General features: G+C 62.2%; 48 protein-coding genes (2 of these 48 only partly in view). 21 read left to right on the forward strand and 27 right to left on the reverse strand.

The genetic code is table 11. From position 1 onward, the window contains the following. From Q0X18_RS11020 to Q0X18_RS11070, 11 genes are all read right to left on the reverse strand, one after another. A protein-coding gene (locus Q0X18_RS11020; RefSeq protein WP_297562291.1) for a prepilin-type N-terminal cleavage/methylation domain-containing protein crosses the window boundary here: on the reverse strand, positions 1–363 show its 5' portion. Its footprint begins 12 nt before the window's first position; 363 of the gene's 375 nt are visible here — the first part of the coding sequence; the start codon lies at positions 361–363; its stop codon lies beyond the left edge, outside the window. Further along, entirely contained in the window at positions 353–808 is a 456-nt protein-coding gene (locus Q0X18_RS11025) for a Tfp pilus assembly protein FimT/FimU (protein WP_297562293.1), read from the reverse strand. Before Q0X18_RS11025 ends, Q0X18_RS11020 begins: the two co-directional genes overlap by 11 nt. Then, a complete protein-coding gene (locus Q0X18_RS11030) occupies positions 805–2,865 on the reverse strand; it encodes a hypothetical protein (RefSeq protein WP_297562296.1) in 2,061 nt (686 codons plus the stop codon). The genes Q0X18_RS11025 and Q0X18_RS11030 overlap by 4 nt, the downstream gene beginning before the upstream one ends. Positions 2,866–3,028: 163 nt before the next feature. Continuing rightward, positions 3,029–3,613 (reverse strand): response regulator transcription factor, encoded by a 585-nt coding sequence (locus Q0X18_RS11035; protein WP_297562299.1) that lies wholly within the window; start codon positions 3,611–3,613, stop codon positions 3,029–3,031. Between the two features lie 90 nt (positions 3,614–3,703). After that, on the reverse strand, positions 3,704–5,617 hold the full coding sequence (locus tag Q0X18_RS11040; protein ID WP_297562302.1) for a DUF4900 domain-containing protein: 1,914 nt from the start codon (positions 5,615–5,617) through the stop codon (positions 3,704–3,706). Next, complete coding sequence (locus Q0X18_RS11045; protein ID WP_297562305.1) at positions 5,605–6,471, reverse strand: prepilin-type N-terminal cleavage/methylation domain-containing protein; 867 nt, start codon at positions 6,469–6,471, stop codon at positions 5,605–5,607. The genes Q0X18_RS11040 and Q0X18_RS11045 overlap by 13 nt, the downstream gene beginning before the upstream one ends. Positions 6,472–6,482: 11 nt before the next feature. Next, positions 6,483–6,959 (reverse strand): prepilin-type N-terminal cleavage/methylation domain-containing protein, encoded by a 477-nt coding sequence (locus tag Q0X18_RS11050; protein WP_297562308.1) that lies wholly within the window; start codon positions 6,957–6,959, stop codon positions 6,483–6,485. Further along, positions 6,956–7,414 carry a type II secretion system protein gene (locus tag Q0X18_RS11055; protein WP_297562311.1) on the reverse strand — a complete coding sequence of 153 codons (459 nt, stop codon included), beginning with the start codon at positions 7,412–7,414 and terminating at the stop codon, positions 6,956–6,958. The genes Q0X18_RS11050 and Q0X18_RS11055 overlap by 4 nt, the downstream gene beginning before the upstream one ends. A gap of 223 nt (positions 7,415–7,637) precedes the next feature. Next, a complete protein-coding gene (locus Q0X18_RS11060; protein WP_297562314.1) occupies positions 7,638–8,627 on the reverse strand; it encodes a sensor histidine kinase KdpD in 990 nt (329 codons plus the stop codon). A 56-nt stretch (positions 8,628–8,683) separates the two neighbouring features. Then, on the reverse strand, positions 8,684–10,354 hold the full coding sequence (locus Q0X18_RS11065) for a pilus assembly PilX N-terminal domain-containing protein (protein ID WP_297562318.1): 1,671 nt from the start codon (positions 10,352–10,354) through the stop codon (positions 8,684–8,686). Beyond that, complete coding sequence (locus Q0X18_RS11070) at positions 10,354–11,031, reverse strand: type II secretion system protein J (RefSeq protein WP_297562322.1); 678 nt, start codon at positions 11,029–11,031, stop codon at positions 10,354–10,356. The genes Q0X18_RS11065 and Q0X18_RS11070 overlap by 1 nt, the downstream gene beginning before the upstream one ends. 194 nt (positions 11,032–11,225) lie before the next feature. Between Q0X18_RS11070 and Q0X18_RS11075 the strand changes: the two genes are divergently transcribed. Next, entirely contained in the window at positions 11,226–12,032 is an 807-nt protein-coding gene (locus Q0X18_RS11075; protein ID WP_119342530.1) for an IS5 family transposase, read from the forward strand. On the opposite strand, the gene Q0X18_RS11080 is transcribed toward Q0X18_RS11075, so the two are convergent. Then, positions 12,029–12,130 (reverse strand): type II secretion system protein, encoded by a 102-nt coding sequence (locus Q0X18_RS11080; RefSeq protein ID WP_297562325.1) that lies wholly within the window; start codon positions 12,128–12,130, stop codon positions 12,029–12,031. The genes Q0X18_RS11075 and Q0X18_RS11080 overlap by 4 nt on opposite strands. Positions 12,131–12,475: 345 nt before the next feature. Between Q0X18_RS11080 and Q0X18_RS11085 the strand changes: the two genes are divergently transcribed. From Q0X18_RS11085 to Q0X18_RS11105, 5 genes are all read left to right on the forward strand, one after another. Beyond that, the gene (locus Q0X18_RS11085; RefSeq protein ID WP_297562329.1) at positions 12,476–13,306 is read left to right on the forward strand and encodes a tRNA (adenine-N1)-methyltransferase; all 831 of its coding nucleotides are present in this window, start codon (positions 12,476–12,478) and stop codon (positions 13,304–13,306) included. A gap of 121 nt (positions 13,307–13,427) precedes the next feature. After that, entirely contained in the window at positions 13,428–14,084 is a 657-nt protein-coding gene (locus Q0X18_RS11090; protein WP_297562332.1) for a response regulator transcription factor, read from the forward strand. Between the two features lie 4 nt (positions 14,085–14,088). Continuing rightward, entirely contained in the window at positions 14,089–15,417 is a 1,329-nt protein-coding gene (locus Q0X18_RS11095; RefSeq protein WP_297562335.1) for a HAMP domain-containing sensor histidine kinase, read from the forward strand. Continuing rightward, a complete protein-coding gene (locus Q0X18_RS11100; protein ID WP_297562338.1) occupies positions 15,410–16,195 on the forward strand; it encodes a hypothetical protein in 786 nt (261 codons plus the stop codon). Before Q0X18_RS11095 ends, Q0X18_RS11100 begins: the two co-directional genes overlap by 8 nt. A 156-nt stretch (positions 16,196–16,351) precedes the next feature. Beyond that, positions 16,352–17,869, forward strand: coding sequence for an NFACT family protein (locus tag Q0X18_RS11105; protein WP_297562341.1), 1,518 nt, complete (start codon positions 16,352–16,354; stop codon positions 17,867–17,869). 27 nt (positions 17,870–17,896) lie between these two features. Here the strand turns inward: Q0X18_RS11105 and Q0X18_RS11110 are convergent, their stop codons facing one another. Then, on the reverse strand, positions 17,897–19,132 hold the full coding sequence (locus Q0X18_RS11110; protein WP_297563076.1) for a potassium/proton antiporter: 1,236 nt from the start codon (positions 19,130–19,132) through the stop codon (positions 17,897–17,899). Positions 19,133–19,231: 99 nt separating this feature from the next. Further along, entirely contained in the window at positions 19,232–20,008 is a 777-nt protein-coding gene (locus Q0X18_RS11115; protein WP_297562342.1) for a fumarylacetoacetate hydrolase family protein, read from the reverse strand. 138 nt (positions 20,009–20,146) lie between these two features. Between Q0X18_RS11115 and Q0X18_RS11120 the strand changes: the two genes are divergently transcribed. Both Q0X18_RS11120 and Q0X18_RS11125 read left to right on the forward strand, forming a co-directional pair. After that, positions 20,147–20,938, forward strand: a complete 792-nt coding sequence (locus Q0X18_RS11120; RefSeq protein WP_297562345.1) for a PEGA domain-containing protein — start codon at positions 20,147–20,149, stop codon at positions 20,936–20,938. Positions 20,939–20,984: 46 nt separating this feature from the next. Then, positions 20,985–23,750 carry a tetratricopeptide repeat protein gene (locus Q0X18_RS11125; protein ID WP_297562348.1) on the forward strand — a complete coding sequence of 922 codons (2,766 nt, stop codon included), beginning with the start codon at positions 20,985–20,987 and terminating at the stop codon, positions 23,748–23,750. On the opposite strand, the gene Q0X18_RS11130 is transcribed toward Q0X18_RS11125, so the two are convergent. The 3 genes from Q0X18_RS11130 to Q0X18_RS11140 all read right to left on the reverse strand — a co-directional run bounded on the left by Q0X18_RS11130 (position 23,744) and on the right by Q0X18_RS11140 (position 26,710). Next, positions 23,744–24,457 (reverse strand): alpha/beta fold hydrolase, encoded by a 714-nt coding sequence (locus Q0X18_RS11130; RefSeq protein ID WP_297562351.1) that lies wholly within the window; start codon positions 24,455–24,457, stop codon positions 23,744–23,746. The two genes, Q0X18_RS11125 and Q0X18_RS11130, sit on opposite strands and share 7 nt — an antisense overlap. A 27-nt stretch (positions 24,458–24,484) precedes the next feature. Further along, positions 24,485–25,768, reverse strand: coding sequence for a CCA tRNA nucleotidyltransferase (locus Q0X18_RS11135; protein ID WP_297562353.1), 1,284 nt, complete (start codon positions 25,766–25,768; stop codon positions 24,485–24,487). A 159-nt stretch (positions 25,769–25,927) separates the two neighbouring features. Next, the gene (locus Q0X18_RS11140) at positions 25,928–26,710 is read right to left on the reverse strand and encodes a PIG-L deacetylase family protein (RefSeq protein WP_297562356.1); all 783 of its coding nucleotides are present in this window, start codon (positions 26,708–26,710) and stop codon (positions 25,928–25,930) included. Positions 26,711–26,775: 65 nt separating this feature from the next. Here Q0X18_RS11140 and Q0X18_RS11145 point away from each other — a divergent pair, with 65 nt between their 5' ends. Genes Q0X18_RS11145 through Q0X18_RS11170 form a run of 6 tightly spaced genes read left to right on the forward strand, consistent with a single transcriptional unit; the run spans position 26,776 to position 40,818 of the window. Then, a complete protein-coding gene (locus Q0X18_RS11145; RefSeq protein ID WP_297562358.1) occupies positions 26,776–29,967 on the forward strand; it encodes a DUF499 domain-containing protein in 3,192 nt (1,063 codons plus the stop codon). Between the two features lie 2 nt (positions 29,968–29,969). Further along, complete coding sequence (locus tag Q0X18_RS11150; RefSeq protein ID WP_297562360.1) at positions 29,970–33,242, forward strand: helicase-related protein; 3,273 nt, start codon at positions 29,970–29,972, stop codon at positions 33,240–33,242. A 60-nt stretch (positions 33,243–33,302) separates the two neighbouring features. Next, positions 33,303–35,282: a RecQ family ATP-dependent DNA helicase gene (locus Q0X18_RS11155; protein WP_297562362.1), complete on the forward strand. Its 1,980-nt coding sequence runs from the start codon at positions 33,303–33,305 to the stop codon at positions 35,280–35,282. Further along, complete coding sequence (locus tag Q0X18_RS11160; RefSeq protein ID WP_297562364.1) at positions 35,279–36,235, forward strand: DNA-processing protein DprA; 957 nt, start codon at positions 35,279–35,281, stop codon at positions 36,233–36,235. The genes Q0X18_RS11155 and Q0X18_RS11160 overlap by 4 nt, the downstream gene beginning before the upstream one ends. 59 nt (positions 36,236–36,294) lie before the next feature. Further along, positions 36,295–37,992: an ATP-binding protein gene (locus Q0X18_RS11165; RefSeq protein WP_297562367.1), complete on the forward strand. Its 1,698-nt coding sequence runs from the start codon at positions 36,295–36,297 to the stop codon at positions 37,990–37,992. A 45-nt stretch (positions 37,993–38,037) separates the two neighbouring features. Continuing rightward, entirely contained in the window at positions 38,038–40,818 is a 2,781-nt protein-coding gene (locus Q0X18_RS11170; RefSeq protein ID WP_297562369.1) for a DUF1156 domain-containing protein, read from the forward strand. Here the strand turns inward: Q0X18_RS11170 and Q0X18_RS11175 are convergent, their stop codons facing one another. From Q0X18_RS11175 to Q0X18_RS11195, 5 genes are all read right to left on the reverse strand, one after another. Next, positions 40,819–42,687 (reverse strand): glycogen debranching N-terminal domain-containing protein, encoded by a 1,869-nt coding sequence (locus Q0X18_RS11175; protein ID WP_297562372.1) that lies wholly within the window; start codon positions 42,685–42,687, stop codon positions 40,819–40,821. It lies immediately after the preceding gene. A 72-nt stretch (positions 42,688–42,759) separates the two neighbouring features. After that, positions 42,760–44,142: a carbohydrate ABC transporter permease gene (locus tag Q0X18_RS11180; protein ID WP_297562375.1), complete on the reverse strand. Its 1,383-nt coding sequence runs from the start codon at positions 44,140–44,142 to the stop codon at positions 42,760–42,762. A 10-nt stretch (positions 44,143–44,152) separates the two neighbouring features. Next, positions 44,153–45,244 (reverse strand): carbohydrate ABC transporter permease, encoded by a 1,092-nt coding sequence (locus tag Q0X18_RS11185; RefSeq protein WP_297562378.1) that lies wholly within the window; start codon positions 45,242–45,244, stop codon positions 44,153–44,155. A gap of 56 nt (positions 45,245–45,300) precedes the next feature. Continuing rightward, positions 45,301–46,533 carry an extracellular solute-binding protein gene (locus Q0X18_RS11190; RefSeq protein WP_297562381.1) on the reverse strand — a complete coding sequence of 411 codons (1,233 nt, stop codon included), beginning with the start codon at positions 46,531–46,533 and terminating at the stop codon, positions 45,301–45,303. A gap of 61 nt (positions 46,534–46,594) precedes the next feature. Then, entirely contained in the window at positions 46,595–47,575 is a 981-nt protein-coding gene (locus Q0X18_RS11195; protein ID WP_297562384.1) for a LacI family DNA-binding transcriptional regulator, read from the reverse strand. Between the two features lie 197 nt (positions 47,576–47,772). Here Q0X18_RS11195 and Q0X18_RS11200 point away from each other — a divergent pair, with 197 nt between their 5' ends. After that, positions 47,773–48,837 carry a glucose-1-phosphate thymidylyltransferase gene (locus tag Q0X18_RS11200; protein WP_297562388.1) on the forward strand — a complete coding sequence of 355 codons (1,065 nt, stop codon included), beginning with the start codon at positions 47,773–47,775 and terminating at the stop codon, positions 48,835–48,837. Positions 48,838–48,921: 84 nt separating this feature from the next. Continuing rightward, positions 48,922–49,614 (forward strand): LysM peptidoglycan-binding domain-containing protein, encoded by a 693-nt coding sequence (locus tag Q0X18_RS11205; RefSeq protein WP_297562391.1) that lies wholly within the window; start codon positions 48,922–48,924, stop codon positions 49,612–49,614. Between the two features lie 171 nt (positions 49,615–49,785). Here Q0X18_RS11205 and Q0X18_RS11210 read toward each other — a convergent pair whose 3' ends face one another. Then, positions 49,786–50,169 carry a metallopeptidase family protein gene (locus Q0X18_RS11210; RefSeq protein ID WP_297562394.1) on the reverse strand — a complete coding sequence of 128 codons (384 nt, stop codon included), beginning with the start codon at positions 50,167–50,169 and terminating at the stop codon, positions 49,786–49,788. Positions 50,170–50,287: 118 nt separating this feature from the next. Here Q0X18_RS11210 and mntR point away from each other — a divergent pair, with 118 nt between their 5' ends. The 5 genes from mntR to Q0X18_RS11235 are packed head-to-tail and all read left to right on the forward strand — an operon-like array spanning position 50,288 to position 54,960. After that, positions 50,288–51,007: a manganese-dependent transcriptional regulator MntR gene (mntR, locus tag Q0X18_RS11215; RefSeq protein WP_297562397.1), complete on the forward strand. Its 720-nt coding sequence runs from the start codon at positions 50,288–50,290 to the stop codon at positions 51,005–51,007. Beyond that, positions 50,994–51,959 (forward strand): metal ABC transporter solute-binding protein, Zn/Mn family, encoded by a 966-nt coding sequence (locus Q0X18_RS11220; protein ID WP_297562400.1) that lies wholly within the window; start codon positions 50,994–50,996, stop codon positions 51,957–51,959. The genes mntR and Q0X18_RS11220 overlap by 14 nt, the downstream gene beginning before the upstream one ends. After that, the gene (locus Q0X18_RS11225; RefSeq protein ID WP_297562403.1) at positions 51,956–52,723 is read left to right on the forward strand and encodes a metal ABC transporter ATP-binding protein; all 768 of its coding nucleotides are present in this window, start codon (positions 51,956–51,958) and stop codon (positions 52,721–52,723) included. The genes Q0X18_RS11220 and Q0X18_RS11225 overlap by 4 nt, the downstream gene beginning before the upstream one ends. Positions 52,724–52,735: 12 nt before the next feature. Next, positions 52,736–53,869, forward strand: a complete 1,134-nt coding sequence (locus Q0X18_RS11230) for a metal ABC transporter permease (protein ID WP_297562414.1) — start codon at positions 52,736–52,738, stop codon at positions 53,867–53,869. Continuing rightward, positions 53,866–54,960, forward strand: coding sequence for a metal ABC transporter permease (locus Q0X18_RS11235; protein WP_297562416.1), 1,095 nt, complete (start codon positions 53,866–53,868; stop codon positions 54,958–54,960). Before Q0X18_RS11230 ends, Q0X18_RS11235 begins: the two co-directional genes overlap by 4 nt. A 1-nt stretch (position 54,961) precedes the next feature. On the opposite strand, the gene Q0X18_RS11240 is transcribed toward Q0X18_RS11235, so the two are convergent. The 4 genes from Q0X18_RS11240 to Q0X18_RS11255 form a co-directional block, all read right to left on the reverse strand. Continuing rightward, positions 54,962–55,612, reverse strand: a complete 651-nt coding sequence (locus Q0X18_RS11240) for a hypothetical protein (protein ID WP_297562428.1) — start codon at positions 55,610–55,612, stop codon at positions 54,962–54,964. Between the two features lie 20 nt (positions 55,613–55,632). Beyond that, on the reverse strand, positions 55,633–56,091 hold the full coding sequence (locus Q0X18_RS11245; RefSeq protein WP_297562431.1) for a hypothetical protein: 459 nt from the start codon (positions 56,089–56,091) through the stop codon (positions 55,633–55,635). A gap of 54 nt (positions 56,092–56,145) precedes the next feature. Continuing rightward, positions 56,146–57,288 carry a bifunctional glutamate N-acetyltransferase/amino-acid acetyltransferase ArgJ gene (argJ, locus tag Q0X18_RS11250; RefSeq protein ID WP_297562434.1) on the reverse strand — a complete coding sequence of 381 codons (1,143 nt, stop codon included), beginning with the start codon at positions 57,286–57,288 and terminating at the stop codon, positions 56,146–56,148. 64 nt (positions 57,289–57,352) lie between these two features. Continuing rightward, positions 57,353–57,671: the 3' end of an alpha/beta hydrolase gene (locus Q0X18_RS11255; protein ID WP_297562437.1), read on the reverse strand. It continues 509 nt past the right edge of the window; 319 of the gene's 828 nt are visible here — the last part of the coding sequence; its start codon lies beyond the right edge, outside the window — the gene reads right to left on this strand; the stop codon is at positions 57,353–57,355.

Consider the following 57,671-nt stretch of genomic DNA (forward strand, 5'->3'; position numbering starts at 1 on the left):
CCCTACCACTTCGGTAACGAAACGGTAAGCCCGGTTTTGCGGGCCGGTGAATTGAAGGGTCACCCGGCGCAGCACCACCTGGGTTCCGATGGTTTGAACGTCTTCGGTGGCAACGGTGAGGTTTCTAAAACTGCTGGGAAGCGCTACGGAGGGGGGTGTTCCCGCAGTAAAAGCCGCCCTTGTCGACCAGCTAGCCCGCAGGGTGTCGAAGTAGCTGCGAGCAAAAGCCTGGGCCTGGGTGTCTATCTGGGCACCCCGGGTAAGAGAGAAGCTCGAGCCAAAGTAGCTCAACATCAAAATGGTGATGGAAAGGATGGCCAGGGCCACCATCACCTCTACCAGGGAGAAAGCGTTACGGCGCACGCACCACCACCTTGCCGGTGCTGCCCACAATGTGCACATTAAGTACCCGGTTGCCCGGCCCCCGGAGCGCAAAAGTACGGTTGGCCGCGTTGACAATACCGTACGGAGCCATAAAGGTAATGCTGCCTCCACCAGAAGGAACGCTCTGGAAAACCACGCCCGCAGGCAACGGCTTGCTGGTCAGCAACGCCAGCTCGCTGGTACGGCCCACTTTGTAGGTGCTGCCGCCAGCACTGGCTTGAAAGGAGAAGTTGAGCGACTGCCGGCGGGCTTGTTGGCGAATACTAAGGAGTTCAGTCGCGACCTGAGTAGCCGCCTCGCGGATGACCAGGCTTTGTCGGTACGCGTTTAGCGAGACAAAACCCACCCCCAGCAGGATGCCCAGCACGGCCAGCACAATCAGAAACTCCACCAGGCTAATGCCCCTTTGCGAATATCTGCTCACTGCCCAATCACTTCCCATATACCTCTTCTAAGCTGGGCCTGCTGCCCACCGGGTACTCGAGGGCGCAGGCGGTTGTCGTGGTAGATGGTCAGGCCCGCGGTGCCGTCTCCGGGGCCCGGCACAAAGATGCCGGTGTCGGCAGCTACCAAAGCCCCGCGCAGATCCCAACGCCCGTTGAGCTTGGGGTACTTGCGCTGGGACAGGCCAAAAATTGCATTGGCCGAGTAGAGCAGGCCATCGGTGCGGAGTGGGCCGGTGCCTCGAGCGTTCATGGAGTTGGCCCAGAGGTTCTTGAGAATGCCGTTGGTGAAGGTGCTCGAGGTCACCTCGTAACGGGCCGCGCGGGCCAGGATGCTCTGGGCCTGTTCAGCCGTGAGGGTGGTGCTGCTCAGCACCGTGTCGCCGCGGCAGAAGGAGACTCGAGCCCCTGCCGTAATGGTGCTGTACTCTGCATACCTTTGTGGTTGGTGGCTACAGCCAGCAGCAAAATAGATTTGATTCTCGCCAAAGGTATAAAAGCGCGACCGGTAACTGTTGTCGCGCAGGTAGCGTTGCAGCTCCCGCCGGTTGAAATTGGCTATCTCGGTAAGAGCCAGGTTGGGGCGCGGGCGCTCTTCTGGGTAGCAGGCAGCATTGGTGGGGTTTTCTCTACAAAAGCTGATGGTAGGTTGGTTGGAGCGTGCGCTGAGCATCTGCTCTTCGGTTAGGCTTTCTATGTCGCTTTGAACGGTCATAAAGTCGCCTACCGCTAAATTGCCGCCTGCTATTAGGTTGAGTTGGGGTAGGCGGCTGGGGTTGCTGTAATCGCAGGGAACCAGGGTACTCCCAGTACCGCAGTCGTAGGTCAGATCCCCCATCACGTAGAGGTTGCCGCGGGTCAGAAGGGTGCCACTGCCGCGAACAAATCCCCTCAGCACCACATCTCCATTAATGAACACCGTACCGCTCAGCTCAATCGGGATGACAGAGCCATCCAGCAGCACATTCGTGGGGTTCTGGCCCAGATCGGCCGAGGTTCGGGTCTGCACCGCGCTCCCGCCCGGCCAGGCCACGCCGCCGCTGGGGTTGAGGACCATAGCCGCCCTAAGGGTGCCCGCGCTGTAGCTCTCGTTGGTTCCGGCCAGGCTCGAGCTCACCTCGGCGTTCCACTCGGCATCGTCGATGAGTCGGTTGTTGTTGGTATCCGGGATGGGCAGGGGAAAGCGATCGGGCAGCTCGCCATCGGGAAAGCGGTTGCCAAACGCCGCCAGATTGCTGCTATCGGGGTAGTTGTAGTAGAGGTTTTGCGGGGTGGTGCAGTTGCTAGGGGTCGAGCAGTCGGCCGGGGTGGCTGTAATGAGAGTGGTTGAGCGAATGCGGGTATCACCCGGGTTCATAGTGGTGTAGTAGCGGTTGGAGGGGCCTACAGCGCCGCTGTACTGCCGGCTGATGGTGCCTCGAGTCACCAGCGAGCCATGCACTACACCCGCTTCTTCGTCGTCGCGCATGATCAGGCTTTCCAGCACCCCCACCTTGGCCCGCCGCCACCAGGTGCTGGGGTCGCTGGGGTTGGGGTTACCCCGCAAAGCATCCAGGCTTTTTACGTCCAGGTGGCAGAAAATGCACTCGGCATTGTTGGTCAGAAGGGCATAGTCGAACGGGAAGAAGGCCCGGTCTACCCGGAAGACCTGCCGCAAACGCCGGGTGGTTCCATCGGCCAGGGTGCCGGTGGAAGTGACAGTCAGCACGATGGCGTCGGGGTCGGTACTGGTATCGTCTTGTCGCGAGACCTGCACTACAAAGCTCGAGCCATCCCCCAGGCTTTGCGGAGCGCCAAACAGGCTGGCTATGGCAGCGCCGTTGGATAGGCCAATACGGTTTAGCTCAGCGGCATAGGCCGTCACGCTTCGAGAAGTGGCATTGGCCAGCACCTGGTGCCACAGCCGGGCCACGGCCCGCTCGAGCCCTGCCTCAGCGGCGAATTGCGCCTGCGAGGTGCGCAGGGCATCCTGGGCATTGCGGCGGTTGGAGAGCGATGTAAGCGAGGCAATGCTAACCAGAATGATGACAATAAACATGAATACCAGCGTTGAAACCAGCGCAACACCTCGTGTCGTTAGCATTAAATGCCCCCATACGCACATCAAGTCTCATGAATATGGTTGGAATTATAACCCATATCAAGCCCAGAAGCCCACTCCTCTCAACGCAGCGGGTGTCCAGCCAGGCCAGGGGTTCTCCCTATGTGTTCAGCAGCCCCAGGCTGCGGGCCCGCTCGAGCGCCTCCACGCGGTTGCGGGCCTCGAGTTTTTCATAGAGCCGCACCAGGTGATCCTTGACGGTTTCGGGCGAGATGTGCAGATGGCGGGCAATTTCTTTGGTGGAGAGGCCCTGGGCCATCCACTGCAAGACTTCTTGTTCGCGGGCGGTTAGTTTGGGCAGCTCGGGGGCCCGCAAGCGGGGCTCCAGCCCCAGGCCCAGCCTGCGCAGACGCTCAGCCAAAGCCTCCGGGGGCAGCTCTTTCGACCAGTAGGCGTCGGCACCGGCGTAGGCAGCTTGCTGAACCAGCACGGGTTCGTTAAAGGTGGTTAGCAGGGCAATAAGTCCGCCATAGCGCCGTTCTCGCAACATCCGAGTAGCCGCGATGCCATCCATCTGGGGCATGCGCACATCCAGCAGCACCCCATCGGGCAGCAGTTCCAGGCCCAGCTTGACTGCTTCCTGGCCATCACCCGCCTCGGCCACCACCGCAAAGCCCTCACGCTCGAGGGCCGCCCGCAGGCCCATGCGAAACAAAGGGTGGTCGTCGGCAATCAGAAGGCGCATCCAGCTATAGATTAGCAAGTTGCAGCCTGATAAAAAGCCTTCCACAGCCCCCCTGGCTTTTCAGGAAGCTGTGGAAGCGTGAAAGCCCGGTTAGTACACCTGCTCGCGCTGGCCAAAGCTGAGGGGGGTGGCCACGCTCACCTGCACCACCCCGGTGGTCGGGAAGAAGGGCGGCGCCCGGTCTTGCATGCGGGGGTCGTAGGTGAACTGGCGAGCATAGCCCTGAATCATCTGGCCTGTGGAGCTGTTGAACTGCCCGAAGGCCCCGTAGGTGTACTGGATAATCCCCCCCTGCAAGCGGATTGAACCGCGGGGAGAGATGCTGTTGTAGTTCTGCACCGCCACCTCGCCCCTCGAGGTCATCAGCACCCCATGAATGGTCAGATCCTGCAGGGAGCTGTTGGTGCCGTTGCCCAGTAGAATATCCCCATCCTGGCTGTATACCCCCAGGATATTGTCGGCGGAGAGGTTGTTGCAGGTAGCCCGCGTCACCGTGCTGCCGCTGCGGGTGGGCGTACCACTGCAGGCCGGGCTCTGGTACTTAAGGTCACCCTGGATTCGGATATTCTCACCGCTACCAGCGTTGGCTACGGTAATCTGCGCAAAACTGGCCAGTGCCGGAGGAGCGGTGTTGGGATTGCTAGCATCGGAGCGGGCCGGGCCGGTGAGGTTGTTGATGCTGCCGTCGGCAAAGATCATCCCGTTGAAACCCGTCCGCACCAGTACGCCGGGCCAGCTTCCGTTGTGGCGATAGAGCGCCCCGCTGGCGTCGTAGCGGTAAAGCTGGCGATCGCTGCCGGTACAGGCAGTGGTCCGGCAGACCTCGATGTACTGGTAGGGCGAGGTGGCCGGCGTACAAACCCCCGAGGCGTTGCAGGTAGGCCGCGTCCCACTGGCATCCCCTGCGTACAGGGTGATCCGTGCGACATCGAAGTTGAGGTATAACCCCCCGGCATTGGCCGCGTCGCGCTGGTTCTGGTTGTTGGCCGGCATGGGGATAAACGGCTCCTGCCAGTTCACCCTGGGATTGCCTTCAAAAACCGGGGCATGGGTAATGCCACCACTGGTCCAGGAAGGGGCATTGGGGTTGGTCATCTGGCCGGGCGATAGGAAAGTAGAACTTGTACCTGACCCAAAAAAAGCACCGGGACTGATGGAGCCACTGCAACGGCTGGCCCCAGCATCGGTGCAGCCTGCGCTGGTCACATAGCCACCAAACCAGGGGTTGAAGGAGAACCGGAAGCGCTCATTGGTGTGCACAGGCCCATCAAACAGGGTATTGCCGGTAAACCAGATCGAGCTATTGGCGCGGTTGCGGTGCCGGTTGGTAAACAGCGCGTAGCGGGCGAAGCTCCCGTTAGATAGCAAGAAACGATACTCACCCTGCACCATCACGTTCCGCTGGTAAGGGGTGCCAGGAGAAGCCGTGACCACCATCACGTAGGGCAGGGCATACCCCTGCACCTGGCGGGTAAGGGGCGTGGCCGGGTTGTTGTCGTCGTCTACCACATATCCGGAAGGAAGCTGGGCCGAGGAGGGAAAGGCCTGGCCGCAGGCCGGGGCGGTGGTAAAGTGCACGCGCACTTGTACCGTGGCACCTGAACCATCCGGCGCAAAGTTGCGGCCACAGATGGCGGTATTGAGGCTGGTCTGAAGGGTATTGGCCAGCAAAGCCAGCCGGGCCGCTACCGTGGAGGCGATGGGCTGGGTGGCGTTGCCTCCGTAGTACCAGATATCGCTGGTACTGATGCCGCCCAGGCTGGGGTTCCCCGAACGTACGATACCCTCGAGGCTGGCCCGCACCTCGTAGGACATCAGCGCGCTAGCAGCCACAGCCCCTCCCCGGGCCAGGTTGATGGCCTGGGCCATGGCCGTGTTATCCCGGCTGGTACGCAAGTCGTTGATGGAACGTGTGAACATTAAGGTGCTTACCACGCTCAACAGCAGAATAATGGTCAGGGCTACCACAATCGCGATGCCCTGGCGATCCCTCATGGGTTGCATATGCTCACCACCTTGGCCTGATAGTAGAGGTTGTTGATCATGTCCACCTGCCCGGTGTAGGTTCGCTCCACGTTGCGCCCGCGCAACGGCACCTGAACCCCTAGGGTGAACTGTAGCCGCCGCAGCGTAAACTCCGACCCACCGCTGGTGAAGTAGGGCTGTACCCGGCCGCTCACCAGATAGCCGCTGGGGTTGCGCTCTTCGCTAACCGAAGAATCGTTGCGCTGCTGATAGACGTAGTCGATGCGGAAACTACTCACATCGTAGGCCACATCGGTAGAAGCTGCATCGCCCAAAGCCTGGTAGACCAGCTTGCGGTTGGCTGCATCGTAGCTGTAGCCCAGCAGGCTAACCACCGAGGCCAGGGTCTGAGAGGTGGCGGTAACCGGCAGGTTGTTGCAGGTGGTGGTTAGAGTGTAGGTATTGACACCACTTAGCACAGGCAGCGCAGTGGTGCGGGTTAGCACCGCGTTATCGTTACCGTCTATAACTACCAGCCGACTGCCCACAGGAATCTCAGCGGCGATGGTGGGCGAGCTACTCACCAAAGTGAGACTGTTACCAGCCACCGCAGTAATGGTGTAACCGGCCCCCCCAGCCACCTGGGCAAAGGAAATACTGGTGGCGTTGCTGTTGAAGGGGGTGTGGGTCACGATGGCAAACGCCGCCGTGCGCAAATCCTGGCTCATCACTTCCAGCACCCGCCGGGCCTTGTTCTGGGCCGCGCTCACCGCCTCGTTGGATTGGTTGAGCTGTAGACCCTGGATGCTGGTATTAAAAGCCAGTGCCATCACGATCACCAGCACCAGCAGGGCCAGCAGCAATTCCAGGACTGTGAAACCTCGAGGGCGCAAAGTAACCTCCTTCAGTTGATACCGCTGTTAATCTCGGCTCCCACCCGTGCTGGGGAAGGGCCGATGATGCTCTGGTTGACACACTGTTCCCCCTCCGGACTGCGCCAGCAAACCTCAATGCGGTACTGGCTAATCTGCCAGTTGCTGCTGGCCCAGGAAGGGACTCCCTGGTTGGTTACGCTGGCACGATAGAGGGCCAGGTTGGCAAACTGCCGCTCGCTGGTAAGGCTGGGAAAGCCGCTGGTGGCGTTGGTTAACTGGCCATAACCCCAGGTGAGGCTCTCGCCCTCGTCAGGAACGGCCCGTTCATCGGCCTCGAGAATCTGCCGGCCCAAAAAAAGCCCCAGCTGATTGGCCTGTGCCCGGCCTCCCACAATGCTGGTCTGGCGCATATTGCCCACCAGCAAGGTGGTGAAAATGCCCAGTACAATGGCCAGCGCACCTGCAGCCACCACCACTTCAATAAGGGTCAGACCCCGGTTTCTCATTGCCGTCGCACCTCCCCAATCAGGGTTGCCGTCAGGGTAAAAGTCTGACCCGCCGCCGTTACGGTGAACTGGCGGTTGGCTGGAAAGCTGCTGGAAAAAATTACTTTTCCAGGGGAGGTAAAGGTAGCCAGTGTGCCGTTGTTTAGGCTACAGCTCACCCCATTCGGCAGGGTCACGCTCCGCAGTACGCTTCCATCCACCTGGGACTGCACCTGCAGGGTGTTGCCGCTGCGCACCAGCACAAAGTTGGTGCCGCCCCGGCTGGCTGCCGCCGTAGCCCCCTGCCAGAAAAGCTGGCGGATCTGATCCACCGTGGCCAACGCTTCTTGTCGCTGCCCGATATTACGTATCTGGGGGATGCCGATCCCGGCCGCTACCCCCAGAATAGCCATCACCACAATGAGCTCCAGCAGGGTAAAACCCCCAGACATTCTTATCTGCTTACTAGCTTGCAAACACCTCGCCATACCTCCTCGAGTTTGGGCAGTTCGTTTGAGTTCAAGTACCCCCAGATGGGGGTTGGTGCGTTACGTTAATAAGTCGTTAATGCAGCACGAAACTGCCATAAGCGAATCTTTATTCGCTCTGGATAGGGTTGCCCGCTTCTTTCCAAAGATACCCGCCACCCATGGTCAAATATCACACGCTGGTTTGTGCAGCATGCTGGCTGCAAGGAGCTTAAGCTAACCGGACGCGCAGCCGGGTTCCCTCTCCCGGCAAAGCCAGGCTTTCCAGCCGTCCGCCGTGCACCTCAGCCACCCGCCGGGCCACATACAGCCCCAACCCCGCACTGCCCGCCCGCACCCCACGCAGGCGCTGGCTGCGGAAAGGCTGGGTAAGGTTTTCCAGGTTGTCGGGCAATCCCGGGCCGTCGTCCTCGACCTCGAGCCAGCCATCCCCCGCTCGCAGCACCACCCGGCTTTGGGCATGGCGCAGGGCGTTCTCAACCAGGTTGGCCAGCGCCCGCTCGAGCAAGAGTCGCTCGGCACGAGCCTGCCCGGCTCCCTCAATTTCTAAGCGCAGACCGCGTTTTTGAGCCTGTTGGGCATAGCGCAGGCGAAAGTCTTCCAGAATCGAGCGCAGGTTGAGGTTTTCCGGCTGAATGCGCTGGGCCTCGAGGCGGCTGGCCGTGAGCAGGTTTTCCACCAGTAAATAGCTCCGACTCAGCTCATCCCGCATGCTTCTCAGCAGTTCTTTGCGTCGCTCTGGCCCGATCTTGTCGGCCTCCTCCAGGTACTCCAGCGCCCGCAGGCTGGCCAGCAAAGGAGTCTTGAGATCGTGGGTCAGGGCCGCGTAGGTGGCTTCGCGCGCCTCCAGCAACTCGCGCAGGTGATCCAATACCTCCTCGAAACCCTCGCGTAGCTGGGCTATCTCGGCGGGGGGTGGCTGCTTGGGCGAGGGAAGCGAAAGCTCGGCCAGGGTGCGGCCTGCACCTCGCAGGTAGTAGAGACTGCGGGTGAGTTCGTCCATAGGGCGCAGCAATATATTAGCTAGGAAATAACCCACACCGGCGGCAATCAGGGCCAGCACCAGCACCCAGATCAGCAAAAATAGCGAGGTTTCCAGCGACTGCCCTTGCAGCGAGGCCCAGAAGGTCAGGGCAATCACCAGGTTGGGAATAAAGGCCAGTAGACCAATCACCCAGGCCAGTTGGCGCTTGAGCGGCATAATTCCAGTCTACTGGCCCGCCCTGGCGATGGGTGGTTTCTAAAGCAGAACCCCTACTAGCGCCGTTCGTAGGACATCACCTTGAAGGAAGCGATAATAGTATCCTCGGGAATGCGGGCCGCCACCGGGATGTTACCCATGGTGGGGACGTAGGTTACTTCGGCTTGTTGACCCGCGTTACACTGGCTACCGCCTGCACTGGTGGTGCAAAACTCATTGGATACCACGGTGCCTAGTGTGCGCTGGCTTCGCTGGGTTCGGAAGCGATTACCAGCATAAAAAATACCCATGGCATAGTCGGTAAGTTGCTCGATATTGTTCTGCGCCAGCAACCCCAGCACCTGGTTGGGAAAGGTGGCCGAGCTGGCATCGGGCAACAAGTTACCCTGGATGTAGATGCTGCCGCCTTCCACAAATATGGAGGCATTGCGCTCGGTGGGGTCGGTGAAGTCGAAAGCCCGGTAGTTTACGGCATTGCTGAATCTCACGTTAATTCCGCTGGTGTGCAAAGTTCCATAAATCTCCAGCGTACCCGGATTGCCGCCTATGTAACGGAAACCGCCGGTCTTGCCATTTAGACTATAGCGGCAGTCCATACTGGTGCTTCCAAAACGCAGTTCACCCCCACTCAGCAGGTTGCCCAATACGCACGACAGCGGACTGGTTGGTATTGCGCCCGTAGGGAAAAGAACAGCACTGCCAGTAATACGAAGGCCTCCGGTAGCTGCCTCATCGCGCACACAGGCCGCCCAGGTCTTGCTGGGGTCACTGGTGCAGGGGGTAGTGTTGAACTCGGGGAAGCGGGGGGCCAGAGCCGGAGGAAGGTCGAAGGCGCCCCGGTCGTCGGTGCAGATACCTCGGTTATTAGCGCATACATCGGAGGTATTACCGTAAATGTCGTTTACTGAATCACCCACATAAGCACCCAGGAGCTTGTTGCTTGGAGTGCCATAGCTCGAGCTTCCGCTTACCTCTACCCGGCCATACTGCACCCGTAACGTCGCACATAGGTTGGAGAGGCTGCGCATGTCGCTGTTAAGACGGTTGCTCAACACCGCATTGGAGCTATAGTTGTACTCGTTGAGCATGGCAAAATTGCCGGTAGAGCCAATTACCTCTTTGTCGGGATTTCCTGGGTCGCCCTGCACATACAGCCCACCCCGAACGGTGGCCCCACCGTTCAAGTGCTTGTTGGCAGCCCCGCGTCCGCTAAAGATGGCATAGTTCCAGGGGCCGGTGTTAGAAAGGTCGAAAGTGGCCTGGGCAATGGCCTGGGAGCCGCTGTAGCGGCCCACCGAACGCACCAGCATGAAGCGTGGGCGGGTGGGGTCTTGAGCTACCGTAATGGTGTAGGTGCCGGTACCCGTACCCATCGGAACAGTTCCGGTGCGGGTAGTGGGCAGGGTTTCGTTGCTTTCAATGGTTCCGTTGCGGTTCCAGTCCACACCGCCCGCCAGCACATTGCCGCATTCACTGCGGGTAGGGGTGCGGCTTCCAGCCGTGCGATCGATCGTCTGGTAAAGCTGCCAGCGGTAGGCCTGGAAAAGAAGGGTCTTCCATTGCTGCAGGCCGGTCTCGGCCACGTAATAGGCTTCGGTTGCCCCGCGCTCGTTGCGGGCGCTCCACTGGCTGATCATGGTGGTAACCGAGGTAGCAAAGGCCAGCAGCGCAATTGCTACCAGGATAGCCAGCGTAACAACTAGAGCAATTCCTCGGGGTTGTCTCATCACAGCACCTCGTCGGTTTTCAGGTTGCGAATCGGCACCCGCTGGGCGATGGTGTAGGTGTAGGTTCCCTGGGGCGAAGTTGCCGTAATGGTGACCAGCGCAGCCCGCACAAACCGTTCGGTGGGATTGGTCACCACCGTGCATCCGCTGGGCAAGCCCACCTCGGTAGCTGCAGAGTCGCCGCAGACATAGCGAATGCTGAGCTGGGTGATGTTGGGAGCGAACTCGCGGTAGCTACTGGCAGCTATCAGGCCGGTAGGAGCCTGACTGCAAGGCACGTCGGCCCGTAGAAGCGTGGTTCCATCGAAGGTATAACCCACCGAGCGGCACTCCTGTCCGTTGGGGTAAAGGCTGGTGTGGTAGCGGGTAACGAAGGTATCGCGCTCGCTGTGGTCGGTGCCGGAAAGACAGGGGGTTCCGGGCGCACAGGAGACCCAGTTGGCTTCATCGAAGCGCACCTCGTTGTTACGGACGTAGCGGCTCGAGCCCGCCAGAATCAAGTCCTGGCTAACCATCTGTAACACCAGACGGGCCCGGTCTTGCACTTCGTTGCGCTCCTGAATGATGCGGGTATCCTGCGACTGGCTGGCCAGGAAACGCGTAGCGATGGTCAAAACTCCGGTGAAAATAGCCAGAACCACCAGCAGCTCGAGGATTGTAAAACCATAGGTGCGCATATCAAGCTCCTAGTTGGGCCTGGGGCAGGGCTCGAGGCTACCCACCCCGATAGCAGCCGTACGGGAAGCAAAGCTGTCGTAGCATGAAACTTTTGTCGCCAGGTTGATGGTGATGCCCTGGCTGGTAGCCGACGATTGGATTAGAATCTACAAACCACCTTACCCAAATCAGGCACTGCAGTTATGTTTAGAGCATGAACCGCCGTGCTTACCCATCGGACGTCCGTGATGAGGAATGGGCTCTGGTGCTGCCCTATTTGACCCTCGCCCCGCTGGAAGCACCCCAGCGCAAGTACGACCTGCGCGAAGTGTTCAACGCCCTGCGCTGGATGGTTCGAACCGGTGCTCAGTGGGACTACCTGCCCCACGACTTCCCACCCCCCCATATCGTTCAGGCGCAAGCCTACCGCTGGATGAACCGGGGGGTCTTCGAAGACCTGGTACACGACCTGCGCATGACCCTGCGAATGCTCCAGGGCAAAGCCGCCCATCCCAGCGCTGCCATCTACGATGCTCGCACCCTACAGTCCACCCCGCAAAGTGGGGAGCGGGCCGGATACGATGGGTACAAACGACGCAAGGGAAGCAAAGTTCACCTGGCGGTAGATACCCTGGGGCATCTGCTGGCCCTGGTAGTAACGGCGGCCAGTGAACAGGAACGGGCCCAGGTGGGAGCCCTCAGTCAACAGGTGCAGGAAGTGACGGGGGAGCAGGTGGAAGTGGCCTTTGTGGATCAGGGTTACACTGGGGAGGAAGCGGCACAAGCGGCAGAGGCGGAAGGCATCGCCCTGTGTGTGGTCAAGGTGGAAGGGGCCAAACGAGGATTCGTGCTGCTGCCGAAGCGTTGGGTGGTGGAACGTTCGTTTGCCTGGACATCCCGGTTTCGCAGGCTGGCGCGAGACTATGAGCGGCTGGCTGAGACCTTGCGAGGTTGGCACTGGTTGGCTTTTTCGATTCTGATGACAGCGAAAACTGTGGAGCTTTTACGAACAGCTAGTTAGCAGGCTCTAAACCATCCACCCCCCAGCGCAATCAGAATACCAAGGATGGTGATGACAATGATCAGCTCGATTACGCTCATTCCGTGTGCGCGCTTCACAGACCCCCCCCACCCAGCACCCTTGGCACCTTAAGGTCATCCTGAGCGTTCAGCCACCCCATATCTACGGACAACCTACTGCCTTAGCCGGACTTCCTAAGTGATATATAACCCAAAAATGTGTGTTGGGGACGAGAAAAAAGTCATTTTTGATTAATGGCAGATTGGCGTAAGAAAGGGTAAGTTTGGGTCTTGAGTGACCAATAAATTAACATCCACTCCCCCCAATCGGGGGGCCAGGGCAGCTCCGCTCCAAGGTGGGCAAATCTCTTCTAGCAAATCCTTCTTCACATGGGAAGCTGAGTCACTACCACCCACCACCGCCCAACCGCTACGCTAGACCCCATGACCTATGGCGACTGGGTTCTGCTGCAGGACCGGCGGGGCCGGATGTATCTGTTTCGTCTGCAAGAAGGCGGTATGTTCAATTACCATCGGGGTTCCATCCGCCATGAGGCCATCGTCCAGGCCGGGGTCGGGCAGTTCATTGCCACCCCCCAAGGCGAGCGCCTCAGCATCCACCGCCCCACCCTGGAAGACTATGTGCTCCAGATGCCCCGCGAAGCCACCCCCACCTACCCCAAGGATGCTGCCACCATCTGCTTTCTGCTCGACCTGGCCCCGGGTATGCAGGTGCTGGAAGCGGGTTCAGGCTCGGGTGGTCTGACGCTGTATCTGGCGCGGGCAGTGGGGCCTACGGGCCAGGTCTGGAGCTACGAGGCCCGTCCCCGGCACCTAGAACGAGCCAGACGCAACCTGAGCCAATTTGAGGATTGGGGCAATGTAAGCTGGGTGGAAGCCGACGTGTCTCAAGCCGAATTGCCGCCCAATTTCTTCGATGGCATTGCGCTGGACCTGATGGAACCCTGGACGGTGCTCCCCACCCTCACCCCTGCCCTTAAGCCAGACCGCTTCCTGGTCTGCTACCTGCCCAACCTGACCCAGGTAATTACGCTGCTCGAACAGCTCAAAACCCTGCAACTCCCGTTTTTGCACGAGCGCACCCTGGAGGTGCAGCACCGGGAGTGGGATGTGCGACCCCCCATCGCCCACCCCAGGTTTCAGCAGGTGGGGCATACGGCATTTTTGGTGCAGCTCAGGCGGGTTGGGCAAGCCCGGAAAAACACATCGGGGGAGGCCACCGTCTTACAGCCAAACCGTAAAGTCGATCCATAATGCGCCTCCAGGGTAGGCCCTGCACGCACCATTTACCATCCGTCTGTTCAACAACGACTCGAGTTTGGGAAAAAATGAACACCCCGCCCCCCAACAAGCGATAGAATCTGGTGAATCAGCTATGCGCATTTTACTGGTCGAGGACAGTACAGATCTGGCAGGGCCGCTGGTGGCCCTGCTGCGGCGGGAGCGATACGAGGTGGAATGGGCCGACAGTATGGCCCAGGCCCAAAAGCTGATAGACGAACTCGAGCCCGACCTGATAGCCCTGGACGTGATGTTGCCGGAAGGGGACGATGCCGGTTTTCGTCTGGCCAAACAACTCCGCCGGGAAGGGTTTGGGGGGGCTATCCTGTTTCTGACCGCACGCGATACCGTAGAGGATCGGGTGCTAGGGCTGGATTTAGGCGGAGACGATTACCTGGTGAAGCCTTTTTCCCTCGAGGAGTTTTTGGCGCGGATCCGGGCGCTGCTGCGGCGAGGCGGTACCGTGCGCCAGAACATCCTCGAGCGTGGCCCCCTGCGGGTAGAGTTTGATAGCCGTAAGGTGTATTGGAACCAGCGGCCGGTTTCGCTTTCGGACAAAGAGTTTGCTCTGCTCGAGCGCCTGGCTATGTACCCCGAGCGGATTTTCGGGGTGGATGAGTTGCTCAGTAAGGTATTCCCCAACACCGAGTCGGGCCACCGGATTCTGCGGGTCTATGTACATCGCCTGAGGGAGAAGCTGGGGGAGAATGTAATTGTCACCCTACCAGGGGGATATACCTTGGGGGTCTAATCGGATGGGAGTGCTGCCGCGCAAAACCGCTGGAGCCCTGCCCGTTTCGTTATCCGGGCCCAAAGGGCGGTGGCTGGGCGGGTTTCGCAATCGCTTGCTGCTGAGCCTATCAGCTGTGGTGGTGCTAACGGCGTTGTTGGTAGGGGCGCTGGGTTTCGTGCAATTTCAGAGCACCCTAAGCCGGGAAACCCGGCAGGTTCTCGATTCTGTAATCAACGCGGTAGAGCAGGCTTTGCTGGTTACTCCTGAGCGGGTCGTGCTCAGCCCGGATCGCCTACCGCGGCTGGCTCAGTTGAGCAGTAGCCGATTCCGGGTGATACGGGCCGAGCAGGTGTTTTTGGAAATTGGCGGTCGCTACCCTGCCGAGGCTGAGGGCTGGTTCAAAACCGAGCGGTTGCTGGAACATGGGTTCGTACTGCAAGCCGCGCTCGAGACCCGCAGCCAGCGCGAAGCCTTGCGAGCCTTCTGGCACACCGAACTCCTGGCCCTGCCCATCTCGCTGCTGCTGGCTCTGGTTGTAGCCTACCTGCTTTTTGGCTACCTGATGCACCCAGTACGGCACCTGACCGAAGCCACCCACGCCATTGCTCAGCAGCGCTTCCCCAAACCAATTCCAGTACCCCCCGGCCAGGATGAGCTCTCCAACCTGGCCGAGAGCTTCAACCGCATGGCCCAGGCAGTGGAGGGGTTTTTGGAGCGTGAGCGCAATTTTTCACGCTATGCCTCGCACGAGCTACGCACCCCTTTAGCGGCTTTGCGGGCGCAAATTGAAGCCCTAGAGCAGGGGTTGCTCACACCCCAGGAATCGCTACCGGCCATCAAGAGGAGTCTGGAGCGCTTGGAGCGCTTGCTAGCAGCCCTGACGGCCTTAACCCACAGTCCCCGCAAAGACCCCGAGCCAGTGGAGGTGGGATTAACGTTACGCTTGGTGGTGCAAAACCTGAGCACAGAAGAGCAGCGGCGTATTACCCTAGAGGGTGACCTGGGGGCTCGAGTGCTGGGCTATGAAGAACTGCTGCAGCAGGCCTTAAGCAACCTGGTGAGCAATGCCCTCAAATTCAGCCAGGGGCGTGTGGAGGTCGAGGTGAAGCAGGGAACGGTGGTTCAAATCCACATTCGTGACCGGGGGCCCGGGGTGCCCGAGGAAGATTTGCCCCGCCTGGGTAACCCCTTTCTGCGCATGCAGCCCAGGGTAGAGGGAATGGGGCTGGGGCTGGCTTTGGTTCGACACATTGCCTCTGTGATGGGAGGTAGGCTCGAGTTTTGCAATCGCCCTGGGGGTGGCCTCGAGGCTACCCTGAGCCTGCCCAGACTCGAGGTAAGCCATGCTTAGTATCCGCAGCGCACTCTTACTATGGATTGCCCTTGCCTTGGCCATGCCCTCCGGCTTGGCTGCCCAGGTCAATGCCAGCAGTCAACCCGACCTTGTGCCCGATACTCAAGTTATTGTTCAGCGTGGCGGCGGCAACGGGAATGGCAATGGCAAGGGAAATGGTAACAGTGGCGGTAATAACGGTAACGCTGGTGGAAACGGTAACGCTGGTGGAAACGGTAACACCGGGGGCAGCAACGCCGCCGGGAACGGTAACAGCAACGCGGCTGGGAACAGCCCGAACCCCAGTTCCAACCCCTCGAGCACCCGCCAACCCCGCAGCTACATGGGCCAGGTAACGATCAGTGCTGGCGGCCTGGTTATTTCGGGGAGCGTGCGCATCCAGAGCAATTCGCCCTGGTTGAGCCTGGCCGTGCCGGGCATGTGGCTCGAGGCCACCGGTGTCTGGGAAGACGATGTGTTTGTGGCTACCGATGTCAAGCTGCACAGCCCCGTACCCTGGGCTTTTTACCAGGGGCCAGGCAGCCTGGTGGGGGCCAGTCAGTACCAGTTTGTGAGCGCATGGCTTACCAATAACCGCAACGACCCTTTCCTGGCGCTTCGGGCTGCCGACGAGCAGTCCCAGGTTCGGGTGGTGGCCTATTTCGATGGAAACAAGTTTCGGGCGCTTCCGAGTAGTTTTCCAGTACCCCCTGGGCTCAAACCTGGTTGGTACGAGTTGATAGGTACTGCGGGCCCCCAAGGGCTGGTCTGGTCTTCGAGCAAAACCTTCCCGTAGAACCGCAAAAGAAACTATCAAGTACGCCAAGGGTATAGTTGCAAACCGCACCTGAAAAATCCGCCGAATACCTTTTGGGATCTTACCCGGGCATTTTCTGAATAACCGGGCCGCTCGAGGCTTCACCAAAGGCCTATACTTGGCCGGGAGGCTCGGATGGAAGGTTTGCAGATACACACAGTGGTGCGCACGCTGGCCCCCCAGCTACCCCGGCGCAGCCTGGGCTGGGCGTTCCCCGACGAGGGCACCGCTGCCCTGCTTCTGGAAGGGCTGGGCAATCTATTGTTGCGCTACCGCCCACCCCATCCCCTTCTGGCACTGGAGGCCGATCGTGTGGCGGGCGAGGCCAAAACCCCTTTTCAGCGCCTCCTCGAGGCCCGCTGCAAAGGGCGCTTGCTAAAAATTGAACAGCTCAAGCTCGACCGGGTGGTGTTTTTGGAGTTCGAAGGGGAAAAGGGCTTTGTGGACACCGCCCCCACCCGGCTGGTCTTCGAGCTCACGGGCCGCAACGCCAACCTGATGGTTTTGGATCTCGAGGGCCGGATTATCGGCATAGACCGCCCGGTTACGCCCGCCATCAACCGCTACCGCGAACTGCGGAGCGGGCTTTTTTATACCCCGCCCCCGCCCTACCAGAAGCTCGACCCCCGCACCCTGCAGGAAGACGAACTGAAACCCTTTGTGGGCCAGCCCCTCGCGCAGCTCATCAAAAACCTGGACGGGATGGGCCAGGCCCTGGGGGCCGAGCTCTGCCGCCGCGCACACCTGAGCCCGGAAACCCCGCTCGAGCCCGCGCACCTGCCACTTATCCACAGGGTTATCCACAGCCTGGTCGAGCAACCCAGCCTGCAAACCACCACTCCCGACCTCCAGGCCGCCTGGGCGCAGGAAGAAGCTGAAGCCCTGCGCAAACCCCTGCGCGAGGCCCTTGAGCGGCAGATGCGAACCCTGCAGGCCCGCCTGGGGGATGCCCACAACGCCCTGGAGCGCCTGGAGGAGGCCCAGCGCCTGCGGAACTGGGGCGACTTGCTGATGGCCTACGGCCACCAGCTTCAGCCGGGGCCAAAGGCCACGCTGGAGGATTTTTCCGGCCAGATGGTGGAAATTCCCCTGGAAGCCGGGCTCTCCCCCATTCAAAACGCCAGCCGCTTCTATGCCCGGGCCAAGCGCCTCGAGGCCAACGCCGAGCGGGCTCTGGAGCAGATACCGGCCCTGGAGGCCCAGATCGCCGGGCTCGAGCAGGAGCTGGCCCAGCTCGAGCAGCGCTCCCGCCAGGAGTTGCAGGCCCTGGGCCGCAAAACCCGCGAGAAAGGCCCCCAGGTGGGTCTGCGCCTCACCAGCCCCAGCGGCTTCGAGGTCTGGGTGGGGCGCAACAGCAAGGAAAACGACCTCCTGACCCGCATGGCCCACTCCGAAGACCTCTGGTTCCACGCCCAGGGCCTCCCCGGTTCGCACGTGATCCTGCGCACCCAGGGCCGCAGTGCACCCCTGCCCGACCTGCTCTACGCCGCACAGCTCGCCGCCCACCACTCCAAGGCCCGGGGCGAGAAAAACGTACCGGTGGACTATACCGCCAAAAAACACGTCTGGCGGCCCCGCAAAGCGGCCCCCGGCCAGGTGCTGTATACCCAGGGCAGGACGCTCTTCGTGGATGCCGAGCTGCCTGCGGGTTGAGGGGGTTGTACACAGTACCCCCATGGGCTACCGGCTACCCACCGCTTCAGAAGGCGGTGAGGCCGCTGCTTCATCCTCGGCGCGCACCCGCAGCCCACGGGCCACCAGGGGCAGGGTGGTACCCTGTACCAGCACCGAAAACAGCACCACGAAGAAGGTGACATTGAATATCTTTTGCGCCGATTCGACCCCGGCCAGCAAAGGAAAGGTGGCCAGCACGATGGGAATGGCCCCCCGCAAACCCACCCAGGCAACAAAGACTTTTTCGTTGAGGGCAAAGCGGCGATTGGGCAGGCTCAGGAAAACCGCCACAGGCCGGGCCACCAGCATCAGAAAGAGCGCCAGCAGAATGGCCCCTACCGCCACCGAGGGAAGCTGTGAGGGAAAGACCAGCAGGCCCAGGGTGAGGAACATCCCAATCTCCATCAGCCAGGTGTTGCCCTCATGAAAGGCCAGCAGCGCCGTCTTGCGGGGAAAGTCGCTGTTGCCCACCACCACCCCCGCCACATAAGCCGCCAAAAAGCCACTGCCGCCCAGCACGGCAGTGAGCGAAAACACCAGAAGCATCAGCGTGACCGACAGAACTGCATACAGCCCATCGAAGCTGAGCCGGATGTTTTGCAAAATCCAGGCCACCGCCCGCCCCAGGCTGTAACCCAGCAGAAGGCCCAACAGCATCTGCTGGACGAACATGGGCAGAATCTGCCAGGCGCTCATCTCGGGGCGGGTCAGAAGGGCGGTCAGGCCAATGGTCAGAAACACCGCCATGGGGTCGTTGGTGCCCGACTCGAACTCGAGCAGAGGCCGCAGGTGCTTGCGCAGGCGCACAGCCCGCTCGCGCAGCACCCCAAACACCGCGCTGGCATCGGTGCTGGAAACAATCGCACCGAGCAGGAGGGCCTCGAGCCAATCCAGGTCTAGCACCCAATGGGCGAACATGCCCGTTAGGAGCATGGTGAAGAACACACCCAAAGTAGCCAGGGACAGACCAGCCCCCAGCACCGGACGTACCGCATTCCAGCGGGTAAAGAGCCCACCCGAATAGAGGATGAAGACAAGGGCCACCGTGCCGATGAGTTGGGCCACGTAGTAGTTATCGAACCAGATACCCCCCGGCCCATCGCTGCCAGCCAGCATCCCTATGAGCAAAAACAAGAGCAGCCCTGGCACCCCCAGCCGCCCACCCAGCTTGGTGGCCAGCACGCTGAGAAGCAGCAGGATGCTGGCGATCAGCAGAAGGGTCTCCGGTCTCGGCAAATACACCTCCCCCGTCTCCCGGCAAAACTGCCGGGCAACATAGCGCTCTGGTGCGCGAAGCACCCTAGGCCCAGTATGCTGCCAAATCGGGCCTAAAGCAGGGGTTTAGTTCCCAATTCGCGTATGCAGGTCGCCGATGCCCTCGATGGCTACCTCCACGTGGTCGCCGGGCTTGAGCTCGCCCACCCCTTCGGGGGTGCCGGTCAGTACCACATCGCCGGGCTCGAGGGTCATAAAGCTGCTGATGTAGGAGAGAATTTTAGCCACCGGGAAGATCATCAGGCTGGTGTGGGCCTCCTGGCGCAGCTCGCCGTTGACGTAGGTGCGCAAGGTGGTGTTCTGGGGATCGAGCGAGGTCACCAGCCAGGGCCCCAGGGGGCAGAACTTGTCGGCGGACTTGGCCCGTACCCACTGCAGGTCGGTTTTTTGCTTGTCGCGGGCGGTGACGTCCAGGGCGCAGGTATAGCCCAGCACGTGCTCGAGGGCCTCGCTCTCGGGCACGTTTTTCATGCGACTTTCAATCACCACCGCCAGCTCCCCTTCGTAGTGCAGCAGGTTGGTGAAGCTGGGGTAGGGCACCACATCGCCCGAGCGCTCGGGGCGGGCCGGGTTGGCCGGGTGGGCCAGGGTGTTGGGGCCTTTCAGGAACAGACCCGGCTCCTTGGGCAGATCCCCGCCGAAGTCGTGGCCCATCTCGCGGATGTGGTCGAGGTAATTGCGCCCCACGCAGACAATCTTGGTAGGGGCGGCCGGGGCCAGCAGGGTCACGCCCCCCAGGTCAAAATGACGGCCCGTGGGGTTGCCCGCCGGGCCGTCGGTTTCGTGAATGGTCTCGCCTTCCAGTATCCCCCATTGACCCGCATCGAACCGTACAATCTTCATAGTGGCTCAAGTATACCGTTGTCCGAGGCTCCTGCCCTGGGACGTTTGACTTACTCCACCGGCGTTACAAAAAATCTGCACTGCAAAGTGTTAGAGTCTACAGCAGGCAACCTCGAGGTCGTTGCGAAAGGAGCTGGCATGAACGCACTCTTACTCTGGATTCTGGGCATTCTGGGCGTGCTTATTTTGCTTTGGGGCCTCACCCGCCTATCGCGCGGTGGGCTGGCCTGGATGGGCTTTGGTTTGATGCTGGGCTTGGCCGGGCTGGGCGGAGCCTGGCTGCACCAGCAGTACGGCACCGCGGTGTTCTGGGGCCTGGGGGTGCTGGGAGTGCTGTTGCTGGTCTGGGCCCTGCTCAACCTCAGAAGTCGCCTGGCGGGCTGGATCACCGCCCTGGCGGTGCTGCTGGCCCTCACCGGCTTTGGCAGCATCGTGCTGCTGAATAGCAGCAGCCCCAACCTGCTCACCTCGGGCACCATCCCCAACCCGCTCGACAACCTCCAGACAAGCCCCACCGCACCCGACAGCTCCACGCCCACCCCACCGGCCGAAACCGCCCCCGAACCAACCCCCACCCCGCCCGAGCCCAGTCCCCTGCCCACGCCGGAACCCGCCCCTACCCCATCTTCACCTACCCCGGAGCCGCTACCCCCAACATCTAGCCCCACCCCGCCCGCTGCTACGGGCAGTCTGCGCGAGGTGGAGCCGGCCTGCCCCTGTCTCCTCAATGTGCAGGTGAAAGCACCCAACCCCACGGTGCGCATTCTGCAGGGCACCACCGAGGTAGCCAGCAGTCGGCAGGAGCGCTCGAGCTTCCTGCTCGAGGCCGGCGACTACACCCTGCAGGTCGAGGCCCCCGGCTACCGGACGTTTAGCGCACTGATCAACGTACCTAACAACAAAAACCTCGAGATCGAGCTGGCGCAGTAAGGATTTGCTTGCACGTTACACTACACCCCGGTATGGTGTAGTTACTGTGGGTGAAGTGAGTACACTCTGGCAATCGTACCTGGAAGCCCTGCGGCCTCATCTGAGCGGGCGCGACCACCGGGGCAAAAAAGGCAGCCTGCGCTGGCTGGAAGCCGCCGTGGCCGAGCGGGGCGGGCGGGCCGGAACGGTACGCAACATTTTGTACAAAGACCTGGGGAGTCCCGAGGAGAAGCTCCGGCTCTTCGAGGTGATCGGCGATCTGTACACCGAGTCGGGGCTGGAGGCCCCTCCGCTGCCCTCGGAGCTGGCCCTCGAGTCGGCCCGGCGGGCTTTGGGGCGCGACAAACGCCGGCTCTTCCGCCGCTTCGTGCGGGCCCTGGAGCAGGGCGATAAACCCCAGATGGTGGTGGTGGGGGGCGCGGCTACCGGCAAAGGCGTCTTGCTGGCGGCGGTGGAGCGGGCCGTGCCGGGCTGTCTGATGGTGAACCTGGGGGGTGAACTGGCCCAACACCTTCACCCCCTGGCCGAAAAACTGGGGCTGGAGCTCGAGGGCATCCTCTCCCAGCTCTCCCCCACCCAGCCCTACGCGCTGCAAGCCGCCTTGCAGGACGAGCTGCGCAGCGCGCTGGCCCGGGCCCTCAATGCCTACGGGCGGCCCCTGCTTCTGCGGGCAGAAAAAGAAGGGCAGATCGGCGGCCTGAATCTGCGCGATACCCAGGGCAACCCGGTGGGGCTGGCGGCCTGGATCGAGCCGCTGCTGCGCCGCCTGACCATTCCCTTTCTGGCCGGGCTCTCCGAGCCCCCGCCCAACCTGGCCTGGCACCCGCTCTCGGCCCCCAGCCGGGCCGAGGCCCGCCGCTACGTGAAAGACCGCCTGCCCGACCTGCCCCCCGAGCGGGTGGAGGCGCTGGTGAACCAGGCCGGGCGCAACTTTGCCGAGCTTTCGCGGCTGGTGCTGCTGGAGGCCGCCCAGATTCATGGCAGCACCCCCACCAACCTATCCCAGGATCACACCCTGCGCCCCATTTTGCAGGCGCTGGCGGTGCTTTCGCCGGAGGCCGACCCCGGCGTTCCGGTCGCGCTTTTGGAAAAGGTGCTCGGCAAAAGGCTAGAGCACCTCTCCCAGGCCGAACGCGCCCTGCTGGCCCCCCTGGGCGAGGGCAAGGTGCGCCCCGCGCTGCGCACCCTGCTACCGGAAGTTCCCGAAAAAGAGGCGCGCAAACTGCACCTGCTGGCGCTGGACTACTTCAAGGGCGATCTGTTCCGCGAGCTTTACCACGCCCACGGGGCGCACCGGCTGGATCGGCTGCTCGAGCTCCTCTCGCGTGACCCCAGCCGGCTCTCACTGCTGCCCACCCTATGGACTGAGTCACAGGCCTGGCCCACCCTCGAGCGGGAAAAGCTCGCCATGGCAGTGGTGCGCTACCGGGCCGTGCTGGGCCAGTACGCCCACCCCGAGGCCCTGGAGGCCCTCGAGCTGCTCTTCCACTCCACCGACCCCGCGGTGCAGGCCTGGGCCCGGGTCAAGGCCGCCGAAGCCCGGGTAGACGCCGGGGATTTTCCCGCCGCCCTGCAACTGCTGCCCCCACCCGAGGCCCTCTCGGGCGAGATCGGGGCCGAGGGGCTGCTGGTCTGGGCCGCTGTGGAGCGCTGGCAGGGCGACTACGCCCAGGCCGAAGCCTATGTCCAGCAGGCCCTCTCGCTGCCCATCCAGCCCTTTTTGGCCGACCGGGTACGGCTGTGGCAGGGCCTGGTAGCCAAGGACGCGGGCCGCTTCGAGGAGGCCCTGGAAGCCCTGCGGCAGGTTGCGCACGACCCCCTCTTGGTCGGGCGGGCCCGCTACCAGTCGGGCGACCTGCTCCTGCGCATTGGACGGGTCTACGAGGCCGAGGCCCAGATGCGGCAGGGCCTCGAGGCCCTGGAGTCCTCGGGGGCGCCGCCCGAGGAGGTGGCCCGGGTGCGGGCCCGCTTTGGTACGGCCCTGCGGCGCATCGGCAACTTTGCCGAGGCGGAAAAATACCTGTATCAGTCTATTCGCGAGGCTTCCGACGAGTTCATCCGGGCCCGGGCCATGAGCGAGGCCAGCGTGCTCGAGCTGGCTCGAGGCCGCCCCCTGGAAGCCCTGGCCCTGCTGGCCGAGGCCGAGGCCTACCTGCGCGAGGTGCGCGAACGCCCCGAGGAAGCCCACTACCGCCACCGCCGCACCCTGTACCGCATTGCCGTGGCCTACTGGGTACGGGCCAGCGGACTGCCCTACCTACCCCCCTACGTGGGAGGCCAGCAGGCCCCCCAGAGCGAAAAAATCCTGCGCGAGTTGCGCGAAGAACTCCTGACCAAGAAGCTCCCCGGCGACCGCTACATCGCCTTGGCCATTGACGTAGCCCTGAAGCTCTCCCTGCTGATGCCGGCCCCCCAGGCCGAAGCTATGATGCAGGGCTGCTTGCAGCAAAGCGACCCCTACTTCCAGGCCCAGGCCCGCCTGGGTTATGCCGAGACCCTGGCGAGGCAGGAGAAATGGGCCGAGGCGCTGGCCCAGGTGGTGCAGATTGGCGACCTGCAAGACCCAGGGGTGCAGAGCTGGAAGCTGGGCCTGGAGACCCAGGCGCTGCTGGGCTTAGGCCAGGAAGAGGCCGCCTGGAAGAAGCTCCAGGCCTGCGCAGGCCTCCCGGCCCCCTACCGCGCCCAGCTGGGCCGGGTGCTGGGCAAAATCTGGCCGACCGAGGCCCTGCGTGCGCGGCTCAACACCCAGTCGCCCTTGGCTCTGGACGACTGTCTAGCCCTGCACCTGAGCCAGGCCGAACCCACTCATTGAAGCTCGGCCAAGAAGCCCCGCAGGGCTGTGTTAAAAGCTTTGGGGTTCTCCAGGTTGCTCAGGTGCCCCGCCTCGGGCAGGATCAGCATCCGGCTATCGGGAATCTGGGTGGCCATCTGCCGAGCATCGGCGGGCGGGGTGAGGGTATCTTCCTCGCCCACCAGCACCAGGGCCGGCACCGAGATGCTGGAGAGCAGCGGCACCGAGTCGGGCCGGCGGGCCAGGGCCTCGAGGCTCTTGGCCACCCGGCTGGGGTCTGCCTCGAGCTGGGCCTGCCGTACCTGGGCCACCAGCTCGGGGCGGCGGGCATGGGTGGTAGCCCCCAGGTGCCCCTTGAGGGTGGCCTCCGGGAAGAACTGCATCCCTTCCCGGCGGATGCGCTCGGCCTGCTCCAGGCGCAGGTGAGCCCCCTCGGGGGTGTCCGGGGTGGCGCGGGTGTCGGCCAGCACCATCCCCGAGAAGCGCTCGGGCTCGAGGTTCCACAGTCTGAAAATCACGTAGCCCCCCATGGAAAGCCCCACAAACACCGCTTTCTGCCAGCCCAGGTTGTCCATCTCGACCAGCACGTGGGCGGCTGCGCTTTCCAGGCTCTCGAACCCCAGGATGTCGGGGTAGAGAACCGGATGCCCTTTGACGACCTCGAGCTGCCCTGCCCACATGGCCGGGCTGTAGGGAAAGGCGTGTAGAAAGACTACAGGAACCGACATATTCTCAGCATAGCCTAAAAAATAGGGTCAGGTTTCCCTCTCCAAAACCCTCAGGGCCGCCTGGTATAGCTTTTCCAGGTCGGTCTCGCCAGTCTCGAGCTGCCATTCGTAGGCGGCTTTGAGCATCTGGCCAAAGGCCTTCCCCGGCTTGTGGCCCCGCTCGATTAAATGGCGGCCCAGCAGCACCGGCTGTACCGGCACTGGCTGGGGCTCAAAGAACTTCCAGGACTCCTTGGGCCGCCGCTCGGCCCCATCGGCTTCGTACAGGGCTTTCAGGGCCATCAGGTGCGGGCCGGCCTGGGCCTGGAACCTGCGGATGGCCGCAGGGGTGGGCTTGGTAAAGACCGGCACCATGTGCAAAGCGGTGGTCACCACCAGCTCGTCCCGCAGATGGTTGGGCAGGCGCAGGTCGCGGGCGATGCGGGGTATCAGCGCGGCCCCCACCCGCTCGTGCCCATAAAAGCTATACCAGCCCTCGGGCCTCCAGCGCGCGGTGTCTTTTTTGCCGATGTCGTGCAGCAGGGCGTGCCAGCGGTACGGCGGCGGCGCCCGATCCACCACCTGCAGCACATGGGTTAGCACATCCCCCTCGGGGTGCCAGCGGGGGTTTTGTAAGAGCAGGTGGGTATCTTCAAACTCGGGAATCAGGCGTTGCAGAATTTCCAGGTCGTAGAGGTAGCGCAGAAAGCGGCTGGGGGTGCCGTTCTGAAAGGCTTTGTCGAACTCCGCACTCACCCGCTCAACAGCCACGTGCGAGAGCACCTCCGGGGCTGCTTCCCGCGCAGCTTGCAGGGTTTTGGGCTCGATCTGGAAGCCGTAGCGCGCCGCAAAGCGGCCCGCCCGGATCACCCGCAGGTAGTCTTCCCGGAAGCGCTGGGCCGGGTCGCCCACCGCCCGCAAGACGCCGGCCTCGAGGTCCTGCTGTCCGCCGTAGGGGTCTATCACCCGCCCCGAGGCATCCATGGCGATGGCCCCGATGGTGAAGTCGCGCCGGGCCAGGTCTTCCTCGATGCGCTGCCCCCAGGCCACCTTGGCCCTGCGCCCATAGGTCTCCACATCGCGGCGAAAGGTGGTGACCTCGTAGGGGTGGTGGTCAATCAGGATGGTGACCGTACCGTGCTCGAGGCCGGTAGGGATGGCCCCCAGGCCCTGGGCTTTAGCCAGACGCATCACCTCCTCCGGGGGCGCCGAGGTGGCAAAGTCCAGGTCTTCGGGCGTCTGGCCCAGCAGAATGTCGCGCACCGCCCCGCCCACCAGGTAGAGATCGGGCAGGAAGGAAAGTTGTTGCAGAACTTGGCGGTAGTCCATCATGGCAGGCAGGCAACCAAAGTCTAGAGGTTAGCACTCGCAGAGCCAAATGCCTAGCGCGCGTTGGTTTGAACGAAACCACCACACCGGCTTATCAAATCGCCCAGGCGTTCAACCTCCAGATCAAAGTTGGGGTAGTGTCTGGCAGGGAGTCCTAGCCAGCTACGACCATCCCGCCAACAAATCGTCTACCGGCATGGCCGGGAAAGAACCCCGCAGCCCGCCCAGCACGAAGGTCTCTTCTTCCAGCAGACCCGGCCAGTCCAGCAGCACCTGAGAAAAGTTCTCCTCGGGCCCGGCCTGCGAAGCATGGGCCAGTACCGCCGCCCGGATGGTCGGAGCCAGGGGGCGCACGTCCACCCGCACCGCCACCGAGCAGGGCGAAACCCCATAGCGCTCGGGGTCGAACCTGGTCTGGGCCACCCGCTCTTTGGTGCGTACCGGAAAAAAGAGGCGCTTGGGCGGTTCGGGCATCACATTACCGGCCCGCCAGAAGGCCCCCAGGGTGGCCCGGTGGAGGTGGATGTGGTCGGCATGGCCGTAGTAGCCCTGGGGGTCGAACCCAATGACCACCTGGGGCTTTAGCTGGGCCATATACCCCAGCAGGACATCCTCGATCTGCTGCAGGTTCTGGTGCATGAAGCCCCTGGGGTTAGCCTGGGCGACCTCGAGCGGATACCCCGAGTCCTGGTAGCCCAGAAAGATGGGGGGACGCAGGCCCAGAGTGGTGCAGGCGGCCTCGAGCTCCTTTTCACGCAGCTTGCCCAGGGCCTCACCCTTGGGATATAGCGAAGCATCGAGGGCCGGATGCCGGATCCGGCCCTGCTCCCCGCGCGTGGCGCAGATCAGGTAAACTTCGTGCCCCAAAGCCGCATACTTAGCTAAGGTTCCGGCGCAGAAAAACGACTCGTCGTCGGGGTGGGCGAAGATGGCGAGTAGGCGCATACAGGGCCTAGTCTAACCGGTTATGCGCACCCACCTTATCGCTTTTTTGCTCATAGAATAGCAGCATGAAGGCCTATAATCACCTGGGTCAAGCTCTCAAACTGTATGCAGATGCATTAAAGCCTTTTTTCTTACAAGCGCTCAAGCAAGCACACGGTGAGGGGCGGGGCTGGGTTGAAGCTTACCTGGGTTCTTTGAGTGAGAACCGGCGTGGGCTGGTACTCGAGGAGATGAAGCGTGGCAAAACCGCCGAGGAGACGCTCGACCTCAATCACTTCAAAGACATTTTGTTGGGCCAGCGGGAGGTTTTCCGGGGTGTTTTAGGCCGGAACTACAACCGAGCCGTCACCTGGGCCGACGAGATTAGCGAGGTACGCAACGACTGGGCACACCAAAAGGAACTCCTCGAAGACGATGTCAACCGAGCCCTGGATAGCATGGCCCGGCTGCTCCGAATCATCGGCGCGGAAGAGACTGCCCAACAGGTACGAAAGCTGATGGCGCGTGAGCTGCCCAAGGCACCTCAGGGTAGCCTCCCTCCCTGGTGGCAGTTGGCTGAGCCCGATGAGGTCATCCGTCGGGGGGACTTCGACGAGAACACCTTTGCAGCGAAGCTCGACGACGTGGTGGCCGGGCGGGCGCCGGCTGAGTACCGCCATGCCGAGCTTTTCTTCAAGAAAACCTACCTAACCCAAGAACTCGCTACCATCCTGAAAGACACCTTGCGGCGGCTTTCAGGGCTGGGTGGGGAGGCTGTAACACAGCTCCGCACCCCTTTTGGTGGCGGCAAAACCCACACCCTCATTGCGCTATATCACCTGGTCAAGGCGTACAGCGAGCTCTTGGATCTTCCCGAGGTACAGAGCCTGTTGCAAGAAGCCGGGCTCAGAGACATGCCCAAAGCCCGGGTGGCCGTGCTGGTAGGCACTGAACTCTCAGCCCAGGGGCGCAAGATAGAAGGTTTGCACCTGCACACCCTGTGGGGCGAGCTGGCCTACCAGCTTGGGGGTCGAAACGGCTACGAAAAGCTACAGGCTGCCGACGAAAACCGAAGCCCTCCCGGTAAGCAGGCTTTACGCGAGCTGCTGGAGGCTTACAGCCCGGTTCTCATTCTGATTGACGAGCTACTGGTCTATCAGGTCAAGGCCGCCTCGGTTGCGCTAGGCCATACCAACCTACAAGCCCAGACCTTCGCTTTCTTACAGGAGCTTAGCGAGGTGGTAGGAGGCTTGCCCAACGCTGCGCTCATCACCACCTTCCCCGAGTCGCACCTCGAGTACTACGACCACCAGGAAGCACCCCAGGTCTTTGCCCGGCTGGAGAAAATCTTCGGGCGGGTACAGGCAGTGCGAATGCCGGTGCAGGGTGAGGAAATCTTCGAGGTACTGAGGCGACGCCTGTTCGAGCGGATTGACGGAGAGGCAGCCAAGCATGTGGTAGCGGCCTACATGAAAACCTACGATGCCTACCGCAACGAACTCCCCAGCGAGGTACGCAGCGGCGAGTACGGCCGCAAGATGCTCAAGGCCTTCCCCTTCCATCCCACACTGGTGGAGGTGCTCTACGAGCGCTGGGGCACCCTCCAGACCTTCCAAAAAACCCGTGGCGTACTGCGTCTACTGGCTCGGGTTGTTGAGACCGACTACCTAAGCCCCACCGCCCGGCCTCTGATTGGGCTTGGAGATGCAACCCTGGGGGACGCCGACCTGAGGGCCACCATAACCAGCGTGCTGGGTGAGGCCAACTGGGAGTCGGTTCTGGCCTCGGACATCGTCCCTCCCGAGGGGAAGGCCCATCTGCTCGACCGCGAGCTAGGGGGCGAGTATGCCCGTCATCGGCTGGGTCAATCACTAGCCACCGCAATTTTTATGTACTCCCACTCCGGCGGGGCCCAGCAAGGGGCCACCCGTCCCCAGCTTAACCTGGCCCTGGCCTACCCCGAGGGGATTACCCCTCTTCTGGTAGGGGATGCGCTGGACAATCTAAAGGGACGGCTTTATTACCTTTATGCCAACGGGAGCTGGAGTTTCAAAGCCCAGCCCAACCTGAACGCCGTACTGGCCGACCGCATGGCCCAGGTCAAGGCAGAAGCGCTGGAGACCCTCCTCCAGAGCCAGGTAGAGAAGGTAGCGGGGTCAGGGCCGTTCAAGGTCTTTGTTTGGCCGCAGAGCCACCGCGAGGTGCCTGACTCGTCCCAGCTCAAGCTTGTGCTGCTTGGACCCGAAGCTCCCCACGACGACGAAGAAGCCCTGAAACGGCTTTATCACATCATCCAGGACAATCACGCCTCGGGGCCACGGATCAACAAAAACACCACACTCTACCTTGCTCTTGCCAAAACCCCCTATCTGCGGGCCCAGGAAGCAGCCCGCAAACTGCTGGCACTCGAAGATATTCAGTCCGACCGGGGCCTGGTGCTCTCGGAAGAGCAGAAGGCTGAACTCACCCGGCTGTTGAAAGAGGCCCGTGAAGCCCTACCGGTGTTGCTCAAGAGCAGCTATACAGGCATGCTGGAACCCCAAGACGCCAAAGGCTCCTACCGATTCTTCGACCTCACCGCCTACGCCCGTACCCAGCCTACGCTCCAGGCCGCCGTAACCGAGGTGTTGAGAGCCGAGGAGCTGCTGCTGAACAAGCTTGACCCGGCCTATTTGGTGCATGGTCCCTGGGGCTTATGGCCTCAGGATGAACCCTATCTGAACCTGCGCGAGTTGCGCGAGTACTTCCTGCGCCTGCCCCAACTGCCATTTTTGGAGCAAGACGAGGTGCTGAAGAATGCCATCCTCCAGGGCATCCGCATCCACCTGTTCGAGCTGGGGGTGAAGGGAAACGATGGGTTCACCCAGGTCTGGGATGCCAGTCGGCCTCCTGGGACAGAGCAGGTTTTCTTTGGCGAGGCCTATGTGCTGGCCCGACCTGGCAAACTACCGCGCCCAGGATCAGAGCCTGGGCATTCTACAGATACCAACGAGAACGAAGATTTAGATCAAGACGAGCCCGTATCGCCTCCCAATAATGGCTCGGACAAGAAGACTGTTAAAACCAAGGTAAGGGTGACCCTCGAGCAGCTCGAGCTTTCGCGCATCCCTACACTGGTGGACTTGGCCAAGAGTTTGCGCGATGCTGGGGGCACGGTGCAGCTCCGGGTGGAAATCGAGGCCACCAGTCCAAAAGGGCTTGACGAGGGTGTGCTCAACACCTCGGCAAAAGAAATTCTCGACCAGCACGGTCTTAAGTACGAGTGGCACGAGGAATAGCCGTGCAGTGGAATTCCCTCATAGACCGGGTAGTGGAGGCCCCCTACTGGCCCGAACCAGTACGGGTGCTGCGGCTTAGCCAGGCCGGGGGCCGCTTTGCCCTGGCGGTAGAAGGGCTCAAAAGCCGCCAGGTCTTCCACCGGCTGCTGAGCACGGATGAGGTAAGCGGACTGCTGCGCCTGACCCAGGCCGAGGCCGAGCCCTTTGGCGGCGACGGCGAACTGTTCGCTCTGGGCCTCGAGGCCCGTCGCATCCAGCTCGGCTACCTCTTTGACCCCTTTTTTGCTGTCTCGGCCAGCCGCATTGACCCTCTACCGCACCAGCTCGAGGCCGTCTATGGCGTGCTTCTGAAAAAGTCGCGGGTGCGCTTTCTGCTAGCCGACGACCCCGGTGCTGGCAAGACCATCATGGCCGGGCTATTGCTCAAGGAACTCCAGTACCGCGGCCTGCTGGAGCGGGTCTTGATTGTGACCCCGGCCAACCTAACCGACCAGTGGCGACGCGAACTCAAAGAGAAATTCGGCGAAACCTTCGAGGTCATGAACCGCAACACCACCACCGCCCTCTACCAGGAAAACCCCTGGCTCAAGCGGCCCAAACTCATCACCAGCCTGGACTTTGCCAAGCGAGAGGAAAACCTACGCCTCCTGGAACAGGCCTCCTGGGATATGGTGGTGGTGGACGAGGCCCACAAGCTCTCGGCCACCCGCTACGGGCCCGAGGTCAAAAAATCGCAGCGCTACCGCCTGGGCGAGGTGCTTGCCCGCCAAAGCCACCACCTGCTCTTCCTTACCGCCACCCCTCACCAGGGCGACGATGAAAAGTTCCGGCTCCTGCTCGACCTGCTGGAGCCCGACCTCTTCGCCCATACCACCTTGCTGGAAGAAGCAGCCCGGGCTGGGGAAAATCCCATCCTGCTACGGCGTCTCAAAGAAGACATGACCGACTTTGAGGGTAAGCCCCTCTTCCCACCTCGCTATGTACACAGCCTATCCTTCCGACTCTCGCCCAGCGAGCAGGCACTATATGCCAGGGTTAGTGCGTACGTGGCCAAACACTTCAAGCGGGCCTGGGAGGAACAGCGGCGCAACGTGGGACTGGCTATGACGGTCTTACAGCGGCGCTTAGCCAGCAGCAGCTATGCCATTGCCCAAAGCCTGGAAAACCGGCTCAGGCGTCTTTCCTCGCTGCGGGAGCAGGTGCTCAAGCTCCAGGAAAACCCCTACGGCGACTACACCGAAGAAGACCTCGAGGAGATGAGCGAAGAAGAGCGTTGGGAGTTGGAAAATAGCCTGTCTGAGCGGTTAACTCTGGCCCGCAACCTCCCCGAACTCGAGGGCGAACTTGCCGAGTTGGAAGACCTGGCCAAAGAGGCCCGCACCCTGGCCCGGCTGGAAGACGACCGCAAGCTAAAAGAGTTGTTGGCGGTTCTGGAGGGGCTACGACAGGAGAAACTGCTCATCTTCACCGAGCACAAGGCCACCCTGGAATTTCTGGTAGGGGTACTCAAAAAGCGCGGCTATGCCGTCACCTCGATTGACGGCTCCATGAGGCTGGAAGAACGGGTCTCGCGCGAGCGCGAATTCCGCGACAGCGCCCAGGTGATGGTGGCTACCGAGGCCGCAGGCGAAGGCATTAACCTGCAATTTTGCGCGGTAATGGTCAACTACGACCTACCCTGGAACCCCACCCGCCTCGAGCAGCGCATGGGCCGTGTGCACCGGTATGGTCAGCGGTTCGACGTGCACATCTACAACCTAATCGCCCAGGGCACCCGCGAGGGCGAGGTGCTGCAGGTGGTGCTGGACAAGCTGGAAGTTATGCGGGCGCAGATGGGCTCCGACCGGGTTTACGATGTGGTTGGCGAGCTGCTTTCCGACGTTAACCTGGAAGCCCTCATCCTGGAACACCTGACCGGCCGCAAATCCCTGGCCCAAATCCGGGCCATGGTGGAGGCCCGCCTGTCGCCCGAACGGCTGGCCTACCTGCGAGAAGTCACCCTGGAAGCCCTGGCCCAACGCGAACTCGACCTCTCCCGCTTGCGCGAGGAGCGCGAACGCTCGGAGGAACACCGTTTGCAGCCCGAGTACACCCAGCGGTTCTTTGTGCGGGCCCTCACCCGTCTGGGCGGGGGCGTGGAACGACGGAGCGACGGCCTGTTTCGGATCGCAGTGCCATACGACCTGGTTCGTAAGCAGCCGGGGGTACTGGCCCGCGAGTACGGAAAGACCACTTTCGACCCCAAAGCCCGCCTCGAGGCCGAACTCATCGCCCCCGGCCATCCCCTTTTCGACCTGGTTCTGGAGGAGATGCTCTCCCAGGCCGCACCCGTGCTGCGCCAGGGGGCTGTTTTCCAGACCGACCAGGGCGCCGAAGGGGTGCTGGGCTACCTGGAGCTGAGCGTGGTAGACGGGTTGGGGCAGACGGTATCCCGCAGGCTTTACGCCGCACTCGCAGGGGAAGCAGTAGAGCCCGTACCGCCGGAGGTCATCGTAGATGCCGAGCCTGCCCCAGCTACAAAGCCCCTGGCAAGTGGGGCTGGCGCAGAAGAAAAACTACTCGCCTGGGCTTATGAACATGTGCTGGAAGACTTCTACCGCCAGGTAGCCCAGGCGCGGCAGCGGGAAGTCGCCATTCGGCGGAAGTACGCCAGCCGAAGCCTGGAGTATTTGATTGACGCGTCGGTAAAGAAACTGACCCAGTACAAACTTAAGTCGGATGAAGGGGAGGCGATGCGTCTGGCTATATTGCAGGAAGAACGCCGACTGCAGGAGCTCGAGGCCCGCCAGCGCTCCCTCGAGGAAGAACTCCGGCGGGCCGAAACCCTGCACCCTGAACCTGCCCAGGTCGTGGCGCTGGCCTACCTATACCCCCGCCCCTCTGGAATACCCAGCGAAGACGATCCCGCTACACGCCAGGCCGTGGAGGAGGCCGCCATGCAAGTGGCGCTGGCCTACGAGCGCAAGGCAGGCCGCCACCCCCAGGATGTAAGCCGCGAGAACCTGGGCTACGACATTCGCTCCGAGGGCCGTCACATCGAGGTCAAGGGCCGTGCCGGGGTGGGGCCGGTGGTCCTCACCCCTAACGAGTGGATTGCCTCCAAGCGGCTGGGCGAGCAGTACTGGCTTTACATCGTGACCGAGGCCCTCACCAGCCCCCGCCTGTACCTCATCCAAAACCCAGCAGCCAAGCTCACCCCAGGGGAAGAGGTGAGCGTGGTGCGGTATGTCCTGGACCTGGCAGCCTGGCAGCGGGTGGCGCAGCCTTCCGGTTAAGTTTTATTCAAGTGCAATTCTCACAGCTAAACTAAGCTTATCCCCATATCGTTTTTGCGTATGCAAGAGGAAGCTCTAACACATCTTCTTCAAAACAAGTTTCGTCTTCCATCCTTTCGCCCCGGCCAGCTCGAGGCCATTCAAGCAGCACTGGCCGGGGAGCGGGTGCTACTAGTTCAACCTACGGGCTGGGGCAAAAGCCTGGTTTACCAGATGATTGCCGCCGTTAAGGGGCTGACCGTGGTCTTCACCCCCTTGCGGGCCCTTATGCGTGACCAGGTCAAAGAAGCAGATCAGTACGGCCTGCGGGCTCAGACTCTCAACTCCGATCAGGACGAGTCACTGCATACAGCAATCCTGGAGCAAGCTAAGAAGGGGCAGCTCGATTTGCTTTTCATCTCGCCCGAGCGCATAAAAAACTCTCTCTGGAAAGAATTTTTGCCCGAATTGCCCATCAAAGCTCTGGTTATAGACGAAGCCCACTGCATCTCTACCTGGGGGCACGACTTCCGCCCAGATTATCGGAGAATTGTTGAGCTTGTTCAGCACTTACCCCCTCAAACACCCGTTGTAGCCGTCACAGCTACTGCCACAAAAAGGGTCGAGCAGGACATCGAAAGTCAACTGGGTGCGAAAGCAAAGGTGATTCGGGGCAACCTGGTACGCTCCAATTTCTGGCTGAACGTTATTCCGGTCAGCAGCGAAGCAGAAAAGCTCGCGTGGGTGGACTACTGGGTCAGCACGCTCGAGGGCACCGGTATCGTTTACTGCGCCACAAAAGCCATGACTGAAAACGTAGCTAGCTACCTGGGCAATCTTGGGATAAAAACCACCTACTATCACAGCGATCTGAGCCCGGATGAGCGTCTAGAACGCGAAAGGGGCTTGATGGAGAATGCCTTCAAAGTAATTGCGGCAACCAACTCCTTAGGCATGGGCCTGAACAAACCCGACATTCGCTTCATCATCCACACCGAGTTCCCCGGCTCCATGCTGCACTACTATCAAGAGATTGGCCGCGCAGGGCGCGATCAGCAACCCGCTCGTCTGATTCTGCTTTATAACCCAGAGGATAGAAGCATACAGGAAAGCTTCATTAATGGAAGCAAACCCAGCCCGGATAGCTACCACCAGGTTCTTTCACTGTTGCATAAATCCGCTTTGAGAGAAAGAGACATTATGCTACAGACCGGGCTCTCGCAAACAGCCGTACGCAATATTATCGCCGATTTGCAGGAGCAAAAGTTAGTGGGGGAGAAAGATCCGCAAGGCTATTACCGAGCCATTGCCCACGGAACCCCAAGTTTTGATGCTCAAAACGAGCTGCGCCAGCATAAACTGGCCGACCTCGAGGCCATGATTGCGTATGTAAACACCCAGACCTGCCGGATGGTGTACCTGTGCAATTATCTGGGCGACCCGGAAACCAAGCCCTGCAGGCAGTGCGATAACTGCCGCCAGGATGCTTTACCTTCCCTAACCGCCGATTTGGTGCAGCGGGCGAGAGAACATGTAACACACCCCAAGCTTCACCTGAAAGCCCCAGTATTCGAAGATGGCCGAGCCCTGGACTACTACAAGGACACCCGGGTGGGAGAAGCCGTTCATGCAAGCAAGTACAAAACGCATACCCCATTCCCCGACTGGCTTGTACAAGACTCCTCCAGGGTGATTTGGAAGTACTGGGCCGACCAGGGGATTTCTGGTGTAGTTGCTGTACCTTCTACCAAAAGCGGGGGCTTGGTGGAAGACTTTGCAAAGCGGCTGGCTCAAAGTTTGGGGATACCTTTTCTGGATGTGGTTTGCAAGGTAAGGGAAACGGAGCCGCAAAAAAACTTCACCAATCGAACCCAAAAGCGCGAAAACCTCAAAGACGCCTTCCTGGGCAGGCCGGGCATCCAGGGAAACCTGCTGGTAGTAGATGATGTGATGGATTCAGGGGTAACCTTAGAGGAGGTGGGCAAGGCATTGAAGCGGGCAGGAGCTGGCCGGCTCTTTGCCTTCGCACTAGCCAAGACCCGCCACAGTGACGACGTATGAACCCCCTGTACTGGATGCTTCTGGCGCACTCAGGCCTCAAGACTGCCGAGAAAATGCAGATTTTGCGGGCAGCGGGTGGAAACCTCGAGGGCTTCGTCGAGGGTGGTCTGCCAGGGCTATCCGGTAACACCAGGGCCGTGATGGAAAAAATCCTGGAAGAAGCAGCGGCAACAGGGTTTCTTCTAGAGGAGCTGAAACGTCAGGGAATACGGGTCATACCGGGGGCGGCCCCCGAGTACCCCGTTCGGCTCAAACAAACCCTACGCCAGAACACGCCATTGGTGCTTTACGTGGCGGGTGAAGTTAGTCTGCTGCAGAGTAAGCGCTCAATTGCCATCGTGGGCTCGAGGAACGCCAGCCCGGAGGCCCTCGAGCTCACCCGAAGGGCTGGGCGGTATTTCGGGAAGGAAGGCTACGCAGTGGTTACCGGCATGGCCCGTGGCGCAGACCTCGAGGCTTTCCACGGGGTCAGGGAGGTAGCTGGGAAGGCCATCGGGGTTTTGCCGTATGGGATTTCAGCCAAGGAAACTTTCAAGCTTTTGCGAGAGTATCAAGAGGATATTTTCTCGGGGCGGCTGGCCTTGCTTTCGGAATTGCACCCGGACGCACCCTGGAAAGCCCAGTACGCCATGATGCGAAACCGCATTGTAGTGGCTCTGTCGGATGCATTATTGGTAGCCCAAACAGGTCTCAAAGAAACTGTAGAACAGGGCAAAAAACGCATGAGCGGCACCTGGGATGCCGTGGCTCAGGCCAAGCGCCTGGGTCGGCCAGCATTTGTATTCGATCTTCCTATAGAGGGCAACCAAGCCCTTATCGCCCAGGGCATGGCCCAACCCCTGCCTGCTTTCCCAGGCGACCAAACCTTCATGCAACTGGAAGATACCCTGTCCCCACCAGCAAAGAAATCCCGAGAAACGCCTATCCAACCGCCCCTTCTGACGCCAGAGTGATGAGTGAAGCGGCATACCCCTGGGGCCGAATGCTGGCTAGTACAACATAGAATAGTCCTGTGACGGAAGCCGAGCTGTTGGCCTTAGTAAACCAAGGGGAATCCCTACACTGCGAGTTCAAACGTGATTCCCCCATCCCCGATGTTGAGCTGGCTGAGGCGGTAGCCTGCCTGGCCAACACCGAAGGGGGATGGCTTCTGCTGGGGGTGGAGGATGACGGCAGCATCAGCGGGCTCCACCCTAAGCGCTTGCCGGTCAATCCCCACCTTCTGCAAGCCCTTATCGCCAACAAGACCAGCCCCGGTGTTCAGGTTGAGGTGCACCAGGTGCAAACCCGCGATGGGGTGGTGGTGGCCTTGAGGGTGGCGAGGGCTCCTCACCTGGTGGCCCTCACCGATGGCCGGGTGCCGCGTCGCTTCATCGTGGGCCGCGGTCAGCCGGAGTGCCGCTTCCTTCAGCCGCACGAGCTGGCTTCTCGCTTGGCCGAGCTGTACCAGCACGACTACACCGCCCAGGCCCTGCAAAAAGCGACATGGGAGGACCTGAACCCCCTGGAGTTTGAGCGCCTGCGTCAGACCATCCAGCGCAACCCTCGAGCCGACAAAACCCTGCTCGACCTCCCGGACGAGGAATTGGCGCAGGCCTTGGGCCTGGTGGTCAGCGGCGACGGGCGACTCCTGCCCACGGTGGCGGGGGTGCTCCTGCTGGGCAGGGACGAGGCCATCCGCCGACTGGTGCCCACCCACGAGGCCGCTTTCCAGGTGTTGCGCGAAGACCGGCAGGTGGCCGTCAACGAGTTTTTCCATGAGCCCCTGCTCAAGCTGTTCGAGCGCCTTGAGCAACGTCTGCAGGCTCATAACCCCGAGGAAGAGTTCTCCTTCGGTCTGTATCGAATCCCAGTGCCCCTCTTTCCCCCGGAGGCTTTCCGCGAGGCGTTGGCCAATGCTCTGGTGCACCGAGACTATGCCCTCTTGCAGGCGGTTTATGTGCGCCTTGACCCGGACGCCGGGGGCTTGGTCATCAGCAACCCTGGGGGGTTCGTGGAGGGGGTGACCCTGGACAACCTCCTGGTGGTGGAGCCCAGGCCACGCAACCGCACCCTGGCCGATGCCTTCAAGCGTCTGGGCCTGGTGGAGCGCACCGGACGTGGCATTGACCGCATCTTCCGCGAGGTGCTGGGTTTGGGTAGGCGCCCACCCGACTATTCTGGAACCACTCGAGACACGGTAAAAGTGGTGCTGCCGGGGGGCAAGGCCGACCTGAACTTTGTCCGCCTCATCCTTGAGGTCCAAGACCGCCAGAGAAGGGAGCTTGGCTGGCCCCACCTCCTGGTATTGCGCCAGGTAACCAACGAGGGAGAACTCACCGTGGCCGAGACCGCACGCCTCATTCAGCAGGGCGAGTCAAGAGCCCGAACCCTATTAGAGGAGATGGTAGAGATGGGTCTGTTGGAGGCCAGGGGGGCCAAGAGAGGACGGGTCTATCACCTGAGCGCGGGGGTGTACAAGCGTCTGGGGAGGCCTTCGGCCTATGTTCATCGCCGTGGTTTCGACGCCCTTCAACAGGAACAGATGGTTCTCACCTACCTCAAAAGCCACGGTAGCATCACCCGCGGGGAAGTTGCTGGGCTATGCCATCTGACCCCATCCCAGGCCGAGTATCTGATGCGTAAGCTGAAAAAAGCTGGGAAAGTGCGCCTGGTGGGCAAAGGTCGTTCAGCCCACTACGAGTATCTCAGCATAAACTCTGAAAGTTGATTTCTTAACTCTGAATCAGAGTTTTTGTCGAGTTCAGGAGTTAATATGAACCCAAAACGCCGCCTCATCGAGCACCGCTTACCCCTCAAGGAAATCTCGGAGGCCTCCGCCAAGGAGAAGTCCATCCGCCACGGCCACATCTCCACCCTGCACATCTGGTGGGCCCGCCGCCCCCTGGCCGCCAGCCGCGCCGCGGTGTTCGCCACGCTGGTGCCCGACACCGACGAAAACTACGAGCTGGTGAAGCAAATCGTCCCCTGGGAGGCCGTGAAGGACGGCAACAACGCGGCCATTCTGGAAGCCCGCCGCCGGGTGCTGGAGGCCAACGGGGGCCAGCCGCCCAAGGTGCTCGACCCCTTCGGCGGGGGCGGGGCCATTCCGCTCGAAGCCCTGCGCCTGGGCTGTGAGGTGTACAGCCTCGACCTCAACCCAGTTGCCCACCTTATCCAGCGGGCCACGCTGGAGTACCCGCAAAAGTACGGCCAGCCCGGCAGCCGCCCGGTGCCCGAGTACATCCGGGCCAAGGACAACGCCAAAAGCAAAGGCCGCCAGTCGCTGGACTTTGGCGAGGGGGACGATCCCCTGTCGGGACGTTCTACGCCCGTGCACCAGGGGGAGTGGGCAAGCAGCTACCAGCAAAACCCGCTGGCCGCCGAGGTGCGCTACTGGGGCGAGTGGGTGCTGGAACGGGCCAAGGCCGAGCTATCCGAGTTCTACCCCCCCGACCCCGACGGCAAAACCCCCGTGGCCTACCTGTGGGCCCGCACCGTCACCTGCACCAACCCCACCTGCCGGGCCGAGGTTCCTCTGGTGCGCCAGTGGTGGCTGGCTAAAAAAGACAAAAAGCGCATTGCCCTGAAGCCAAAGGTAAACACCGCGGCCAAGACCATTGCCTTCGAGGTGGTAAGCGTCGGCAAAAGCGAGGAGTGGCCGGAAGAAGGGACAATCACACGGGGTAGCGCCGTCTGCCCTGTATGCGGCAGTGCGGTTGCTAATGACTCGATTCGTCAGCAAGGCACTGAAGGTCGGATGGGGCAAAGACTCCTTGCTGTTGTGCTCTCTACGGAAAAGGATGGGAAATCCTATCGAACTGCAACCCCGGAAGACCTCCGTGTTTTTGAAGCAGCCCAAGAGCAATTAGATAAAACGCTGAGAGACCTGCAAAACCATTTTGTAGTGAACGAATCCCCTCTAAACCCATTACCCGACGAACCTATCAATGTTGCCGACAAGCGCAACTTCTGGGTTGGCGAGTACGGGCCGAATACTTGGGGCCAGCTCTTCAACCCCCGCCAGGCCCTGGCCCTGGTCACCTTCGCCAAATGGGTGCGCGAGGCCCACGCCGAGATGTTGAAGGTGGGGATGGATGAAGAGTGGGCTCGAGGGGTGGCGACGTATTTGGGCGTTGCCTTAGATAAGGTCGCAGACTATAACTCAAACATCTGCACGTGGGCCAATCATGGTGAGTACATCGGTCACACATTTGTACGGCAGGCTTTGCCAATGGTATGGGATTATGCTGAGACGGTTCCAATAGCAGAAACATCAGGAAACTGGGAAGGTGGAATTGACTGGAGCGTTCGTGTCGCTGAATCTACAGCTCTTGCATCACACAATGCTGCAAACGTTTTACGCGGCACTGCCACCCGCCTTCCTCTGGAAGATAACTCCCTGGACGCCATCGTTACCGACCCGCCTTACTACGATGCCGTTCCCTATTCCGACCTCTCCGACTTTTTTTATGTCTGGCTCAAGCGCACCATCGGCCACCTGTACCCCGAGCACTTCCGCACGCCCCTAACGCCCAAGCGCGAGGAGGCCGTGCAGAACCCGGTGCGTCACGGGGGCGACAACCAGAAGGCCAAGGAGTTCTTCGAGCAGATGATGAGCGAGGCCTTTCGGGAGATGCACCGGGTGCTAAAGCCCTCGGGCGAGGCCACCATTGTGTTTGCTCACAAGAGCACCGAGGCCTGGGAGACCCTTATTAGCGCGCTCATCAAAGCGGGGTTCCAGGTAGAGGCTTCCTGGCCTATGCACACCGAGATGCAAACGCGGCTGCGGGCGCGGGAGTCGGCGGCGCTGGCTTCGTCTACCTTCCTCAACTGCACCAAGCGGGAGGGGGGCGGGGTGGGCTTCTTTACCGACGTGCGCCGCGAGATGCAGGAGGCCATTCGTCCGCAGCTACTGGAGTTCTGGGAGGCCGGGATTCGCGGGGCCGACTTTTTTATGTCGGCCATTGGGCCGGGGCTCGAGGCCTATAGCCGCTACGACGTGGTCAGGCGGGCCGATGGGCGCGAGGTGGGGGTGGGGGAGTTTCTGGACGAGGTACGAAAAATTGTGCTGGAGTTTGCCCTCGAGCAGGTGCTGGGCGCAAAGGCCATGGGCATGGTGGATGGGCCTACCCAGTTTGCCCTCCTTACCCTGTGGGCCTACGGCTCCGAGCTACCCTCCGACGAGGCCCGCAAACTGGCCCAAAGCGCGGGGGTAGAGCTGGCCGAGCTGGGCAGCTTGGTGGAAGTCAAAGGGGAAAAAACCCGCCTACGCACCGCTAAAGAGCGGGCTCGAGACAAACACCTCGCCCAGCCGGGGTCAGACGGCATCGCCATTGTAGATGCCCTGCACCGCACCCTGCTTCTGATGCGCGAAGGCAAGCAGGCCATAGCCGACTACCTGTCCGAAGCCGGCCACCTGGAGAGCGAAACCTTCTGGCAGGTAGCCCAGGCCCTGGCCGAGGTGCAGGAAGGCAGCGAGGAGGGCCGCAGCCTCCAGGAACTCCTCGCGGTGCGGCAGGGCCTGCCCAGGCCCAGCAACGCGCGGCTGCTGTAGCTATACCCGAACCGTGCCCAGCGCCAAAAGGCCCTGCACCGGGTGCTTGCGGTTGATCTCCTGAATGAGCCGCAGCATATACACCACCGCCGCCGCGTCCCAGGCTTGGGGCCTACAGGAAGCCGGGTACGGCACCGGCGGTTCCCCTTCGTGCTTGGGGTAGCCCCCCACCAGCTCCGGCAGGCGCCAGTCGGGCTGGGTCATGGCCAGGCGGAAGAGCGCCTCCATGGCCCGCAGGGCTTCTTCGTAAAAGCCGTAGCGCACCAGTCCTCCAATCAATAGCGCGTTGTCGTGCGGCCAGACCGAGCCGTTGTGGTACGAGAGCGGGTTGTAGCGCACCTCCCCTGCGCCCAGCGTGCGCACCCCCCAGCCGCTAAAAAGCGCCTCGGAGAAGAGGGTCTCGACCAGTTGGGGGGCCACCTCCTCCGGCACGATGCCGCTCCACAGCAAGTGGCCGGGGTTGGAGGTGAGGATGGCCATGGGCCGTTTTTCCCCGTCCAGGCCGGCCGCGTAGGTGCGCAGTTCGGGCAGCCAGAAGGCCTGGTGGAAGCGGGCTCGGAGGGTCTGGGCTCGAGACTCCCATGCTTCGGCTTGACCGGTCTGGCCCAGCGCCCGGTAAAACGCCGCCGCAGACTGATAGGCCATATAGGCATAGCCCTGTACTTCGCAAACCGCAATGGCCCCCTGGGCCAGCGAGCCGTCGCGGTGGCTCTGGGAGTCGAAGGAGTCTTTCCAGGACTGCACCAGGTGGCCCTTCTGGGTGTTGGGGGCGTACTCCAGAAAGCCGTCCTGGTCGGGGTCGGCGTAGTCGGTCATCCAGGCCAGGGCCGCCTCCCAGTGGGGCTGCAAGCGGCGCACAAAGGCCATATCGCCGCTGTCTTTCCAGTACCGGTGCAGCAGAACGACAAAGAGCGGGGTGGCATCCACGGTGCCGTAGTAGCGGGCAAAGGGCACCTGGCCGGTGCGCGAAAGCTCGCCTAAGCGCATCTCGTGGATGATCTTGCCGGGGGTCTCGTCCAAAAACGGGTTCACCTCCCGGCCCTGGTACCTGGCGAGGTAGGTCAGTACCCCCTGGGTTACGTCGCTGGCCCAGGGCTGCATCATGTAGGCTGTCAGCAGGGAGTCGCGGCCAAAAGGGCAGACATACCAGGGAATCCCCGCCGCCGGGAACAGCCCTTCGGGCAGGGAGAAGAGCAAGGCCCGCAGGTCGGTGATGGCCTGCTCCAAGACCCGCTGGCTGCGTCCGCTTTCCATATGGAGGGGGAAGCGTTGCTGCCAGTCCTGGTAGCTGGGCAGGGGCGGGGTGTGGGGCTCGAAGGGGCTTTCGAAGCGGCCTTTCAGGTGCAAAAGAACTTTCTGTTTGGGTGCCAGGGCAAAGCGCCAGGTGTACACCGCGCCGCCCTCGAGCGCTGTTTCTTGAACGGGCGGGGGGTCGAAGGTGAGGCGGGTAGCCAGGCGCAGGCCGTCGGGAGCGGTGTACTCGAGGCCCTCCAGCCGCCGCTCCACCCTGTGCCAGCCCTTGGCCTCGAAAAGGTCGGCAAAGTCGGCCTGGGCCTGCAGGGCAATCTCCAAAGTATGGGCTTCCAGTGCGGTGTTCTCCAGTTCCAGCCGCTCCCAGAACCCACCCCGTTCCATCTGGAGTTCCCGCCGCACCCCCACCACCTGGTCGGGGCCCTTAATCCAGCTCCAGTGCTGCACCAACCGGTCGGGGCGGGGGCTATGCGAGAGCAGCAGGCGAAAGCCCGGCAGCACCCAGGTGTAGCTCGAGAGGTAGCGGGTATCGTGCCGGTAAAAGCCCTGCTCCCCTGCTTCCACCAGGCCCTGGTCTGATAAAACTGCGTAAGTATCGTCTTCTTTGAGCGGAAGCATTAATAAACCTCATTTAAAACGCACAGTTCCACACCTTCGATTCTGGGCGTGAACTAGCGACAGGCATCGGCCTCATCCCTTGAGCGCACTGGTGGAGACCCCTTCCACGAAGTAGCGCTGGAAGACCACGAACAAGATGATAATGGGAATCATGGAAAGGAAGGCGCTGGCCAGCATCAGGCCCCAGTCACCCGCCACCCCGTAGGCGCTGCGGAAGAAGGAAAGGCCCAGGGGCAGGGTGTAGCTGGCCTGCTGGCCCGAGAGCACCACCGCCGCCTTGAAGAACTCGTTCCACATGCCCTGGAAGGTTAGGATGGTCAGCGCCCCCAGCGCGGGCGTGGCTATGGGCAGGATGATGCGGAAAAAGGTGGTGACGGGGGTGGCGCCATCCATCAGGGCGGCCTCCTCGATCTCGCGGGGGATGGACTCGAAGAACTGCTTCATGATAAAAACCGCCCCGGCCCCCACCGCGCTCCAGACAATCATGCCCCACAGGCTCCCCAGCAGGCCCAGGTCGCGCAGCACCAGGTAGTTGGAGATGAAGGTGGCCTGGCTGGGCACGGTCATGGTAAAGACGATGAAAGCGAACAGATAGTTTTTGCCCGGCAGGTACATGCGGGCCAGGGCGTAGCCCCCCAGCGAGGCAAAGAGCAGGGTGGTGAGCACCACCGCCAGGCTCACAAAAAAGCTATTGGCCGTCCAGCGCAAAAAGAAGCTGGCCCCGGTGTTGGGGTCGCGGGCCTCGTTGAAGACCCGCACATAGTTGCGGAAAACATAGCCAAAGAAGCCCGGCGTCACGCTGTCCCAGCTCGCCACCCGTCCGCGGCGCTCGAGGCGGTTGGGGTCGAGGGTGGCCGCATAGTACTGCTGGCCCCTGGGGGCCTCCACATCCAGGGGCAGGCGGGGAATGGTCGGTTGGTTGGCCGCAGCATCGCCCTTGGGATAGCGGATGGTGAAGGCGTAGGTCACAATCTGGCCCGGCTGACCGCCCACCACCGCCGGACGGCGGCTCACCTCCTGCACCTCGGAAACCTGGGCGTACTGGGCCGCCTGCACCTCGTCGAAGATGGCCCCCAGGCCGGCCCCGGCCCGCCGGGTGGGCACCGTGACGGTAGGGGGCTCGGGCTCCTGCCCCTCCTCCAAAAAATAGCTGATCTGAAAGGGAATCTCGGCCCCAGGTGCAAACCCCCCCGTCCAGGGGTTACCCGCGCCCAACTGCCCCAGCCGCCAGGCCGCCGCCCAGTTTTTGGGCTGGGTCTGGGCAAAGCTGTAGCGGAAGGGCCACTCGAGGGGGTTGTCCTTCAGGCTGCCAAGAAACGCCACATAAAAGGGCCCGATAAAAAAGACCGCCAGCGCCAGCATGGCGCCATACACCCAGCCGGCCCGCGCCCAGCGCTGGCGGGCCAGGTGGCGCTCGTCCAGTTTGCGTACCGGTCGGATCGCTTTTGTCGCCATCCCGCACCCCCTAGTGGGCCTTCTCCGAGATGCCCAGGGCCCGCTGCAAAAGCACAATAGCGAAGGTCAGCCCGGCCAGAATCAGGGCCGCCGCCGAGGCCAGCCCCACCTTGCCCTCTCCGCTAAACACGTTGTTGTAGACGTAATAGGCCAGCACGATAATCGAGTCCAGCGGGGCCGCGTCGCCCATCAGGGCCACCTGGTCGAACATCTGCAAGGTGCCAATGAGCGACAAAGTAATCACCAAAAAGGTCACCGGGCGCAGCATGGGCACGGTCACGCTAAAGAACTGCTGCAACGGGGTTGCGCCATCGATGGAGGCCGCCTCGTAGAGGCTCCTGGGAATGTCCTGCAGACCTGCTAAAAAAATCAGCATCAGGGTGGGGATGGTGGTGAAGGTGTTAAGGATAACGATGCTCCAAAGCGGGATGGGAATCCCCAGAAAGCGGTCGGGGTTGGTGAGCCAGGTAAACTCGGGGGGACGGGCCTCGAGGGGCCGCACCACCCCCAGCCCCACCAGCCCCCAGGTGAGGGCCAGCGCCACCACCAGCGAGATGGTGGCCAGGGCCGGGTCGAGCCAGGGCACCGGCACCCCCCGCCAGCGTTCCCAGCCCACCTGCACCGCCTGGGCCAGTACAAAAAGGCCCCCAAAGGCCAGGAGCACCGGGGCCACCGAGCCGATATACCCAATAAAGGTGTTCAGGAAACCGGTTTTCTGGAAAAACCAGATGGCAATTACCGTCACGGCGGCCGAGGAGAGCACGCTGGGGATGTAGTAAACCGTGCGGAAAAAGGTAATCCCGCGCAGCCGCTGGTTGAGCACCGCCGCCAGGGCCAGCGCTAAGAGGGTTTGCAGGGTGGTGACCACCAGCATAAAGCTGATGGAGTGGGTGAGGGCAGCCAAAAAGCGCGGCTCGCGGAAAAGCTCCACGAAGTTCGAGAAGCCCACAAACCGGCTCGACTGCCCAATCAGGGTGGCATCGGTAAAGCTAAAGCCCACCGTGCGGACAAAGGCAAAGACGAAGAAAATACCCAGGTGAATCAGAAACGGGGCCAGAAACAGCAGCGCATACAGCGCTTCGGTTCGTTGCGAACGAAGCATGCACACCCCCTAAGGGCTGGAGCAGGGCCGGGCCCTGCTCCACAAATCAACAACCTTTAGCGGACGATGCGGTTCAGCTCGGCCTGGGCGTCGGCAATGGCCTGATCCACCGACTTCTTGCCGGTAATCACCGCCTGCAAGGCCTCGTTGATGGGACGCATCCAGTTACCCCCGTCCAGCGCACCAAACTTGAAGGGCAGCACCGCCCCGCCCACACCGGTCGAGCCCTGGAAGACCACCCGGTTCAGCTCGTTTTCCTTGCCGGGGCGCTGGAAAATGGGGCTGTTGGCCAGCGCGCTGCGGCTGGGCAGGGCCAGCCCACGGGAGAGAATCCAGTTCTGGGCCTCGGGGCTGGTGAGGGCCCGCAACACCTTGGCCGCCGCCTCCTTGTTCTTGGAGGCCGCGTTCATGCTCCAGGAGACCGTAAATATGAAATTGCCCCGCTGCTTGGTGACCGGGTCGAGGGGAATCAGGGTGGTGCCATAGCGCATGTTGGGGGCCTTGTCGCGCAGGAAGCCGCCGATCCAGGCCCCCTCGATAGCCACCGCGGCCTTCTCGGCCCCAAAGCAGCCGCCCGTCCAGCCCTCGCCCAGATCCTGGGCGTACTTACCGGCCCCATCCTTGACCAGGCTGGTGTACCACTCGAAGGCCCGGCGGAAGTTGGCGTCCAGCACGGTGCGGCCCTGGGCGTTGAAGGGCCGCCAGCCGGTGGCGTAGGCGAAGGCCCCGAAGCGGGCATGGTCGGCCACCACGCAAAGCCCGGCCACATCCTTGAGGGCAGCCTGTATGCGCTTGAGCTTGTCCTTGAAGGTCTCCCAGGTGTCGGTCTGGTTGAGGTAGGGCACCTTGGCTTCGTCGAAGAGGTCTTTGTTGAACTGCACAGCCAGGGTGTTGAAGTCCTTGGGCAGGCCGTAGACGTTGCCGCGCAGGGTGAAGGCATTCAGCAGGTTGCGGTTGAAGACGGCCAGTTCCTGCGGGGTGAAGTATTTGTTCAGGGGCTCCACCCGGCCCGAAGCGAACAGGGGCTCCGACCAAAAAATATCCACGTAAAAGAGGTCGGCAGCGGTGCCCGCCGAGAGGGCGTTGAGCAAAGCCGCGCGGTAATCGCCCTCGATGCCCTGGTACTCGGCCCGGATGCCCTCTTTCTCCAGGGCCGGGTTTACAATCTCCCGCACCAGGCTGCTGATGATGGCGGTATCGTTTCCGCCGAAACCTTGTAGCTTTACTACCGTTTGCGCCGAGGCCAGGCCCAGCATAGCCAGGGCCAGGGTTACGAGTATTTTCTTCATGGATTCCTCCTAAAGAAATGACGCCTTTAACCGATTTATCTGCTTCTGTTGGGATATCTTCCTACCCTCCCACCTCCTTCAGGCAGGTTGTGCCCCGTACCACCAGGCGCACCGGCACCCGCACCCCATAGGGGGGAACCCCCGCCAGGGCTTCTTTGAGCAGGCGGGCCGTGGTACGGGCAATCTCTGCGATCTCCTGCCGCACGGTGGTGAGCTGTTCGCCCACCTCGGGCAGGTCGTCGTAGCCCACCAGCGAGACGTCTTGTGGCACCCGCTGGCCCACATCCTCCAAGGCCGCCTGGGCTCCCACCGCCATCTCGTCGGAAGCTGCAAAAAGGGCGCTGAAGCGCAGGCCCCCTTCCCAGGCCTTGCGCACCACCCGGTAGGCCGTAAGGGTAGAAAAGTCGCCGTCCAGCACCAGCTCGGGCCGGTAGGGTACCTGGTAGGCCTCGAGCGCCCGTCGGTAGCCGCGCAGCCGCTCCCGTCCGGCCTGGTGTTGGGGCTGGCCGGTCAGGTGGGCAATCTCGCGGTGGCCGAGCTCGAGCAGGTGCCGGGTGGCCGCATAGGCCCCGCCCTCGTCGTCCGGCGCTACCCAGAAAGCCCCCGGATACACCCCCACCAGCACATGGGGCGTCCGGGCCTGGGCCAGGGCCTCGAGCCGGGGGTCGTGGTCGTGCGCCCCCAGCAGGATGTAGCCTTTGGCCGGTTTGAGGGGCAGGCCGGCGGGGTCGGTGGAGGTCTCCTCCAGGCGCAGCCCGGCCTGCCAGAGCGCCTCGGAAAGGTGTTCGAACAACAGCACAAAGTACGGGATGTAGCGCCGCACCCCAGGGGCCAGCAGTATGCCCACGGTGTCGCCCTTGCCGGTTAGTTCGCGGGCGGCCTGCATGGGCACGTAGCCCAGGCGCTGCACCACCTCGAGCACCCGGGTTCTGGTCTCGGGGTGTACCCCTGGCCGTTGGTTGAGCACCCGGCTGACCGTGCCAGTGGATACCCCGGCCAGGCGGGCCACATCTTGAATGGTGGGGGTTTGTTGGTGTTCCATAACCCGGTTTTTGTAATCGTTTACGAACTGTTGCTTGATAATAAATGCATCTAATATGGCCTGTCAATAGCAAGCAAATAAACTTTTGCCCCGGTATTTTGTAATCGCTTACAGTAGCTTGCAAACCTACCCAAGCCTCCGCTCCACAGCACATTGCACCAAACCCCTATAGAAAGCTTGATAAGATGAATCCCGAAATGAAAGGACTCATTCTCGCCGCTGGACGGGGTACCCGGCTTCGTCCCCTCACCCACACGCGCCCCAAGCCGGTCATCCGGCTGGCTGGCAAGCCCATCATTCGCTATGCAGTGGACAACCTGCTCGAGGCGGGCATTACCGAGGTGGGGGTGGTGGTCTCCCCCGACACCATCGAAGACATCAAGCTGGCCCTCAAAGATTGCTCAGGCGTGCAGATTACCTACATTGTGCAGGAAGAAGCCCTGGGCATTGCCCATGCGGTCGGCACGGCCAAAGACTGGCTGGGGCAGAGCCCTTTTGTGCTGTATCTGGGCGATAACCTCTTTCAAAAAGGCGTCAAGTCCTTTGTGGAAGCCTACCAGCCCGGCATAAGCGCGGTGATTGCCCTGGTGCGCGTACCCGACCCCCGGCAGTTTGGGGTGGCGGTGTTGGAACAGGGGCGCATCGTCAAGCTGCTGGAGAAGCCCAAAGAACCGCCTTCGGATCTAGCCGTGGCCGGGGTGTACGTATTCAGTCCGGCCATCATGGAGATTATTGCCAACCTCAAGCCCAGCACCCGGGGCGAGTACGAAATTACCGACGCTATTCAGGCCCTGGTGGATCAGGGCCACACCGTGCTGGGGCAGGAAATTGTCGGCTGGTGGAAGGATACCGGACGCCCCGCCGACCTGCTGGACGCCAACCGGCTCTTGCTGGTGGAGCAAAAAAGCCCCACCCCGGTGATCGAAGGGCAGGTACATGAGAGCCAGGTCACCGGGCGGGTGGTCATCGAAAAGGGCGCGGTGGTCAAGAACAGCACTATTCTGGGCCCGGTACACATCGCCCAGAACGCCATTGTCGAAGGTGCTTACATCGGCCCTTTTACCTCGGTAGGCCCCAACGCTGTGGTGCGCCAGGCCGAGGTGGAGTATTCCATCCTGGAAGATAGTGCCGTGGTCGAGGATGTGCCGCTGCGACTCCATGAGTGCATTCTGGGGGTTGGAGCCAGAGTAACCAGGCGCCAAAGCCTGCCCAAAGCCCACAAACTGGTGCTGGGCGACCTGAGCAGCCTCGAGCTGGCCTAGCCCCCACCAAGCATTGACCCCTGCCGGGCCGGCTTGCATAATCTTTTTACATACCCAGGGTATAGTCGCAGTTGGAGGTAGGTTATGTGGCCGTTTGGAAAGTCATTATCTGCTCGAGTTCAGGATGCAATCAACCAGTGGCCCCCCCTACAGGGGCTGGGCCTCAACATTCAAGAACAGGGCGGTAATGTTCGCATTACCGGCGCGGTGCCCCGCCAGCCCCATTTGTCGCTCCTGCAGGCTACGGTGGAGGGCGTCAAGGGGGTTAAGTCGGTGGATTTGAGCGGGGTGATTGTGGCCCAGCAGGAGGTCTCCGAGGCCGCCATTGCTACCGAAGAGGAGGCCATCCGCAAGGCCACCGAGGCCAGCAAGCTGGCCAAAAAAGTGCTGGCTACCCTCGAAGCCAACGGCGAACTCAAAGACGACCCCATCGCCGTGCTGCAAAAGGGCACCGGGGTGGTGCTGCAAGGCGCGGTGGACAGCCAGCACGAGTTCAACCTGGCCGTACAGCTCGCCAAGCAGGCCGGGGCCACCGAGGTGGATGCCAGCGGGCTGAAAGTGGTAGAGGGCGCTAAGGCCCGTTTTGCTGCCGAGCAGGGCGGGGTCAACATCCCCGACGAGTGGTACACCGTGCAGCCGGGCGATACCCTCTCGGGCATTGCCCTCAAGTTCTACGGCGATGCTTCCCGCGAAAGCTACATGAAAATCGCCAAAGCCAACAATATCGCCAACCCCGACCTGATTCGGGTGGGGCAGAAGCTGCAAATTCCCCGATAATATCGGTTCCGCTTGAATCCTTCACCTTTGGGTGTAATCGAGGTGAAAGATGCGAGTCGACCGAAGAGAGCAGGAGTGCATTCCGGCAGAAAAAACGATGCTGCCGGAATGCGTATAAAACTACTCACTCAAAAAGCCCCCGGATGGGGGCTTTTTTGTCAGCAGCGCAGCCTATCGGCCTTCCCGGTAACGCCTGAGGTTCTCTATGTCTTCCTGTACCAGGTCGTCCCGCCAGGCCAGCGACTCCAGGTGGTGGCGCAGTTCGTGCAGCAGGGTTTCCCAGATCTCGCCCTCCCAGTCGAAGTCGGGGTCTTCGGCAGCCAGTGCCGCAAAAGAGCCGTAAAACAGGGCAATGTGCCGCCCTATGCCCTCAAATCCCCCCAGCACCGAGGGATAGCCAGGGTCGTAGTACTCACCCAGCCATAGCAGTTCGGGTTCGTCGGGATCGGGTTTGAGGTGTTCCAACACGTGAAGGCCGTGTAAGCCTTGCTTGTACTCAGCTGGAATTTCATCCCACAGCCGCTCGGCTGTTTCGACAAAGGCCTCGTAGGTCATGGGGCCCAGTCTGGCACAGATGCTGTAGAACGACCGTGAGGATGGGCAAGCTTGACAGATTTTTAGTTATGCCTAAAAATAAGGGCCTACTGGGCTAGGTTTGCCTAAATCTCAAGCTATGAACAGGACTACCCACCACACCCCCCTCTCCGAGGCCCAGGAAGACTATCTAAAGCAGGTCTTGCTGCTGGGCAGTGGGGAGGGTATGGGCCGGCTCGAGGACACCTTGCCGGTATCCACCCAGTCGCTGGCCGACCGGATGCAGGTCAAGCCCGCCTCCGTCACCGGGATGCTCAAGAAGCTGGCCGAGCTGGGCCTGGTGGAGTACGAGGCCTACCGGGGCGTGCGGCTTACCGAGGCCGGCTACAAGGTGGCCCTCGAGGTGCTCCGCCACCACCGGCTCATCGAGGCCTATCTGCACCAGGCCCTGGGCTATGGCTGGGAGGAGGTGCACGCCGAAGCAGAAAAGCTCGAGCACCACATCTCAGAAGCCTTCGAACAACGCATCGCCGAGTGGCTGGGCCACCCTTCCCACGACCCCCACGGCGACGTCATCCCCAGCGCGGCCCTCGAGCTGCCCCCCACCACCCCCAACCTCCGCCTGGTGGCCCTGCAAAGCGGCCAGCACGGCAGGGTGGCGCGGGTGGCCACCCAGGATCAGGACGCGCTCAACCTGCTAGCCCGTCTGGGTCTTAAGCCCGGGGCTACGCTGCACCTGCTCGAGCAGGGGGCCGAGGGCAGCCGCATACAGGTGGGGGGCCAGCGCTACCTGCTGCCCACCAGCCTGGCCCAGGTGCTGTGGATACAGATCGAGGAGGATCGGGATGCAAATCCGTAACCACCTAAGACTTCTTGTACTGCTGGCCCTGCTGGCGCCGGGCCTGGCAACCCAGGCCGCCGCCCAGCCGGACAAAATCGCCCAGCTTCAACCGGTGCGGCAAACCCCGGTGCGGGTGGTGACCACGGTCAACTTCATCACCGACCTGGTGCAGCAGGTGGGGGGCGACCGCGTCCGGGTGGAGGGCCTGATGGGGGCCGGGGTAGACCCCCACCTCTACAAGGCCTCGGCGGGCGATGTGCGTCGGCTCCAGCAGGCCGACCTGGTCTTCTACGCCGGGCTGCACCTCGAGGGCAAGATGGTGGAACTGCTGGAACGCCTACCCAAGGCCATCGCGGTAACCGACGCCATCCCCCGCGAGCGCCTGATTCGGCCCGCTGGCGGCTTCCAGGGGCAGTACACCTACGACCCGCACGTCTGGTTCGATGTAACCCTCTGGCAGCTCACCATCAACCAGGTACGGGATGCGCTCAGCAGAGTAGACCCCGCCGGGGCCAACCGCTACCGGGCCAATGCCGAAGCCTACCGCAAGCGCCTCGAGCAACTGGATGCCTTCATCCGCCAGCAAATTGCCCAGGTTCCGCCCCAGCAACGGGTGCTGATCACCGCCCACGACGCCTTTAACTATCTGGGCAGGCGGTACGGCCTCGAGGTGCGGGGCTTGCAGGGCATCTCCACCGTATCCGAGGCCGGCACCCGCGACGTGCAGGCCCTGGCCGACTTCATCGTCGAGCGCAGGATTCGCGCCATCTTCGTGGAGTCCAGCGTGCCCCGGCGCGCCATCGAGGCGGTGGTGGCAGCGGTGCGGGCTCGAGGCTGGCGCGTAACCATCGGGGGTGAGCTTTTTTCCGACGCCGCCGGCAGCCCCGGCACCCCCGAGGGCACCTATGTGGGCATGATGGAGCACAACATCCGCACCATCGTGAACGGGCTGCTGGGGAGGGAACCGTGATCGCCCAGCCCAAAACCGCTCGGCACCCGGAATCCGGGGCCTCGAGCCCCCTCAGCGTGCGCGACCTGACCGTGGTCTACCGGGAGAAGCCGGCCTTGTGGGATGTGGATCTGGAAGTACCCGCCGGGCAGCTTTGCGCCATCGTGGGCCCCAATGGGGCGGGCAAATCCACCCTGATTAAGGCCGTCCTGGGGCTGGTGCCGGTGGCCTCGGGGCAGGTGCGTTTTTTCGGCCAGAGCCTGGAACAGGCCCGCAAACGCATCGGCTATGTGCCCCAGCGGGGCTCGGTGGACTGGGACTTCCCCACCAGCGTGCTGGACGTGGTGATGATGGGGCTCTACGGCCGGCTGGGCTGGTTCAGGCGGCCTGGGAGGCTCGAGCGCGAGGCAGCCCTACGCTGCCTGGAGCAGGTCTCGATGAGCGAGTTCGCCGAGCGGCAAATCTCCCAGCTTTCGGGCGGGCAGCAGCAGCGGGTGTTTCTGGCCCGCGCCCTGGCCCAGAACGCCGATCTCTACTTTATGGACGAGCCCTTCGCCGGGGTGGATGCCGTGACCGAGGAAGCCATCCTGCACGTCCTGCACCAGCTCAAAGGGCAGGGCAAAACCGTGGTGGTGGTGCACCACGACCTGCAAACCGTGCGCGACTACTTCGACCACCTGACCCTGCTCAACGTGCAGGTCATTGCCAGCGGGCCCATGGACGAGACCTTCACCCCCGAGAACCTGAAGCGAACCTACGGGGAGCGGATGCGGTGGGAAGCCTAAACGGGAGTGGGTATGTCCGACCTCCTGCTCATCTTTACCGACTACACCCTGCGCAACGTGGCGCTGGGCTCGGCCATGCTGGGGATGGTGGGCGGGGTGCTGGGGGTTTTTGCCGTCCTGCGCCGCCAGAGCCTGCTGGGGGATGTGCTGGCTCACGCCGCGCTACCGGGTATCTGCCTGGCCTTCATCCTCACCGGCGCCAAGGCCCCGCTCATTCTGCTGGTAGGCGGGGGCCTGGCCGGCTGGCTGGCCGCCTGGCTGGTGCTGGCCGTATTGCGCCATAGCCGCCTGCCCGAGGACTCGGCTCTGGGGGTAATGCTCAGCAGCTTTTTTGGGTTTGGCGTGGCCCTGCTCACCTTTATCCAGCACAGCAACAACGCCAGTCAGGCCGGGCTGGATCAGTACATCTTCGGACAGGCTGCGACCATTGTGGCCTCCGACGTGCTGAACTTTACGGTGCTGGGCGGGCTGGCCCTGCTCACCGTGGGCCTCTTCTACAAAGAGTTCAAGCTGCTGGCCTTCGACCCCGCCTACGCCCACAGCCTGGGCCTGCCGGTGCGGGGGCTGAACACCCTCCTCACCTCGCTAACGGTGCTGGCGGTCATGGTGGGGCTCCAGACGGTGGGAGTGGTCTTGATGGCGGCCATGCTGATTGCCCCGGCAGCCGCCGCAAGGCAGTGGACCGACCGGCTCAGCCACATGATTGGGCTTTCGGCGCTGTTTGGGGCGATGGCTGGGGTGAGCGGGGCTTTGATCTCGGCCACCCGCGAAAACCTGCCCACCGGCCCGCTGGTGGTGCTCTCGATGAGCGCCATCCTGCTGGTCTCGCTCTTTTTCGCCCCACTCAGGGGGCTGGTGTGGGACTGGGCCCGCACCCAGCTGCACCGCCACCGGGTGCGCCTCGAGCGCCTCCTGCTGGACGCCCACGTGCTGCACGCCCACGGAACCCTGACCCCGCAGGCCCTGGCAGAGCGCCGGCGCGAGCCGGTGGCAGTGGCCTTACAGAACCTCGAGGCCCTGCGGTCTTTGGGCTGGGTACAGGAACACCCGCAGGGCTTTATCCTCACACCGACCGGCGAACAAAAAGCCCACGAACTCGAGCAGGCCATGCGGGTTTTGCCGCATAGGGTGGAGGGCTCGTCATGAACGCCGACCTGGTCATCATCCTTACCGCCATCCTGGTCTCCACGGCCTCGGCCCTGGTGGGCAGCTTCCTGGTGCTGCGGCGCATGGCCCTGCTGTCCGACGCCATCTCCCACGCGGTGCTACCGGGCATCGTGCTGGCCTACTGGCTCTCCGGCGGCGAGCGGGCCACGTTGCCAGCTTTGCTGGGGGCCGCCGCCGCGGGCCTCGCTACCGTGGTACTGGTGGAATGGCTAACCCGCACCGGCAGGGTCAAAAACGATGCGGCCATCGGCATTGTGTTCCCTGCGCTGTTTAGCCTGGGGGTCTTGGCGGTCTCGCTTTTCTTCCGCAACGTACACCTGGACATGGACGCCGTGCTCTACGGCGAGATCGCCTATGCGCCCTTCAACACCCTGAGCCTGTGGGGCCGGGAGGTTCCCGAGTCGTGGCTGGTGATGGGCTCGCTGACCCTGCTCAACCTGCTGTTTGTGCTGCTTTTTTACAAGGAGCTCAAACTCGCCACCTTCGATCCCGGCCTGGCTGCCACGTTGGGCTTCGCCCCCGGTGCGCTGTACTACGGCCTGATGACCCTGGTCTCCTTCACCTCGGTGGGGGCTTTCCAGTCGGTGGGGGCCATTTTGATTGTGGCCTTTCTGATTATCCCCCCCGCCACAGCTTATCTGCTCACACAGCGCCTGCCGGTCATGCTTGCCCTGGCGGTGGGGGTCGGGGTGGTTTCCAGCCTGGCGGGGTATGCGCTGGCCATCTGGCTGGACGCTTCCATCGCCGGCATGATGGCTACGGTAGCCGGCCTCTGCTTTGCCCTGGCCTTCCTCTTTTCGCCCGTGGAGGGCTATCTCACCACCCGCCTGCGCCGGGAACGGCAGCGCCTCGAGGTCGCCGCCCGTCTGCTGGTCGCGCACCTGGCCCATCACAGCCAGCCGGTTCCCGAACAGGAGGTGCTCGAGGAGTTCGGTTGGAACCCCAGGTTTCTCGGGCAGGTCAGGGAAAAAGCCCTGCAAGCGGGCTGGCTCGAGGTGGTGCGGGAGGGGCTGCGCCCAACAGCGCGTGGCCTCGCCATGAGCAGCGCCCGGCTCGAGCTCAACCCATAGGTCAGCGACTCACATCCACGCTGGTGCGGTTGCCAGCCGCGTCCACGGCAATCAGGGTCACGCGCCGCACCGGCAGCTCCACGTAAAAACTGACCTCTTTGCCTTTGGGCAGCGACAGCGGGCTAAAGGTGCGGTCGTACTGCAAGGTAACCCGATCCACCCCGGTATCGTCCAGCACCCGCCCGGAGATTTGCAGGGTGGACTCGGTGCGGGCCGGGATTTCCTCCTCGGTGCCATCGGGCAGGGTGCGCTTGCGGGCCGGTTGCACCACGGTAACCACGCGCTCGGCCCGCTCGATGACGATCTGCGGGGGACGGGCATCCAGCACCAGCGGCAGGCGCACGGTGCGGGTCTGGCCGCTCATATCGGTGGCTTCCACCTTGATTTCCACCTGCCCCGACTGGGGGGCCTGCACCCGGAAGCTGAAGCGCACCAGCTTCTGCCCCCGGCTGGCCTCGGGAAGCAGCTCCTTTCCACCGGCTTTCACACTCTGCACGCCCACATCGTCGAGGGCGTACCCCTGTACCTGCAAAGAACGCTGGGAAAGCACCCCGCTTTTAGGCTGGGTGATGCCAATCAGGGGCGGCTGGGTATCTCCCGGCCGCTGGCATGCCGAAAGCAGCAATAAAAAAAGAAGGGGCGCGTACCGCACCCCTTCATCCTAACAGTTGCTCAGGGTCTGAAAATTAGGCCAGCCCGTCCGTTAAAGTCCAGGCCACCTACCCCTGCCACGCCACCTGTAAAGATGCCAAAGCCAACTTGGAGCTCGCCATAGACACTAAAGGGTTGTCCCGGAAAGGCATACTCGATACCCGCTAGACCATGAGGGAAGATGTAGATGCCGCCCACACCACTGAAGGTCCAAAAGCCCACCGAGGCTCCGGCGCCGGCGTACCAGCTCAGGTCAAAGCCCGGTGCAGCCGGGATGGCCTGCTCGAGCACGATGTAATCGGCCCCAGCCCCCAGCCCTGCGAATGCAAGGCCAGCCCCCAAGCGGAAGTTGCTGACCTGGTACTGCACACCAATCCAGGTCGGGAAGCCCGAGTAAAGGCCAAAACCATCCGACTGGGCCTTACCGAGAGAGCCAAACAGCAACGCAAACAACACAACCAAGGGTGCTACACGTTTCATCTTTTGCTCACCTCCAAGGGTAGTTTAGCACCTTTGCGTTATTTTTGCGTTACTCTAGGTGGTATAGAGCGCATTAATTCGCACGTAGCCCTCGGTAAGGTCGCATCCCCAGGCCGTTCCCTGCCCCTCCCCCAGCCCCAGGTCGGCCTCGACCAGCACTTCTTCGGCTTGCATGGCCTGGCTGGCCTGGGCCCGGTCGAAAGGGAGCACCTTCCCGGCATAGAGGGGAATGCCCTGCAGGGTAATGCGCACTTTGTCGGGCTCGAGCGCCACCCCCGCCTTGCCCAGCGCCATCATGACGCGGCCCCAGTTGGGGTCGTTGCCGTAGACCGCGCTTTTCCACAAAGGGCTGGCCGCTACCGACAGGGCGGCTTTACGGGCCTCTGAGTCGCTGACGGCTCCCGTCACCCTCACGGTCAGCAGCTTGGTAGCCCCTTCACCATCGCGGGCCAGCTTGCGGGCCAGCTCCACACAAACCCGCTCCACCGCCTGCCAGAACTCGGCTAAATCTACCGGCCCCGCCGCGCCGTTGGTCATCAGAACGGCCATGTCGTTGGTGGAGGTGTCGGTGTCCACGGTCACCTGGTTGAAGCTTTTATCCACCACGCCCTGCCAGCCCCGGCGCAGCTCTTCCTGGGGAACCGCCGCGTCCGAGACGATATAGGCCAGCATGGTGGCCATGTTGGGGGCAATCATGCCGCTCCCCTTGCAAACCCCCACCACCCGCGCCCCGCTCGAGAGGGTGGCCTCGGCCATCTTGGGCACCAGGTCGGTGGTCATGATGGCCTCCATAAAGGGGTCTATTTCCAGTCCCAGCCGAATCTGAGGCAAGGCAGCCTCGATCTTTTCCACCGGCAAGGGCTGCCCAATCACCCCGGTAGAGGCGGTGAGAACCATCTCAGGTGCAAGCTGTAGCTGTGCCGCTGCCAGTTCGGCCATGCGGGCATCGGCCCAGATGCCCTGCTCACCCGTGGCGCAGTTGGCGTTGCCAGCATTGACCACAATGGCTTGCAGACCCTGGCCGCTGCGTAGCAGTTGGCGGCCTCGAGCCACACAGGGCGCAGCGGCTTTGTTCAGGGTTCCCACAAAAGCCCAGTTACAGGGCGTTCCCGAGACCAGAAGGGCTAGGTCGGGCTTGCCAGAAGGCTTGATACCAGCCTGGGTTGCACCTGCACGAAAACCAATGGGGAGTCGCATAACAGCAGCATATCTTTTCCAATGGCGATTGGAAAAGCGAACGCGCCTACCGCCCCATCTCCTTCTAACCAAACAAGAAGCGCATCATCTCGGGGAAGCGCCGCGCCCAGTGGCCCTCGTTGTGCACCCCTTCTTTGTCTTCTACATAGAGGTAGTCATGGCCCGGCTGCCAGCCTTTTCGCAATAGCAAGCGGTGCATGCGCCGTACCCCTTCCAGGTAGCGGCGGCTGCTTACGTGGGAGAGGGTGAGTTCGCGGAAGCCCACATCCATGTAGAGCCTGCCGGGCACCTGAGGCGCTTTCTCCACAAAGTTGTAGATGGCCCCATCGGCAAACCAGAACGCGGGACTCACCACCCCGGCAATGCCAAAAACCTCGGGGTGC

This window comes from Meiothermus sp., assembly GCF_026004075.1.
Classification (GTDB): Bacteria; Deinococcota; Deinococci; order Deinococcales; family Thermaceae; genus Meiothermus.

Excerpts from the sequence above, each read along its gene's own strand:
- Q0X18_RS11030 (WP_297562296.1), bottom strand. The coding sequence starts at position 2,865 with ATGTTTATTGTCATCATTCTGGTTAGCATTGCCTCGCTTACATCGCTC.
- Q0X18_RS11035 (WP_297562299.1), bottom strand. The coding sequence starts at position 3,613 with ATGCGCCTTCTGATTGCCGACGACCACCCTTTGTTTCGCATGGGCCTG.
- Q0X18_RS11040 (WP_297562302.1), bottom strand. The coding sequence starts at position 5,617 with ATGCAACCCATGAGGGATCGCCAGGGCATCGCGATTGTGGTAGCCCTG.
- Q0X18_RS11050 (WP_297562308.1), bottom strand. The coding sequence starts at position 6,959 with ATGAGAAACCGGGGTCTGACCCTTATTGAAGTGGTGGTGGCTGCAGGT.
- Q0X18_RS11060 (WP_297562314.1), bottom strand. The coding sequence starts at position 8,627 with ATGCCGCTCAAGCGCCAACTGGCCTGGGTGATTGGTCTACTGGCCTTT.
- Q0X18_RS11065 (WP_297562318.1), bottom strand. The coding sequence starts at position 10,354 with ATGAGACAACCCCGAGGAATTGCTCTAGTTGTTACGCTGGCTATCCTG.
- Q0X18_RS11070 (WP_297562322.1), bottom strand. The coding sequence starts at position 11,031 with ATGCGCACCTATGGTTTTACAATCCTCGAGCTGCTGGTGGTTCTGGCT.
- Q0X18_RS11075 (WP_119342530.1), top strand. The coding sequence starts at position 11,226 with ATGAACCGCCGTGCTTACCCATCGGACGTCCGTGATGAGGAATGGGCT.
- Q0X18_RS11085 (WP_297562329.1), top strand. The coding sequence starts at position 12,476 with ATGACCTATGGCGACTGGGTTCTGCTGCAGGACCGGCGGGGCCGGATG.
- Q0X18_RS11090 (WP_297562332.1), top strand. The coding sequence starts at position 13,428 with ATGCGCATTTTACTGGTCGAGGACAGTACAGATCTGGCAGGGCCGCTG.
- Q0X18_RS11095 (WP_297562335.1), top strand. The coding sequence starts at position 14,089 with ATGGGAGTGCTGCCGCGCAAAACCGCTGGAGCCCTGCCCGTTTCGTTA.
- Q0X18_RS11100 (WP_297562338.1), top strand. The coding sequence starts at position 15,410 with ATGCTTAGTATCCGCAGCGCACTCTTACTATGGATTGCCCTTGCCTTG.
- Q0X18_RS11105 (WP_297562341.1), top strand. The coding sequence starts at position 16,352 with ATGGAAGGTTTGCAGATACACACAGTGGTGCGCACGCTGGCCCCCCAG.
- Q0X18_RS11115 (WP_297562342.1), bottom strand. The coding sequence starts at position 20,008 with ATGAAGATTGTACGGTTCGATGCGGGTCAATGGGGGATACTGGAAGGC.
- Q0X18_RS11120 (WP_297562345.1), top strand. The coding sequence starts at position 20,147 with ATGAACGCACTCTTACTCTGGATTCTGGGCATTCTGGGCGTGCTTATT.
- Q0X18_RS11130 (WP_297562351.1), bottom strand. The coding sequence starts at position 24,457 with ATGTCGGTTCCTGTAGTCTTTCTACACGCCTTTCCCTACAGCCCGGCC.
- Q0X18_RS11135 (WP_297562353.1), bottom strand. The coding sequence starts at position 25,768 with ATGATGGACTACCGCCAAGTTCTGCAACAACTTTCCTTCCTGCCCGAT.
- Q0X18_RS11140 (WP_297562356.1), bottom strand. The coding sequence starts at position 26,710 with ATGCGCCTACTCGCCATCTTCGCCCACCCCGACGACGAGTCGTTTTTC.
- Q0X18_RS11145 (WP_297562358.1), top strand. The coding sequence starts at position 26,776 with ATGAAGGCCTATAATCACCTGGGTCAAGCTCTCAAACTGTATGCAGAT.
- Q0X18_RS11155 (WP_297562362.1), top strand. The coding sequence starts at position 33,303 with ATGCAAGAGGAAGCTCTAACACATCTTCTTCAAAACAAGTTTCGTCTT.
- Q0X18_RS11160 (WP_297562364.1), top strand. The coding sequence starts at position 35,279 with ATGAACCCCCTGTACTGGATGCTTCTGGCGCACTCAGGCCTCAAGACT.
- Q0X18_RS11170 (WP_297562369.1), top strand. The coding sequence starts at position 38,038 with ATGAACCCAAAACGCCGCCTCATCGAGCACCGCTTACCCCTCAAGGAA.
- Q0X18_RS11175 (WP_297562372.1), bottom strand. The coding sequence starts at position 42,687 with ATGCTTCCGCTCAAAGAAGACGATACTTACGCAGTTTTATCAGACCAG.
- Q0X18_RS11180 (WP_297562375.1), bottom strand. The coding sequence starts at position 44,142 with ATGGCGACAAAAGCGATCCGACCGGTACGCAAACTGGACGAGCGCCAC.
- Q0X18_RS11185 (WP_297562378.1), bottom strand. The coding sequence starts at position 45,244 with ATGCTTCGTTCGCAACGAACCGAAGCGCTGTATGCGCTGCTGTTTCTG.
- Q0X18_RS11190 (WP_297562381.1), bottom strand. The coding sequence starts at position 46,533 with ATGAAGAAAATACTCGTAACCCTGGCCCTGGCTATGCTGGGCCTGGCC.
- Q0X18_RS11195 (WP_297562384.1), bottom strand. The coding sequence starts at position 47,575 with ATGGAACACCAACAAACCCCCACCATTCAAGATGTGGCCCGCCTGGCC.
- Q0X18_RS11200 (WP_297562388.1), top strand. The coding sequence starts at position 47,773 with ATGAAAGGACTCATTCTCGCCGCTGGACGGGGTACCCGGCTTCGTCCC.
- Q0X18_RS11205 (WP_297562391.1), top strand. The coding sequence starts at position 48,922 with ATGTGGCCGTTTGGAAAGTCATTATCTGCTCGAGTTCAGGATGCAATC.
- Q0X18_RS11210 (WP_297562394.1), bottom strand. The coding sequence starts at position 50,169 with ATGACCTACGAGGCCTTTGTCGAAACAGCCGAGCGGCTGTGGGATGAA.
- mntR (WP_297562397.1), top strand. The coding sequence starts at position 50,288 with ATGAACAGGACTACCCACCACACCCCCCTCTCCGAGGCCCAGGAAGAC.
- Q0X18_RS11220 (WP_297562400.1), top strand. The coding sequence starts at position 50,994 with ATGCAAATCCGTAACCACCTAAGACTTCTTGTACTGCTGGCCCTGCTG.
- Q0X18_RS11230 (WP_297562414.1), top strand. The coding sequence starts at position 52,736 with ATGTCCGACCTCCTGCTCATCTTTACCGACTACACCCTGCGCAACGTG.
- Q0X18_RS11235 (WP_297562416.1), top strand. The coding sequence starts at position 53,866 with ATGAACGCCGACCTGGTCATCATCCTTACCGCCATCCTGGTCTCCACG.
- Q0X18_RS11245 (WP_297562431.1), bottom strand. The coding sequence starts at position 56,091 with ATGAAACGTGTAGCACCCTTGGTTGTGTTGTTTGCGTTGCTGTTTGGC.
- argJ (WP_297562434.1), bottom strand. The coding sequence starts at position 57,288 with ATGCGACTCCCCATTGGTTTTCGTGCAGGTGCAACCCAGGCTGGTATC.